The sequence below is a fragment of the Bailinhaonella thermotolerans genome (genome assembly GCF_003594875.1).
GTDB lineage: Bacteria > Actinomycetota > Actinomycetes > Streptosporangiales > Streptosporangiaceae > Bailinhaonella > Bailinhaonella thermotolerans.
This window is the reverse complement of sequence record NZ_QZEY01000003.1, coordinates 512,894-569,507: the sequence shown is the minus strand read 5'-3', so window position 1 is coordinate 569,507 and position 56,614 is coordinate 512,894. Positions and strand designations below refer to the sequence as shown.

The following is a 56,614-nucleotide window of genomic DNA, read 5'->3' as shown; positions in this document are numbered from 1 at the left end:
TGGAGGCGGCGCTGCGCGCGTTCCCGCACCTGCGCGTGGACCGTGACGGGGACGCGGTCGTGGCGCGGACCTCGCTGGGGCGGGCCGAGCGCGTGGTGATCGCCGGGCACCTGGACACCGTGCCGACCGCGGGCAACGTGCCGTCGCGGGTCGAGGGCGACCGGCTGTACGGCTGCGGCACCTCGGACATGAAGGCCGGGGTGGCGGTGATGCTGCGGCTCGCGGCGATCCCCGCGACGAACCGCGACGTGACCTACGTCTTCTACGACAACGAAGAGGTCGAGGCCGAGAAGAACGGCCTGCTGCGGCTCTGCCGCACCCACCCCGACCGGCTCGCCGGCGACTTCGCGGTGCTGATGGAGCCGACGGCCGGGGAGATCGAGGGCGGCTGCCAGGGCACCCTGCGCGCCGAGATCACCGCGCGCGGCGTGCGCGCCCACAGCGCCCGTTCCTGGCTGGGCCGCAACGCGATCCACGAGGCCGCCGCGATCTTCGAGATCCTGCGGGCGTACGAGCCCCGGCAGCCCGAGGTGGACGGCCTGCGCTACCACGAGGGCCTCAACGCGGTGGCCGTGCGCGGCGGGGTCGCGGGCAACGTGATCCCGGACGAGTGCGTGGTCACGGTCAACTACCGGTTCGCGCCGGACCTCACGCTGGACCAGGCGCGCGCCCACGTCTCCGACCTGTTCCGCGACTTCGAGGTCACCTTCACCGACGGCGCCCCCGGCGCCCGCCCGGGGCTCACCCACCCGGTGGCCGCCGCGTTCGCCGCGGCCATCGGCGGCACGCCCCGCGCCAAGGTCGCCTGGACCGATGTCGCCCGCTTCAGCGAGCTCGGCGTCCCCGCCGTCAACTACGGTCCCGGCGACCCGGCCCTCGCCCACAAGCGCGAGGAGTACGTGCTCCTCCCCCTGATCGCCGAGGCCGAGGCCAGGATGCGGGCCTGGCTGACCGCCTGACCCGGCGCCCGCCCGCCGCCGGTCCGGTTCCCGCCGGCCGCCCGGTCGCGTTCGCCCGGCTCCCGCGCGCCCGCTGGGCGGCTCCCGCGCGGCTCCCGCGCCACGCCCGCCGACTGCGTGCCGTACGGCCGGCGCGCGCGCCGCGCCCGCCGTACGGCTTGAGTGAAACCGCAGGTGGGACGGGGTCTTCCGGCCCCACAAACGAATGTGGCCTTCCTCGCCGGCCATCTTGGCGGGGAAGACCACATTCAGTCCCGAGCAGCACCCTCGGCTCTTAGACGGTAGGACCGGTCCCACCGGTTCCCACCAATCCGCAGACTTTTTTCGAGATTCTTTTGGCGGTTCCGGACGAGTGGCGCATTACGGTGAAGCTCATGAGTGTCCGAAACGGTGGAGACGGACGACGGGAGCGCCGCCAGGGTGCGGCCCTGGTGCGTGGCAGGCTCGTCCCGTCGACGACATATGACCAGCGACTCCTCGACCAGCGGGGCCCGGCCGACTGGCTGCACCAGGATCCCTGGCGCGTGCTGCGCATCCAGGCCGAATTCGTCGAGGGCTTCGGCATGCTCGCCGAGCTGGGCCCGGCCGTCAGCGTCTTCGGCACCGCCAGATCCAAGCCCGACAGCCCCGAGTACGAACTGGGGGTCCGGATCGGCAAGGCCCTCGCGGAGGCCGGCTACGCGGTGATCACCGGCGGCGGCCCCGGCGCGATGGAGGCCGCCAACCGCGGCGCTCGCGAGGCGGGCGGCACCTCGGTCGGCCTCGGCATCGAGCTCCCCTTCGAGCAGGGCATCAACCCGTACGTCGACATGGCCCTGGAGTTCCGCTACTTCTTCGTCCGCAAGACCATGTTCGTCAAGTACGCCCAGGGGTTCGTGGTGCTCCCGGGCGGCTTCGGCACCCTGGACGAGCTCTTCGAGGCCCTGGTCCTGGTCCAGACGAGGAAGGTCACCTCCTTCCCCGTCGTCCTGGTCGGCACGGCCTTCTGGGGCGGCCTCCTCGACTGGATCAAGACCACCCTCGTCGAGTCCGGCAAGATCGCCCCCGTGGACGTGGACCTCATCCAGGTGACCGACGACGTGGACGAGGTCGTGCGCCTCATCAGCGAGTCCGAGCGGCTGCGCGCCACCGAACGCGAGTCGGTCGCCACCGCCGCCGAGGAGACCGCGACCCCCGAGTGAGCGCCGCGACCGTCCCGGCCGGCCTCGGGGAGGGGCCGGGCGGGCGGCGGGGTACCGTGCCGGGGTGATCAAGCCCTTGATGAGTCAGGCGGAGTGGTTCGCCAGTCTGCCCACCTTCTACGCCACCGCCGCGCTGCTGTTCACCGATCCGGGCGACCGGGTGCTGCTGGTCAAGCCGAACTACCGGGATCACTGGAACCTGCCCGGCGGGATCATGGAGGCCGACGAGGCGCCGCACGAGTGCGCCGTGCGCGAGGCCGCCGAGGAGATCGGCGTGACCGCGACGGCGGGCGAGCTGCTCGTCGTCGACTGGCTCGCGGCCGAGGGCGACCGGCCGCGCGCGACGATCAGCTACATCTTCGACGGCGGGGTCGTCCCCGGCCTGGACGGCCTCCGGCTCCAGGCCGAGGAGCTCGACGACGCCCGCTTCTGGACCTGGGAGGAGGCCGAGGCCCAGATGTGGGCGCGCACGGCCGCCCGCATCCCGGCCGCCCGCACCGCACGCGACACCGGCCGCACGGTCTACCTCCCCGCCCGCTGAGGCGGGCCGTACGGCGCCCGGCCGCCGGTCACCGGCCGGGCGGACGCCGTACGGGGCGCGGGGCGCCGCCGTGCCGGACCGGGGGCGCCGCCGTACCGCTGAGCGGGGTCACGTGGTGGTGAGGATCACCAGGCGCCGGGTGGCGCGGGTCATGGCGACGTAGCGGTCCACCGCGGCCTCGACGCCGTCGCCGAAGTCCTCCGGATCGACGAGGACGACCAGGTCGAACTCCAGGCCCTTCGACAGTTCCGGCGTCAGCGACCTGACGCGCGGCCTCGGCCGGAACGTGGGGTCGCCGATGACGCAGGCGGTGCCCTCGGGGTTGGCGGCGAGCCAGTCGTCGAGGATGAGGTCCCGGTCCCACGCGGACCGGTACTCGACGGGGATCCCGCTGCGGCGGATCGAGGTCGGCACGTTGGCGTCGGGGAGGGCCGCCCGGATGATCGGCTCGGCCTCCGCCATGACCTCCTCGGGCGTCCGGTAGTTGACGCTCAGCGAGGTCAGGGTGATCCGGTCGAGCCCGACGCGCTCCAGCCGCTCCCGCCACGACTCGGTGAACCCGTGCCTGGCCTGGGCGCGGTCGCCGACGATGGTGAAGCTCCTGGACGGGCAGCGGCTCAGCACCATCTGCCACTCGGCGTCGGTCAGCTCCTGCGCCTCGTCCACGACGATGTGCGCGAACGGCCCCGCGAGCCGGTCGGGTTCGGCGGCGGGCAGCGCGTTCTCGTCCACCAGGCTGTCGCGCAGGTCCTGCCCGTGCAGCATCGTCACCGCGCCCTCGCCGTCGGGGTCGGCCGCGAGCAGGTCGCCGATCACGTCGGCCATGCGGTCGCGCTCGGCGGCGACGGCGGCGGCCTGGCGGCGCTTCCGGCGGGAGGTCTCCGGGTCGCCGAGCCGCTGCCGGGCCGCGTCCAGCAGGGGCAGGTCGGACACCGTCCAGGCCTGCGGGTCCGCGCGCTGCAGCCGCCGGATCTCGTCCGGACTGAGCCACGGGGCGCACAACCGCAGGTAGGCGGGCACCGTCCACAGGTCCCCGACGAGGTCGGCCGCCTCGATGACGGGCCACGCCCGGTTGAAGGTCGTGAGCAGCTCCCGGTCGCGCAGCAGCGCCTTGCGGAGCAGGTCGGGCGAGATCTCCTCCTCGTCGTGCTTGTCGATCAGGATCCTGAGCAGTTCCTCCCAGATCCGGTCGCGCGCCTCGTTGTGCGGGGTGCCGGGCTCGGGCGCGTCGAACGCCTCGGCCCAGTCCGCGGGGCTCAGCCAGACGTCCGACCAGGGAGTGTTGATCGTCAACCCCTGCGTCGGCGGCTTCTCGTAGAACCGCACGGCGGGCTCGATCGCCTTCACCATGTCCGCGGACGCCTTGAGCCGGGCGACCTCCGGGTCGGCCTCGGCCACCGCCGCGGAGCCCTCGGGGACGAGGTCCCGCAGGGTGCAGGTCTGGACGCCCTCCTCGCCGAGGCTGGGCAGGACGTCCGCGACGTACGCCAGGTAGGGCTGGTGCGGGCCGACGAACAGCACCCCGCCCCGGCGCTGGTCCAGCCGCGGGTCGGAGTAGAGGAGGTAGGCCGAGCGGTGCAGGGCGACGACCGTCTTGCCCGTGCCCGGGCCGCCGTCCACGACGAGGGCGCCGCGGGAGCCCGCGCGGATGATCGCGTCCTGGTCGGCCTGGATGGTGCCGAGCACGTCGCGCATCCGGGGCGAACGGCTCGCGCCCAGGCTGGCGATGAACGCCGACTGGTCGTCCAGCGCCGCGTGCCCCTCGAACCCGTCCCCGGTGAACACCTCGTCCCAGTAGTCGCTGATCCGGCCGCGCGTCCAGCGGTACCTGCGGCGGCTCACCAGGCCCATCGGGTTGGCGTGGGTCGCGCCGAAGAACGGCTCGGCCGCGGCGGACCGCCAGTCGACCAGGAGGCGGCGGCCGGCGTTGTCCGTGAGGCCCAGGCGCCCGACGTACACCGGCTCGGCGTCGTCCGCGCCGACCATGCGGCCCAGGCACAGGTCCAGCCCGAACCGGCGCAGGGCGCGCAGGCGGGTGCTCAGCCGGTGGATCTCCAGGTCCCGGTCGAGCGCCGCCCGGCCCAGCCCGCCGGGGGCCCTGCGCGCGGCGTCGAGGCGGTCGGACAGGTCCGCGATCGCCTGGTCGAGGCTCTCCTCGATGGCCGCGAAGTGCCGCTCGTCGTCGGCGATCAGCGCCGGGTCGGCCTTGGCCGAGAGGTTGTCGGGAAGGGCGAACGCACTGGTGGTCAGGGTCATCAGCTCCGATCTCAGGGTGGGCGAGGCGGCTTCCCGCTCCGGTGGGCGAGGCCCATGGGTCAACGCCCCCATGCGCCCGTCCAGTCCCCCGTTTCCGCAGGCACCGGCCTCGGCCTGCGATTGTGCGCCATGACCGGGGTCTTGCCGCAAGCCCCCCGGTGCGCTATAGGTTGATAGTGGAGAGGAGTGCGCGGCCTCCTCGGCCCCGATCTCCCTCCCCTCGCGGACGCCCCTCCCCGCCCCCGCGGACGCCCTCGCCGCGAAGCGGCTCCCCTCTCCGCCCCTGCGGCTCCCCTCTCACGAAGCGGCTCCCCTCCCCGTGAAGCGGTTGCCCGCCGTACGGCGGCGCGGCCCTGATCGCGTCGCGCGGCGTTCTCCCAGGTCACCTGCCGTGTCGGGGCGGGCGGAACCTACCGGGCCGGGATGAAGCGGAAGACCTGTTCCCGGGCCGCGGGGTCGCACGGGCGCAGGAGGATGGGCGCCCACGCGACGGTCGAGGCGTTGTTCACCGCCAGGCAGAGCCCGTGGCCGGGGACGCGCAGCCGTACGCCCCGGTCGGCCCTGGTGATCTTGGAGCCCCGGGTGGCCCGGGTGGGCGGGACGGTATGGGCGGGCCGAGCGGCCCGGGCGGATCGGGCGGTGTCGTCCGCTGGTTCGAGGCGGAAGACCTCGGTGCCGGCGTGCGCGCCGGCCGAGCCACAGAAGTCGTTGTAGGCGAAACTGCCCGAGACCATGCGGGCGGCGCGTATGCCCAGGCAACCGGGGCCGTTCACGGGGTCCTGGGGCATGATCCGGTAGACGCCGCCCGCCTCGCGCCGGGGCGAGAAGACCGGATGGGCCTGGGCGCAGGGAACCTGGAAGAGCCGGCCGCCCGCGTCGGGATGCTCGGACAGGCACAGCCCGGAATGCGCGGCCATGACGCGGTAGACGCCGGGCGGCAGCGCGACCGCGCCCGCCGGGGACCGGTGGTCGGCGCCACCGGTGACGAACAGGAGCAGGACCAGGGCCACGGCGGCCACCCCGTGGTCGCGTGTACGGCGGCGCGGGCGCGGTGGACGCGCCGGCGCGGGGCCGGTCCGGTCCGCCGGGACGGCGGCGGACGCGGGCTGGACGGCCGGCGAAGGCCGGACGACGCCCCGCGCGGCCCGCCCGGCGCCCTCCGGCGGCGGGACGGCGGCCTGCGGCGGGACGGCGGCCTGCGGCGGCCGGACGGGGGCCTGCGGCGGCCGGACGGGGGCCTGCGGCGGCCGGACGGGGGCCTGCGGCGGCCGGACGGGGGCCTGCGCCTGGCAGGCGACCTGGCCGCGCGCGACGACCCAGCGTTCGGCGACGGCGTCGTCCGCGCCGCAGGCCAGGACGAACGCGCGGACGAGATCGGGGCGCGGCAGCCGGTCCCGGGACAGGGCGCCGGCGATGGTGCTGTGCGGCAGGAAGGCGCCCCGCTCCTCGGCGGCGCGTTCGAGCTGGCGGTACGAGAGGCCCGAGCGGGCCCGGAGCTCACGCATCCGGGCGACGAACTCGGCGGGTGATTCGGTGCCGTCCGGTACCGGCCATGGTGTCTGGGACGCGGGTTCGACCATCGCAACACCCCCGCCGAACGGGAAGGACAGTGTTCCGTACAGAACCGGACAGTCCCAAATCTTGCTATACGCCCCGGCGGCTGGCAATGATCAAGTCGTTCCGGGATGAATCCGGCAGACGGCCCCTAAGCTCCGCCCGCCGGCCATGACATAGACGCGCCCACGGCGACTCCCGTGCGCGCCGCGCCGCCCCCGCGCCCCACCCCGATCTTCCGTCCCGGGCCGACGGCCCCCGCCGTACGGCCCCCGCCATACCGCCCGCGCCGGACGGCCCCGCCGTACGGCGTCCGCCGGGCCCCCGCCGAACCATCCCGCCGAACCATCCCGCCGCGCGGTCCTCTCCCCCACGGAGGTGCCATGTTCGTCCTCGTCGCCGCAGTCGTCCTGCTCACCGTGGTGTGCCTGCTCAACCTCGCCCTGACGGTAGGGGTCATCCGGAGGCTGCGCGAGCACAGCAGCTTCATCGACACCGTGGCCCCGGTCGCCATCTCACCGCCCGTCACCGTCGAGCCGGGCGAGAAGCCGGCCGACTTCGCGGTGACCACGGAGGACGGCGAGCCGTTCTCCCGCGACCTGATCGCCGCGCCCACGCTCATCGGGTTCTTCTCGCCCACCTGCGCGCCGTGCGCGGAACTCCTGCCCGACTTCATCGACCAGGCCGCGGCCATGCCCGGCGGCCGGGGCCAGGTGCTGGCCGTCATCGCCGCCAAGGGCCGCGAATCGGCCGCCGAGTACGCCGCGCGGCTCTCGGGCGTGGCCCGGGTCGTGATCGAGGAGCACGACGGGACGGTCCAGCGGGCGTTCAAGACCGAGAACTTCCCGACCGTCTACCTCGTGGACTCCGGCGGGACCGTGATCTCCGGCGGGGTGGGGCGGGGCGAGCTGACCCGCGCGGCCGAGGCCCTGGCCGCCCACGGGCGCTGACCGCCCGCCCCCGGCAGGAGGTCCCCGGTGATCTTCCTCCTCGTCCTCGCCGCTGCCGTCCTGGCGCTGCTGTGGTGGGCCCGGCGGCGCTACCTCGTCATCACCGTGCGGGGCCGCAGCATGATCCCCACCCTCAACCCCGGCGACCTGGTCCTGGTACGGCGGGCGGGGGCGGCCCGGCTGCGGCGGGGGCAGCTCGTCGTGCTGCGGAGCCCGGCTCTGCCGTACGCCACGGACGAGGACCGGAACGGCTTGATGATCAAGAGGCTGGCCGCGCTGCCCGGCGAGCCCCCGCCCCGCGAGGTCGCCCCCGGCGACCACGCCGTCCCCGCCGGGCACCTCGTCGCGCTCGGCGACAACCCTCCGGCGAGCCTCGACTCACGCCAGGTCGGCTACTGGAAGGCCGCCGATGTGATCGGAGTCGTCCTGCGGACCCTGACCGCGGGACGCCCGGCGGCGCGCGAACCCTAGTGCGCCGTCTCATCCCCCACAAGGAGGTAGAGAAGTGACGAAACTCCTCAACCAGGTGTCGGACCGGCTGCTGCAGCGGTTCGTCCCCAAGGCGGACGCCCTGGCCGGGGGCCGCTGCGGCTGCAACTGCGGCAACTACTTCTGCAACTCCGGCAAGTGCACCATGTGCCGGTACTGCTCCGACTGCCTGAGCGGCGGCAACTGCTGGGACTGCTACTACTGGAACGCCTGCTGCTGACATGCCGCAGGCCGGGAGGGCCCGTCATCGGGTGGCGGCGGGCCCTCCCGCTCGCGCGTGCGCGGTCGTCCGCCCGCGTGCTCGTCCGCCCGCGCGGTTGTCCGCCCGCGTGCTCGTCCGCCCGCGCGGTTGTCCGCCCGCGTGGTTGTCCGCCCACGTGGCGCGGGATTAGCGTGGCCGGGGTGGATCTCTTCTCACGCTCCTGGACGGCGCTGCGCGCGGCCGTGGCCGACACCCCCGACGACGACTTCGAGCGGCCTTCCGGATGCGCCGGTTGGCTGGTGCGGGACCTAGTGTTCCACCTGGTCATCGATGCCCAGGACGTGCTGATCACGCTGGCCACGCCGGCCGGGGGCCCGCCGACGATCGACTCGGTCACCTACTGGCGGCTCGCCGACGCGCCGCCGACCGGCGAGGACCCGCTCGACGCCCTGATCCCCCGGATCGCCGCCGCGTACGGCGAGCCCCGGCTGCTCAAGTTCCACCTCGACGACCTCGGGGCCGCCGCGGGCCGCGCGGCCGCGCTCGCCGACCCGGCCGCCCTCGTCGGCACCCGCGACGAGGTGATCACCGTCGCCGACTACCTCTCGGTGTACGTGCTCGAATGGACGCTGCACCACCTCGACCTGATCGCGCACCGCCCCTCCGCGGCCGATCCCCCCGCCGAGACCCTCGCCGCCTCCCGCGCCGCCCTCGAGAGGATCGCCGGGACCGCGTTCCCGTCCTCGCTCTCCGACAAGGACGCCCTCCTGATCGCCACCGGCCGCCGGCGGCCGGCCGCCGGGGAGAAGACCGCCCTGGGCCCTCTGTCCGCGAGACTCCCCCTCATCCTCACCTGACCGCACTCCGCCAGGCCGTACGGCGAGCGGGGCGCCGCGGGCGCGTTTCGGGTGCGCGGGCGGAGGAGGGTGACGAGGTCCGCCGGCGAGGCGGCCCGGCAGGTCGGGACGGGGCCAGGGGGCGAAAATCGGCAAGGTGGTCCCGGCTTGCGGAATAGGGTTAGGGGGTGAGTATCGCGATTTGTGTGTACTGCGCGTCCAGTGTCCGAATCGACAAGAAGTATGTGGATCTGGCATCCGAGGTGGGGACGGAACTCGCCCGGCGGGGACACACCCTCGTGACCGGCGGCGGCCGGATCTCCTGCATGGGGGCCGTGGCCGCGGCGGCGCGGGCGGGCGGGAGCCGTACGGTCGGGGTGATCCCCGAGGCGCTCATGACCACCGAGATCGGGGACCCCGAGTCGGACGAGCTGATCGTCACGCCGGACATGCGGTCGCGCAAGGCGGAGATGGACCGGCGGTCGGACGCCTTCCTCGTGCTCCCCGGCGGGATCGGGACGCTGGAGGAGCTGTTCGAGATCTGGACCTCGCGGGTGCTCGGGATGCACGACCGGCCCCTGGTGATCCTGGACCCGTTCGGGCTGTACGACCCGTTGCGCGAGCTGATCACCAAGATGTACGACCAGGGGTTCACGCGGCCGCACGTGTTCGACGCGGTGGGCTGGACGGCCTCGGTGCCGGAGGCGTTCGACCTCCTGGAGAAGGCGGCGCGGACAATCACCCCTAGTCAGGAGGAAGTGCTCGAATCAGAGGCGTGACACCCGCCGCCAGGTGAGGATTCTCTGCCCACTTTCGCCATTACTCCGCCCCCGTCCGGGGAGTCAAGCTAACGTCGAAGCGTCTCGCCCCGACGCCCCGGGCGATCGCGGAGCACCTTTCCCGATCGTTGGCGCTACCCCCCTCCCCGATTAACAAGGGGCGAGATCAAGAGAAGGTGTGCGCCCGAGCCACTCCCGGCCGCACACCTTCTCCATGTCCACCCCCCACGCGATCTCGCGACAACCGCGTTCCCCGCCCCTGATCCTGCGATTCCGCGCCCACCGCCCTCAGCCCCGGGCTTGAGGCGGCGTCAGTGACAACGGAATCGCGAGATCACGGGAAAGACCGGGGCGGCCCGCACCCAAGAGGCCGAGGGGCGGGGCACCCCGGCGACCGCAGGGGCGCAGATGCGAGGCCGCCTTCTCCCCGCACGGTCTCGCGGCGTCTCCCTTCCCTCTCCCCCGTGATCTCGCATTCCGCGCCATGCTTTCTCCCGCCGAGGCTTGGGGTGGTGCGGGATCGCGAGATCACGGGGAGGGGTGGGCGGGGCGTACGGGGTGGGCGGGGGTCAGGCCAGGGCCCGGCGGGTGAGGGCCGGGGGGCGGTCGCCCCGGATGGAGGCGGTCATGTCGAGGGCCTGCTGGACCTCGGCGGGGCGGTTCGTGCGGAAGTAGGTCGCGCCGGCCCAGGCGCACAGGGAGGCGGCGGCGGTCTCGGCGGCGGCGTCCGGCTCGTCCCCGTCGTCGCCGGCGGCCAGGTCGGCGGGCGTGACCAGGACGGCGCGGCCCGCGCGCGCCGCCTCGGCGATCTCCCGCAGGGAGGCGGCGACGACCACCTCTCCGCGTTCTTCGAGGTCGGCGGCCTCCTCGGCGGTCACCACGCGCGGTAGCTGGAATCGCATGCACCGATCGTGACACACGGCGGCGGGGCCCCGGGTGTGGCACGATTCGATATGTGCTGGTGGTACTGCTTGTCGCCGCGGTCGCCGTGCTGGTCGCCGTGATGTACGTCTCGATGGGGCGGGGCGGGGAGATGGCGGAGTTCGCTCCGGACATCCCGCCGCTCGACCTGCCCGAGCCGCGGAGCCTGACCGCCGTGGACCTGGTCGCGCTGCGGCTGCCGGTCACCGTCGTGGGCTACAACACGCGCAGCGTCGACGACGCGCTCCAACGCGTCGCGATGGCGGTGAGCGAGCGCGACACCCGCATCGCCGTCCTGGAGCAACGGGTCGCCGAGCTGACGAGCTGGCACGCCGACGCCGGTCAGGCGCCCACCTACCCGCGCGGTCCCGCCACCCGGTTCGCCGAGGAGCCCGTCCTCCCGGAGCCCGCCCCCGAGCCCCGCGTCGCCGAACTCCCGGCCGAGGCCCAGGCCCGCGCCCAGGCCGAACTCGACACCGACCCCCACGCCGTCTTCCGCGTGGGCCCCGGCGTCCCCGCCGCCGAGCCCGCCGAGCACCCCGGCGCGGCCCCCAGGCCCGACGCGCGCGGCACCATCCCCTACCGCCACCACACCCCCGCCGCCCCGGCGGAGGAACCCTCCTCAGGTACGGCCGGCGCGCACCCCTCGCCCGAGCCTCCCGGTACGGCCGACGCCGGGTCCGACACGGACGCGACCGCGGGCCCCGAGGCGTCGGGCACGGCCCCGGCCGCGTCCGGCCCCCCGGTGAGCGCCGAGCACGAGCCGCATCCGGCGGACCCGGCGCACGCCGCCCGGGGCCGTGCCGAGGACGCGGAGCCTGACGCCGCCCCCGCCCCCGACCAGGCGCCCCCCGCCCGGCCCGGCGCCGCCCATGAAGCACCCGAAGCACCCGAAGATCCCGGAACGTCCGGAACGCCCGAAGCATCCGGAACCCCGGATCAGGGCACGCACGACCGGCCCGGTCCCGTTCGGGCCCACGACACGCGGACGGACCGGGCGCGGGCCCAGACCGGGCACGGGCCGGCGGCGGGACCCGGCCCCGGCGACACGGCCACGGAGCCCGCGCGGGACACCGCCACGCCGACGGGCGACGCGGGGCGGCCCGGTGCGGCCGGTCCGGCGGCCCCGATCTCCACGGACGAGGGCCACGGGGAGCCCGCCCAGAACGCCCAGGCCGGTCCCACCCGGAGCGCTCCCGCCCAGGCCGTTCCCGCACAAGGCGCTCCCTCCCAGGGCGTTCCCGCGCAGGGCGCTCCGGCGCAGGGTGCTCCGGGGCGGCCGGGCGGCGAGCGGGACGCCGGCGCGCCGGGCGGTCCGGCGCCCGCCGCGGGCGGCGCGTGGGATCCCGGCGCGCGAGGCGGCCGGCCGCGTACGGCCGCCGGCGAGCCCGGCGGGGATCCGCGGGCGGACGCGATCACCGATCCCCGGGGGATGCCCGCCACGGGCGGCTTCGGCGGGAACCGGCGGCGCGCGGACGGCTCACTACAGAGGGGGACATATGATCGCGATCCGGACATCGCGATCGAGGAGACCTGGTGAGAACGGTTCGCTGCGCCTGGGCGACCTCCGCGCCCGACTACATGGACTACCACGACGGTGAGTGGGGGCGGCCGGTACGCGACGACGACGGGGTGTACGAGCGGCTGTGCCTGGAGGCGTTCCAGTCGGGGTTGTCGTGGCTGACGATCCTGCGCAAGCGCGAGAACTTCCGTAAGGCGTTCGCGGGTTTCCGGATCGCGGACGTCGCGGAGTTCGGCGAGGACGACGTGGCGCGCCTGCTCTCCGACACCGGCATCGTCCGCAACCGGGCCAAGATCGAGGCCGCGATCGCGAACGCCCGCGCCGCCCGCGACCTGCCCGGCGGCATCGCCGCGTTCGTCTGGCGCTACGCCGACCCCGGCGCCCCCGTGCCGGCGACCATGGCCGACGTGCCCGCGACCACCGACGGCTCGAAGGCCCTCGCCAAGGACCTCAAGCGCGCCGGGTTCCGCTTCGTGGGTCCCACCACCGCCTACGCCCTCATGCAGGCGATCGGCCTGGTCAACGACCACATCGCCGACTGCGTGGTCCGCGAGGAGATCACCGCCGCCCTCCGCGCCTGAGCCGTACGGCGACCCCGCCCGCCGCGCGTGAGCCGTACGGCGAGCCCCGGCCCCGGCGCGGTGATCACGCACGCCTCCGTGACCGGAAGCGCGTGATCACCGCGAGGGCCTGGTCCGTATGCCGTCAGCGGCCCTGGAAGACGGGCTTCTCCTTGTTGAGGAAGGCGTTGGTGGCGTTCTTGTGGTCGTCGGTGCCGGCGGCGGCGTCCTGGAGCTCGGCCTCCAGGTCCAGGGACTCCTTGAGCGGGTGGGCGGAGGCGAAGGCGAGCGCCCGCTTGATCGCGCCGTACGCCATCGTGGGGCCGGTCGCCAGCCGCAGGGCGAGGGCCCGGGCGGCGGTGCCGACGTCGTCGCCGGGGACCACGGAGTTGACCAGGCCGATCTGGAGGGCCTTGGCGGCGTCCACCGGCTCGCCGAGGAGGAGCAGCTCGGTCGCGCGGGCGTGACCCACGAGACGCTGCAGCGTCCAGGACGCGCCCGTGTCCGGGGCCAGGCCGACCTTGGCGAACGCGGTCGCGAACGACGCCTTGGACGACGCCACCCGGAAGTCGCAGGCGAACGCGAGCGAGGCGCCCGCCCCGGCGGCGACGCCGTTCACCGCGGCGATGACCGGCTTGGGCATCTCCATGATCGTGCGCACGATCGGGTTGTAGTGGTCCCGCACGGTCCCGGCCAGCCCCCGCCCGTCGGCGAGGTTCGCCGCGTGCTCGACGAGGTCCTGCCCCGCGCAGAAGGCCCGCCCCGCCCCGGTGATCAGCACCGCCCGCGCGGCGGAGTCGTCCCCCGCCCGCCGCAACGTGTCCAGCAACGCGACCTTCATCGGCGTGATCAGCGCGTTCATCGAATCCGGCCGGTTGAGCGTAATGGTCGCGACGCCCTCGGCCACGTCGTACAGCACGGTGTCGGACACGTATCCTCCCGCGATCAGTCCCGATCCCATCACCATAGGCCCCGCCCCGCCCCCGAGACGAGCACCCGCCTCCCCTCCCCCTGCCCATCCCCGCCCCCAAAACGCCCTTGTCCCGTACGGCGGAGCGGGCCCTCTCACCGCGCTCCGGAGGGACGGGACGCGGAACGGGTGGAGGGTGGGACGCGGAACGGGCGGGATCAGCCGGAGACGCCGTGCTCGCGGAGCAGGTCGTTCAGGGCGAGGCGGTCGAGGGGCTCGCCTTCCGTGAGCCGGCGGAGGACCAGGACGCAGGGCATGCCGAAGTCACCCCCGGGGAAGGACCGGACGCGGGTGCCCGACACGCAGACCGACCAGGCCGGGACCTCGCCCCGGGGGAGCTCCTCGCCCGTCTCGACGTCGAAGACGCGCGTCGTGCGGGTGAGGATGGTGCCCGCGCCCAGCTTGGCCCCGGTGCGGACGCGCGCCCCTTCCACGACCATGCTCCGGGAGCCCACGAACGCCTCGTCCTCGATCACCACCGGCACGGCCGACGGCGGTTCCAGGACGCCGCCCACCCCCACGCCGCCCGACAGGTGGACGTTCTGGCCGACCTGGGCGCAGGAGCCCACGGTCGCCCAGGTGTCCACCATCGTGCCGTCCCCGACGTACGCCCCGATGTTGACGAACGACGGCATCAGCACCACGCCCCGGCCCAGGTACGACCCCCAGCGGGCGATCGCGCCGGGGACCACGCGGACCCCGTCGAGGTGGGATTTGAGGGGGATTCGGTCGTTGTAGTGAAAGTCACCCACCTGCGCCCGAGACAGGCCCAGAACGCGGAAAGCGAGGAGGATCGCCCGTTTCGCGCGCTCGTCCACGACCACCTCGCCGCCGCCGTCCACGAAGGCCGCCCGGGCCTCGCCGCGGTCCAGCGCGTTCACGGCGGCGACGACGATCCCGCGCGCCGCCGCGTCTCCCGGGCCCAGCTCGGAGCGGTTTTCCCACAGTTCGTCCAACCGCGGGTCGAGCGGGCTGGTGAAGGGCAGGCTCATGGGACGGGAGCTTATAGCGAAGGCTCGCCGGGAAACGGTTTCCGGGCCGGTGCCGCCCCCTCCCGGCGGTAGGTTCAGCAGAGTGCGTCGAAGCCTCTCCCGAGCGGTGATCGTCATCGCGGCCATCGTCACCGTGCTCACGGTGGGGATAGCCGCGGTGGTCTACGTCGTCATCGCGAACATGAACCTCGCCGACGACCACCCCGGCTGCCAGGTGAGCGCGCCGGAGGGGACGCTGGACCTGGATCTGGAACAGGCGCAGGTGTCGGCCACGATCGCGGCGGTGGCCGCGCGGCGCAAGCTGCCCGAGCGGGCCGTCGTGATCGCGTACGCCACGGGGCTGCAGGAGTCGAAGCTGCGCAACCTGGCCTTCGGCGACCGCGACTCGGTGGGGGTGTTCCAGCAGCGCCCGTCCATGGGCTGGGGCTCGCCGGAGAAGCTCCAGGACGTGGTGTACGCCACGAACAAGTTCTTCGCGGCGCTGGTCAAGGTGAAGGGCTACCTCAAGAAGCCGCTGCACGAGGCGGCGCAGGCGGTGCAGAAGTCCGCCGACGGCACCGCGTACGCCCAGCACGAGCCGGACGCGAAGATCCTGGCGGCGGCGTTCACCGGCCGGACGGCCAAGGCCCTGCGCTGCTGGTTCCCCGAGGAGGACGAGAACGGCGAGAAGCCCGCCAAGCGCATCGGGGAGGCCCTGCGCGAGCTGAAGCGGGCGATGGGCTCGGTCGACGCCTCGGGCAACCGCCTGACCGTCTCCTCGGAACGTTCCGGCTGGCTCATCGCGTCCTGGGCGGTCGCGCACGCGCAGCCGTACGGCATCAGCGGGGTGCGGCACGACGGCGTGGTCTGGCTGGCCGAACGCGGGCACGACGGCTGGACCTCCGACGAGCGCGAACAGGCGCAGGCCGGGATCGTGCTGAACTAGGGATGATGCTGAACCGGAGATCGGGCCGAACCGGGGATCGGGCCGAACCGGGGATCGGGCCGAACCGGGGATCGGGCCGAACCGGGGATCGGGCCGGACCGGCGGCGGATCCGGGCTAGGGGTTGATCGCGATGGAGCCGGGCGGGAGCGGCCGCCCGTACGACGCGGTCCAGGGGGTGCGTCCGCGGACGCGTTCGAAGGAGAGGTAGCGGCCCTCGGGGGACCGGTAGTCGGCGTAGTCGATCCAGCCGCTGTCGGCGTGTCCGGTGGAGCCCTCGGACCGGAACGCGGCGGTCCCGCGCTCGACGGGGACGTACTCCACGCCGTCGATCAGCACGGTGCGCTGCGGCGGGATCATGCCCTGCGACGGGGCGTCCATCCACAGCACCACTTCGAGTCCGCCGCCGCGCTGCTCCACGGTGAGCCAGGTGTAGTGGCCGGCCCCGTCGTCCAGGAGGAACTCCCGCCACCGCTGGTCGCCGTCCTCCATGTGGAGGACTCCGATGACGAACCAGCGCGCTCCCTGGCAGTCGATCACGTCACCGATCCCGATCCCGCGCGGGTCGGGGCCGCGCGGCACGGGCTCCGGCTCCGGTGGCGGAGGGGCCGCCTCGTGCGGCGGCGGATCGCGATCCTGCGCGCGCACGGTGAGCCAGGCCACGGTGACGACGAGGAACGTGGCGGAACTCAGCGCGATCACCACCAACGACGCCGTCATAGCGGCGGATACTAGCCCAGCCGGGCCACCGCCGCATCGATCCGTTCGTCGGTCGCGGTGACCGCCACTCTGACGTGCCGTTTCCCCGCGGCGCCGTAGAAGTCGCCGGGCGCGACGAGCACGCCCTTCTCGGCGAGCGCGCGCACCTGTTCCCAGCAGTCCTCGTCGCGTCCGGCCCAGAGGTACAGCCCGGCCTCGGAGTGCTCGACCCGCCAGCCCGCCGCCTCCAGCGCCGGCCGCAGCCTGGCTCGGCGCGCGGCGTAGCGGGCGCGCTGCTCCTCGGCGTGCGCGTCGTCGTCGAGGGCGGCGGCCATCGCGGCCTGCACCGGAGCCGGGACGATCATGCCCGCGTGCTTGCGGACCTCCAGCAACCGCGCGATCAGCGCCGGGTCGCCCGCCACGAACCCGGCGCGGTATCCCGCCAGGTTGGAGCGCTTGGACAGGGAGTGCAGCGCGATCAGCCCCTCGTGGGAGCCCTCGCACACGTCCGGGTGCAGGATGGAGGTCGGCTCCGCCTCCCAGCCCAGCTCGATGTAGCACTCGTCGGAGGCCACCACCGCGCCGCGCTCACGCGCCCACGAGACGACCTTGCGCAGGTGCTCGGGGGGCAGCACGCGGCCCGTGGGGTTGGACGGGGAGTTCACCCACACGAGCGGCACCCGCCGCGGCCCCACCGCGAGCAGCCCGTCCGTGGCGTACGGCGTCGCGCCGGCGAGCCGGGCGCCGACGTCGTAGGTGGGATAGGCCAGTTCGGGCAGGACCACCGTGTCCCCGGCGCCCACGCCGAGCAGCGTGGGCAGCCAGGCCACGATCTCCTTGGACCCGATGGTCGGCAGCACGTGCGCCGGGTCGAGGGGGACCCCGTGCCGCCGGCCGAGCCATCCCGCGGCGGCCTCGCGCAGCCTGGCCGTGCCGTACGTGGCGGGGTAGCCGGGGCTGTCGGCGGCGGCGGCCAGCGCGGACTGGGCGACCGAGGGCACGGGATCGACCGGCGTGCCGACCGAGAGATCGACGATGCCATCGGGGTGGGACGCGGCCAGCGCCTTCAGCGGCTCCAGCCGGTCCCACGGGAAATCGGGCAGCAATGGTCCCCCTGAACCTCGAACCCGGCCCGTCTGACGCGGGCCGGACCGGTGGCGCCGGACCCGGGGGATCCGGCGCGACCGCGTGCTAGTGGCCCTCGCCCTGCGGGGGCAGGGCGGCGACGACCGCGTGGTCCTTGTCGATCTTGCCGACCTTGGACGCGCCGCCGGGCGACCCGAGTTCCTCGAAGAACTCCACGTTGGCCTTGTAGAAGTCCTTCCACTGCTCCGGGAGGTCGTCCTCGTAGAAGATCGCCTCGACCGGGCAGACCGGCTCGCACGCACCGCAGTCGACGCACTCGTCCGGGTGGATGTAGAGCATGCGCTCGCCCTCGTAGATGCAGTCGACGGGGCACTCCTCGATGCACGCCTTGTCCAGCACATCCACGCAAGGCTGCGCGATGACGTAGGTCAACTCGGGCTCCTCTTCGCTCTGTTTCGATCCCCACCGGCCCCGGCACATCAGACGGCGGGTGTCACGCCATAGGATGGCATGCCGCGCCGGACGCGCAGGACTCAGCCCGACCCCTGTCCAGAAGACCCTAGCTGACATGCCGTTTCGCGGTCAGTGCGGTCACGGGATCGATGTCCTTCCCCTGCCCCCTTTCAGGGGGATGGTTACCCTTGCCGGGTGAGGTTCCGTCTTGTCGTGGCGATCAGTCCCGCCGACGCCGGCCGCCGCGTCTCGGTGCGCCGCCGTCTCGCCGACGGGCGGTTCACCGACGCCGTGGGCGTCCTGGAGTCGTGGAGCGGGGGCGTCCTGCGCATCCGCCGCCGCGACGGCTCCCTCACCGAGATCCCCGAGGGCGACCTCGCCGCCGGGAAGGTGGTCCCGCCGCCGCCCTCCCCGCGCCGCGGGCCGTCCGCCCCCTGACGCCCCTCCCCCGGACGCCCTCCCCTCCGGACGCCTCTACCGGCGGGAGACCGTCAGCGCGGGGCGCGCAGCAGGGGGGCGAGGGCGCGTGTGCCGCGCAGGCGGGTCACCAGGGGCGTGACGGGACGCAGGAGCAGGAGGGCCACCAGCGGGGCCACCACCGCGCCCAGGAGCGCGCCCGCCACGACGTCGTGCGGGTAGTGGACGCCGACGAAGACCCGGGAGAAGGCCGCCAGCCCGGCCATGAGCAGGGCGGGGACCGCCATCGCGCGCCAGACCAGGATGACCGCGATCGCGGCGCCGGCGGCCAGAGTCGCGTGGTTGCTCGGCAGGGACCAGTCGCCGACCTCGGGGCAGGGGGCGATCGTGGCCGCGTCGGGGAAGATCCGGCACGGGCGCTCCTGCCGCACGCCGGTCTTCAGGATCTCGCTCACGACGTACGCGGCCACCGCTCCGGCGGGCGCGACCAGCGTCAGGGCCATCGCGCGGTCCGTCCCCCGCCGCGCCCGCCACCACGCGAACACGAGCAGGGCCGCCAGCAGCACCGGGAGCGCCTCGGTCCCGACCTCCATGAGCCACCGCACCCAGTGCGGCGTCCCGTGCGCGAACTCGACCACGTCGAGGTACCACTCGGCGCTCACGTCGGGCACGTCCTCGACCCGGACCGGCGTTCCCCCGATGTCCCCCATGCTTCCTCCCGTTTCCTCTGATCAGGCCCTACAGACCGTAGAAAACGGAAAGACCTCCCATATCCCCCGAAAGTTCCAACCTGCCATTGACTTTCGTCAATTCGGCCGAGGCCCCGCCGCCCCTCCCCCGGCTCACGCCGTACGGCGTCGCACCGCCGTACGGCGTCGCCCCCGCCGTACCGCCCCGGCGGGCCCGGAGCGGGTGAGGGCGGGCGGGAGGCGGGCCCGGAGCGGGCCCGGACCGGGTCGGGTGGGGTCGAGTCGGGTCGAGTCGGGTCGAGTCGAGTCGGGTCGAGTCGGGTCGAGTCGGGTCGAGTCGAGTCGGGTCGAGTCGGGTCGAGTCGAGTCGGGTCGAGTCGGGTCGAGCCGGGTCGGGGGTGGGTCCGGACGGGTCAGGGGCGGGCGGCCTGGAGGAGTGCCCGCATGCGGGGCAGGGCGCTGAGCACGCGGGACGGGGCGCGGCGGACCCCGGCCAGGCGGCGCACCGGCACCGGGGCCGCGACCAGGCGCGGGTCCGGCACCGCCATGCGGGCCTCGAACGCGGCCGCCTCCTCGGCCTGGGCCTCGCCGAGGCGCTCGGCGGCCACGACCGCCTGGTAGTGCTCCACCTCCCGCGCCACCGCGCGCCGGTCCCAGCCCAGCACCTCCGCCATCAGCCGGGCCGCCCCGGGAGCCGCCGAAAGGCCCCGGTCCGCCGTGTCCACGGCGATGTGCGTACGGCGGGCCAGCGCGTCCACCAGGTGCATCGCCCCCTCGTGCGAGGCGGCGTACACGATCTCGGCGGCGATGTGGTGCGGGGCGCCGTCCAGCGGGGCCGCCAGCGCCGGGCGGGCCGCGATCAGGTCGAGCAGGTCCAGGGTCGTCGAGCCGTACCGTTCGAGGAGCCGGCCGACCAGGTCCTCCGGCAGCCGCGCCCGCCGGGCGAGCACCCGCCGGGACTGCCGCAGCACCTCCACCCCGTCCGCACCGACCAGCGGGATCTCGTGCGTCCGCGACCTCGGCCCCGCCGGGCCGACCACGGCGTCCACCGCGTCGCGCGCCATCACCCGGTAGGTGGTCATCTTGCCGCCCGCGATGGCCGTGAGCCCCGGCGCGGGCTGCCACACCACGTGCTCGCGCGACAGCTTGGTCGTCTCCGCCGCCCCGGTGTCCACCAGCGGCCGCAGCCCGGCGTACACCCCGACGACGTCCTCCCTGGTCAGCGGGGACGCCAGCACGCGGTTGCACTGGTCGAGGAGGTAGTCCACGTCCGCCCGCGACGCCGCCGGATGGGTCGCGTCGTGCTCCCACGGCGTGTCCGTCGTGCCGATCAGCCAGTGCGCGCCCCACGGGATCACGAACAGCACGCTGCGCTCGGTCCGCGCGATCAGCCCGGTCTCGCCCAGGTCAACCCGGTCGCGCGGGACCACGATGTGCACGCCCTTGGACGCGCGCACCGACGTGGGCGACTCCACCCCGGCCAGGGCCAGCAGCCCGCCGGTCCAGGTGCCGGTGGCGTTCACCACGTGCCCGGCCTCGACCACCAGCGGCTCCCCGCTGACGGCGTCGCGCAGCCGTACGCCGATGAACCGCTCGCCGTCGCGCAGGAACCCCTCCACGCGCAGCCCGGTCGCGACCACGGCGCCGTACCGCGCGGCCGTGCGCGCCAGGGTCATGGTCAGGCGGGCGTCGTCCACCTGCGCGTCGTAGTACTGGATCGCGCCCACGAGCGTGTCCGGCCGCAGCCCGGGGGCCTCCTCCAGCGCCCGCCGCCGCGACAGGTGACGGTGCCGGGGTACGGCTCCCGCCCCGCCGAGCGAGTCGTACAGCCGGACCCCGGCGCCGACGTACGCCCGCTCCCAGCCCCGGCGCGTCAGCGGGTAGAGGAAGCGCACGGGCCGCACCAGATGCGGCGCGATCCGGTCGAGCAGCAGCGCCCGCTCGCGCAGCGCCTCGCGCACGAGCCCGAAGTCGAACTGCTCCAGGTAACGCAGCCCGCCGTGGACCAGCTTGGACGACCGCGAGGAGGTGCCCGCCGCCCAGTCCACGGCCTCCACCAGCGCGACCGAGAGCCCGCGCGTGGCCGCGTCCAGCGCGATCCCGGTGCCGGTCACGCCGCCGCCGACCACGACCAGGTCGAACCGCTCGTCCCGCAGCGCCCGCAGCGCGCCCGCCCGCTGCGCCGGGCCGAGCTGGTCGCGGCGGTGGTCGTTGCGGGCGCGGCGGGCGGCCCGCTCGTTCAGCTTCTCGGTCAGCCGCTCGGCCAGCCGGCCGTTCACGCGCCCGGGGGCGCGGCCCCCGGCCCCGGCGCGGCCCGCGCCGTTCGCGGTCCCGCCTCCGCCGCGGCCTCCGATGTGGCCCGCGCCGCCGGCGGCGCGGGGCGCGGCGTCCCGCCCGTCCCGGCCGGAGGACCCGTCCCGGCCGGTGGACGCGTTCCGGTCGGGGGACGCGTTCCGGCCGGAGGACCCGTCCCGATCGGAGGACCCGTCCCGGCCCGAGGGCGCGTTGCGGTCGGACCGGCTCGTGTGACCGTTCGTGCGGGCGTTCAGTGCCATCGTTTCATCACCCCGTCGGCGAGCGCGTCGGCCGCAGCGCCCAGGTGGCGTACGACCCGGTCGATCGTGCGTAGCAGCTCCAGCTCGCGGAGCTCCCCGGCGGTCACGGCCTTGGCCGGGTCCCCGGAGAGCAGGCGCACCACACGCCGCTGGTACCCGCGGCGGACCCGGTTGCCGGCCTTGCGCGCCGCCAGGACCTCCCGGGCGGCGGCCTTGCCGGACTTCTCCACGTTGTCCACGGCGCGCTCGATCGCGCCGATGCCCTCGCCGATCCCGTCCAGCAGCGCCGTGAAGCTCTGCAGCTCCTCCGCGCCGAACATGTCGGCCTCGCGCACGAAGTCGCGTAACTCGTCCAGCACGTCGTCGATGGAACGTGACAGCCGGAACACGTCCTCCCGGTCGATCGGCGTCACCAGCGACACGGCGAGCGTGTCCACGAGCCGGGCGCGGTCGTCGTCGCCCTCGTGCTCGACCACGCCCATCTTCTTGCGCGCCTCGTCCAGCGCCAGTTCCCCGGCCGTCAGCGCCCGCACCACCGAGAGCCCGTCGTGCACGGTCGCGAGCTGCGCCGCCAGCAACTGGAGCTGCCTGCGCCCCGTCAGCCCGCCGAGCCCGAATCGCCACCAGCGCCGCTTCGCCACCGTTCGCCTCCCCCGTCGCCGATCCGCTCCCGGGCCGGTTCCAGTCTTCTCCCTCGCGGGCTCCGCCGCCCTTACCGCCGGTCCCCGTTCTGGTTCCCCACCTGGTTCCGGCGCGCGTTCCGGTTCCGGCGCCCGTTCCGGTCCCGATGCCCGTTCTGGTTCCGGTGTCCGTTCTGGTTCGGTCCGCACGGGTACGGCGGACGCCGTCTGCTCTGCCGTCTTTCCGGTCATCTAGCGAATCCCTCTCACCAGCAGCCCGGCCAGGGTCGCCAGCCCCAGGCTGCTGGGCAGCGTGAACAACCAGGCCGCGCCGATCCGGGCGGCGACCTGCCAGCGGATGCGCCGGTACCCCTGCCGCAGGCCCGCGCCCACGAACGCCCCGGCGAGCGACTGCGTCAGGCTCACCGGCATCCCGGCCGCCGCCGAGCCGATGACCGCGGTCGCCGTCGCGAGCTGCGCCACGTTGAGCTGGAGCGGCCGCAGCGGCAGCAGCGCCCCGCCGAGCGTGGGCCCGACCCGCCGCAGCCCGATCACCAGCCCCAGGAAGAAGAGCCCTGCCGTCGCCGCCAGCATCCACGGCCGCGCGGGCACGGCCCCCGCGGCCGCGCCGGGCTCCGCCGTCCCCGCGAAGAGCACGGCGAGCATCTTCTGCCCGTCGTTCACCGCGTACGCGAACAGCAGCAGCGGGAACGCGACCCAGTGCGCGCGGTACGCCGTCCGGGACACGCCCGTGGACGGCGGGAACAGCGCGAGCGCGCCGGTCAGGACGTACGCCAGCAGCGCCCCCGCGAACGGCGCGAGCAGCCCGGCCACCAGCACGCCCGCCACCACGCCCCACGACACCGGAAGCCCCGCCCCCAGCCCCGCCCCCGTGAGCCCGCCGACCAGGGCGAGCGTCAGGCTCGTCGGCAGCCCGCGCCAGGTCAGCGTCAGCACGACCGCCAGGGCGGCCAGCACGGCCACCGCCAGCGCGATCCTGCCGGTCTCGCCGCCGAACGGCACCAGCCGCCGCACGAAGGTCGTCGCCACCTGGGTGCCGAACAGCGCGGGCGCGACCGCCACCAGCGCGACCAGCAGCAGCCCGCCCGCCGGCAGGTTGATCCGGGGCTCCCGGAAGGCCGGCGCGAGCACGGCGCCGCCGTCGTTCACGCCGGTGATCAGCACGAAGAGCACGGCCGTGGCGAGGAGAAGGTATTCGAGCAACCACGCCTCCTCTCGCCTCACGGGAGATTCATACCCACTTGTGCGGCCGAGGATCTTGACAGCGGTCAGGAGAGCGCCAGAGGAATGTGGCGATCCTCCGGAAGTGAGACCCTTTGCGCATGGCTATTCGGTCCGTCAGTCCCCTCTTCGCCGGCCGGGACGCCGAGCTCGCGGCGCTCCTGTCGGCGTACGGCCGCGCGCCCTCCGTCGTGCTCGTGGGCGGTGAGGCGGGGGCCGGCAAGACGCGCCTGGTGGACGAGTTCGCCGAGCGGGTCTCCGGCGAGGCCCTGGTGCTGACCGGGGGCTGCCTGGAGTTCAGCTCCGGCGGCCTGCCGTACGCGCCCTTCACGGCGGGGCTGCGGCGGCTCACCCGCGAGATCGGCGCGGCCGAGGTGTCCGCCCTGGTGCCCGGAGGGTCCCACGAGCTGGGGCGGCTGCTGCCCGAGCTGGGGCCGCCCCCGGCGCGGCCGGACGACGTGACCGCCTCCTCGCACCTGTTCGAGGAGGTGCTCGGGCTGCTGGAGCGGCTCGCCGAGCGCCGGCCGGTCGTGCTCGTCGTGGAGGACGCGCACTGGGCCGACCGGTCCAGCCGGGACCTGCTGACCTTCCTCACCCGCAACCTCACCCGGGCACGCGTCCTCGTCGTGGTCACCTACCGGTCCGACGACCTGCACCGGGGCCATCCGATGCGCCCGGTGCTCGCCGAGCTCTCGCGCGGGGCCACCGTGCTGCACCTGCCCCGGCTGAGCCTGGCGGAGGTGACGCGGCAGCTCACCGGCATCCTCGGGCACGAGCCCGACCCCGCGCTGGCCGAGCGGGTGCACGCCCGCAGCGAGGGCATCCCGCTGTTCGTCGAGGAACTGGTGCGCAGCGCCGACGGCCCGCTGCCGGAGTCCCTGCGCGACCTGCTGCTGGCCGGGTTCGACGCGCTGCCCGCCGCCACCCGCGACGTGATCCGGCTGGCCACGGTGAACGGCTCGCACACCGACCACGCGCTGCTCGCCGCCGTCACCGGGCTCGGCGACGCCGGCCTGTCGGACGCGATCCGCCCGGCCGTCGAGACGAACGTGCTGGTCACCGATGACACGGGGTACGCCTTCCGGCACGCCCTCATCCGGCAGGCGATCAGGACCGACCTGCTCCCGGGCGAGCGCACCCGGTTCCACCGCGCCTTCGCCGAGGCGCTGGAGCGGGACCCGTCCCTGGGCACCGCGTCCGAGCTGGCCGAGCACTGGCACCACGCCCGCGACGAGGAACGCGCGCTGGACGCGGCCTGGCGCGCGGCGGAGGCGGCCGAGAAGGCGTACGCCTACGCCGAACGGCTGGAGATGCTCGAACGCGTCCTGGACCTGTGGACCCCGGCGGCGGCGGAGCGCATCGGCGCGGACCGGGTGGCGGTCCTGGACGAGGCCGCCGAGGCCGCGCGCGTCGTGGGCGAGCACGACCGGGGGCTGAAGCTCGTCCGGGAGGCGCTGTCGGAGCTGGACGGCGAGCGCGATCCCGAACGGCTGGCGCTGCTGCTGTTCCGGCGCTCGAAGCTGCGGTCCGACCGGGGGCTGGCGGGCGAGCTGGACGACCTCGAACGCGCCCTCGCCCTGGCCACCGGCCCCTCGCTGACCCGGGCCCAGGTGCTCGCCCAGCTCGGGGGCCTGTGGGGGCTGCAGAGCCGGCCGGACCGGGCGCAGCCGTACCTGGACGAGGCGCTGGAGCTGGCCGACCGGCTCGGGGCGGTCGAGGTCCGGCTGAACGCGCTGATGAGCCGCGCCGGGCTGGACAACCTGGCGGGCCGGTCCGACGAGGCCCTGCGCGACTACCGGGAGGCGCGCGCCACGGCCGAGCGGCTGGGCATGACCTGGCTGGTGCTGCGGGCGCTGGTCAACGAGATCGACGTCCTGGCGTTCTCCGGGCGCCTCGACGAGGCCATGGAGGTCGCCCACCAGGCGATCGAGCTGTCGCGCAGGCACGGCCGCATCCGGACGCACGCCGTGTTCGGCCAGCTCAACCTGGCCGAGGCCCAGCTCGCCGCGGGCCGCATCCCGGACGCGGCCAAGACCCTGGACGAGCTGCTGGAGCTGCCGCCCGAGGACGCCCTGCACGCCGACTACCTCATCTACCGGGCCCGCGCCGCGCTGGCCATGGGTGAGTACGACCGGGCCGGGGAGATGCTGTCGCGGGCCCGCGAGGAGCTGGAGTCCCGCGAGGCCTACACCCAGGAGATCCTGCCGCTGGCCGCGACCCTGATCGACTGGCACCTGATCATGGACGACCCGGCGGGCGCGATGCGGGTCCTGGAACGCGCCCGGCGCACCCGGGACCTGCGCCTGAGCCCCCGCTTCGGCTGGGAGGTCCTCACCAGCGGCCTGCGCGCCGCCCTCGCCGCGGGTGACGACGAGGTGCGGCGCGAGCTGACCGACCTCGCGGCCGTCCTCCCCGCTCCCGGGCCCGTGAGCGAGGCCCGCCGCCGCACCTTCCACGCCCTCCTCACCGCCGCCGCCCACCAGCGCGCCCCCGCCGTACGGCCGGGCGAGGACGACACGGCGCGAGCCGTACGGCCCGGCGAGGGCGACGCCGCTCAGGCCGTATGGCCGGGCGGAGAGGACGCGGCGCGAGCCGTACGGGCCGGCGAGGCGGACGCGGCGCGAGCCGTACGGCCGGGCGGAGAGGACGCGGCCCAGGGCGTTCGGGACGGCGGGGACGCGGCGGGAGGCGTGCGCGGGGACCTCGCGGGGGGCGCGCCGGGCGGGGTGAGCGCGGAGGAGGTCGTGACCGCCTGGGACGCGGCGGCGGAGGCGTGGGCGCGGGCCGGGCGGCCGCTTCCCCGGGCGTCGGCGGTGCTGGAGGCGGCCAGGGCGGCGGCCGGGCACGACCGGGAGGGCGCGGCGGAGCGGCTGCGCGCGGCGGCGGAGCTGGCCGACGGGACCGGCGCGGAGCCGCTGGTCCGGGAGATCGCCGGGTTCGCCCGCCGCGCCAGAATCCCCCTGGACACGGCGGCGGGCGCGGAGCCCGCCGAGCGCGAGCGCCTGGGCCTGACCGAGCGGGAGTACGAGGTCCTGCGGCACCTCGCCGACGGCCGGACGAACCGCGAGATCGCGGCGGACCTGTTCATCTCCGCCAAGACCGTGAGCGTGCACGTCTCGAACATCCTGACCAAGCTGGACGTCTCCACCCGGGGCGAGGCCGCCGCCCTGGCCCACCGCCTGAACCTCTTCCCGAGCTGACCCCGCCTCCCCGAACCCATCCCACGACCCCGCCCCCTGCGCCGCCTCCCTGCGCCGCCTCCCCTTCGCCGTGATCATGCGGTTTTAATCACACCCTGTGCTCAAAACTGCATGATCACGGCGAGGTGGGCTCGTGAGAGGTGAGGGGCGGGGGGTCAGCGGACGGTCTTGTGCCAGTTGGCGGCGACGTAGGCGCGGGCCCGGTCCATCTGGGGGATGGTGAGTGTGACCGGAGTGCCGGAGACGGGCGGGAGGCGCTTGTAGGCGGCGCGGTCCACCTTGCCGTCGCGTTCCATCGCCTCGGCCCGGATCGGGCGGGTGTGGCCGCGCAGGAAGAGGTTCTGCCCCTCGTCGGAGTACAGGAACTCCTGCCACAGCCGGGCCGCCGCCGGGTGCGGGGCGGCGCGGTTGATCGCCTGCGCGTAGAAGCTGGACAGCGCGGGACCGGTGGGGACGACGACCTTCCAGTCCACCTTCTTGCGGTCCTCGTCGCGCTTACGGAAGCGGTCGGCGCGCGCCGCGTTGCGGTAGTCCCAGTCGATCACCACCGGGGTCCTGCCCGACTCGATCGTGGAGGTGGTCGGCTCGGTGCGCGTGAGGTTGCCGGCGCGGGCGAGCTGCCCGAAGTACCTCACCCCGGCGCTGACGTCCTCCGCCGAGCCGCCGCCGGCCAGCGCCGCCGCCGCGACCCCGCTGAACGCCGACTTGGTCCGCGTCGGGTCGCCGTTGAGCGCCACCGCGCCCCGGTAGGCCGGTTTGAGCAGGTCCGCGAAGCTCCTGGGCGCGGGGACCTTCCTGGCGTTGTAGCCGATCGACATGTGCCCGCTGTAGTCGCCGTACCAGGCCCCCTTCGGGTCCTTGGCCTGGTCGGGGATGTCGTGCCAGGTCCGGACCTGGTAGGGCGCGAACATCTTCTGGTTCGCCACCGCCACGTTGAGGTCCAGGTCGAACACGTCCGGCGCGTTCCGGCCGCCCTTGTGCCTGTGGGCCGCGTTGATCTCGTCCTGGCTGCTCGCGTCGGGCTGCGCCGAGTTGACCTCGATCTTGTACTTCTCCTCGAACGCCTTGATGATCGCGCCGTAGCCCGCCCAGTCGGGGGGCAGCCCGATGACGTTCAGCCGCCCCTCCTTCTTGGCGGCCTCGACCAGCCGGTCCATGCCGCCGAAGTCCTTGACCGAGGTGGCCTTCGCCGCCTTCACCTTCGGCGCCGGCTTCTGCTCGCCGATCTTCGGCACCGGCGGCGACCCGCCGCACCCCGCGGCCAGCCCCAGCATCACGACGCCCGCGCACAACCCGGTGATCCTGCGTCCGGGAGTCCCCATCGCGCGTGCCCTCCTGTCCGTCGTACCTGCTCAGAGGCGGAAAAACGTTCGGTACGGCTTCCGCCAAACTGCCCCGTGAGGTTCCCGGGTTTCAAGGCGCGCTTTCGCCGCATGCGCTGCCCTTGCGAAACGTTTATCCCCGGAAGGGGCGCCCTATCCGCCGGCGAGACCGGACGGGCGATCTCACCCGCTGACGGTCAGGAGACGGGCGGGGTGAGGTGTGCCTCCCTGGCCAGGAGGGCGGCCTCGACCCGGTTGCGCAGCCCGAGCCGGGTGAGAAGGGTGCTCACGTACGTCTTGACGCTGCCCTCGGCCAGGTGCAGGCGGGCCGCGATCTCGGCGTTGGTCAGGCCCGCGCCGAGCAGGGACAGGACGTCGCGCTCCCGGGGGCTGAGCCTGGCGACGCGTTCGCGGGCCTCGGCCGTGCGGACCAGGCCGGCCGGGCCGAGCGACCGGATCAGCCGGGCGGCGACCCTCGGGGACAGGTAGGCAGCGCCCTCGGCGACCGCGCGCACGCCGATCAGGAACTCGCGCGGGTCGCCGGTCTTGAGGAGGAAGCCCGCCGCGCCGGAGCCGAGCGCCCTGGCGATGTACTCGTCCTCGCCGAACGTGGTCATGACCAGGATCGCCGTCTCGGGCGCGGCGCGGCGCGACTCCTCGGCCGCCGCCAGCCCGTCCAGCACCGGCATGCGGATGTCCACGAGCGCGACGTCGGGCCGGTGGGCGCGCACGAGCTCGACCAGCGCACGGCCGTCCCCGGCCTCGGCCACCACCTCGATCCCCGGGTCCGCCGCCAGGATCGCCCGGACCCCGGCCCTGATCACGGCCTCGTCGTCCGCCAGCACCACCCGGACCAACGTCGCGTCCCCCCTTTCCGTCCGGGACTCACCCTCTCGCATCGCCGGGCCGGCGGTCATCGGCCGTTCGGAGGAGGAGGCGGCAGCCGCCGCGCGTCGGCCACCCGGTCCCCCGCGAAGCACACGCGGTACAGCCCGAGCCGCCCGTCCAGCGGGTTCCGGCTCGTCCCGTAGTACCGGCACTCGGCCCCCGCCGGGATCGGCGGCTCCTCCCCGAAGGCCCGGTCGACCCACGTCCGCGCGGGGAGCACCCGATCCGCCGCCTCCCGGGCCTGCCCCACGTGCAACCGGGCGAAGTCCCCCGGCTCCAGCGCCGACGTCATCCTGTCGTACGCCGTGAACCCCAGCACCACGGCCGCCAGCCCCGCCACCGACCCGGCCGCCCCGAGCACCGCCCACCGCCGGGCCCGCCGAACCCGCCCCCGCGCCTCCGCCAGCCCCCGCGCGACCTCCGTACGGCCCGCGCCGGGCTCCTCGGCACGGCTCGCGCCGGGCTCGCCGGCGCGGTCTCCGCCCGGGCGCGCCGGGTGCCCGGCCCCGGACGCCGATCGCCGCGCCGCGCCGGACCCCTGGAGCACCGCCGCGTCGCCCGCGGGCCACGCCGGGCCGGCCGCCTCGGCAGCCGCCGGAGCGGAGGCCGCGTCCACCGGAGCGGAGGCCGCGTCCACCGGGGCGAGGGCGGCACGCCGTACGCCGCCGGGGACGCCGGCCCCGGGCCGTACGGCGGGCGGGGCGGGCGGGGGGCCGCCGGGGAGGGAGCGCGGGAGCCTGGCGCGGACCTCGAACGCGCCCGGGCCCCGGCGGACGGAGAGGTCGCCGCCGCAGAGGCGGACGCGCTCCTCCAGGCTGAGCAGGCCGGTCCCGTCGCCGTCGCGCGAGGGCGGACGGGTGAGGGGGTTGGTGATCGTGACCAGGGCCTCCGCGGGAGTCTCCGTGATCTGGACGGTGACCTCGGCGCCGGGGGCGTGGCGGGCGGCGTTGGTGAGGGACTCCTGCACCACGCGGTGGAGGGCGCGGGCGGACATGGGCGGGAGCGCGGGGTCCTCGCCCGTCAGGTGGACGCGGAGGCCGGAGTCCCGGGCCCGCCGGACCAGCCCGCCGACCGTCTCCACGCCAGGCCCGGCCATCCCCACGCCCGGCCCGGCGGCCGTCTCCGCGCCCGGCCCGGCGGCCGTCCCCGCACCCGGCCCGGTGCCGGGCGGAAGGGGGTGGGGGTCGGCGCGGAGCATGCGGACGACCTCGCGGAGGCGTTCGGCGGCCTCGGTGACGGCCTCCCTGAGCTGGGCGGCGGACTCGCGGTGCGGCTCGGCCAGGCCGGGGGCGACCTCCAGGGCCCCGGCGCGCAGGGCGATCAGGCTGAGCTCGTGGCCGAGCAGATCGTGCATGTCGGAGGCGATGCGGGCGCGCTCCCGCAGCCGGGCGCGCTCGGCGGCGGCGCGCTGCTCCCGTTCGAGGCGCTCGGCGCGCTCCCATCCGGCGCGGACGAGCTCGGCGCGCTGGCGGCGGTACTGCCCGGCCAGCCACGGCACCAGGCAGCCCAGCAGGATCCCGGCGGCCGACACCACCGCGTGCCCCGCGACCGCCCCCGGGACCACGGACGCCGCCAGGGCGGGCAGCGCGCGCCGGGCGTCCGCCGTACGGACCCCGGCCAGGTAGGCGAGCACGGGCAGGGCCGGGAGCAGCGGCAGGATTCCCAGCCAGGACTCCGGGCCATGGAGCACGAGCGCCGCCTCCCAGGACAGCGCGCCGGCGAGCAGCGCGGTCACCGGCCGGGACCGGCGCAGGAGCAGCGCGGCGGCGAGCGCGGCCAGCCAGAGCGCCACCTCGGGCCAGGGGTAGCGGCCCGGGAGCGAGGTGAGGCCCGCGAGGCACACGGGCGTCCCGAGAACGGCCCACATCGCCACATCCGTCACCCGTGCGCGGTTCATCCGCCGAGGCTACAAACTCCCGTCACCCGCTCATGACCCCGCCATGATTTGCGGAGCAGGGGGGTAATTGGGAGGCTTCCGCTTGGTTAAGGTCACGTCTAGGGACGCCGACGAGGACGCACACCCGGAGCGCGCGATGAACTTCTGCCTCAGCGATCTCGTGCCACCGCTGCGATGGAGCGACCCGGCACAGCTCGCCACCGTCATCGAGGATCCGCGGCTTCCCGCGTCCTGGTGGCGCACGCTCCCGCTCGGTCACGTGCTCTTCACGCTGGGAGCCGACCGCACCTGCGCCATGGTCACCGACCTGGCGCTGGCCCAGTGGGGCGCGGCGTCTCTCGGTGACATCCTGCCCCCGCTGCACGTCGTGGAGCCGGACACCGCCGCGTGGCCGAACGCCGCGCGCTCGGTGCTGCATCGGGCCGGGTCATGGGCCGGGCTGCTGGCGATGAGCCCCAACGAGGTGCGCGACCAGCCCGGCGTGGGCCCGCAGCACCTCCCTTCGGCGCTCTACGCGATCTTCCTTGAGGTGATCGGGAAGCTCCCGGCCTCCCCTCCCCCGCGTCACCCCGCTCCGATGGACCTGGCCGAGCACGTGCGCGTCCTGGCCGCGTGGCTGCCGGGCTCCGCCCCCGACGAGGTCCGCGCGGCGCTGAACCGGCTGGCCGCCGCGACCGGCACGCCGCTGCCGCCGCCCGGGCCCGCCCCGATCGCGCCGCCGCAGCCGATCGCCCCCCGGCCTCCCGTCGTCTCGCAGGCCCCGCCGTACGGCCAGCAGCCGCCGTACGCGCCGCCGTACGGCCAGCAGCCAGCGGCTCCGCCGGGCACTCCCCCGGTGCCGCCGGCGCCGCCGGGCCCGGTGGTCCCCCCGGCGGGACCGCCCGCCGCGCCGCCCGCCCCGGAGCGGGCGCCGTCCGGGCAGCCGGGCGCCTACTCCCCGCCGCCCGCGCCCTCCTCGGTCGTGGAGTTCGAGGCCGTGCACGTGGGCGACGGGGAGCTCGACACGCTGATCGACCAGGCGTTCGCGAATCTCGACGACATGCGGTGGGCGGTCGCGCAGAACCGGCTGTTCGGCGAGGAGCCGACGCCCGCCGAGGAACTGGCCAAGCTGTTCGCCGTCTCCCCCGACGTGATCTCCCGGGTGGAGGCCGAGCTCGACGAGCGCGTGCGCCACTGGCTGCGCGGTCCGCAGGCCGAACCGGTGGCCCGGCACCTGGCCGCGCTGCCGGAGATGCTCGGCACCGCCTCCCCGGTGGCCCGGCTCACCGAGCTCGCCCCCTGGCACGGGAACCAGCTCAACTCGCTCGGCGTGCCCGCGTGGCGGTTCGTCGCCAAGAACATCCCGGGGTACCGCCTCCAGGAGGGCTGGCTCGTCGCGGGCGACATCGCCGACCTGCGCGACCAGACGCGCCGCCTGATCGCCGACTCCGACATCCTGCCGATGCTGCCGCAGGCCCTGGAACTGGTGCAGTCGCTCGGCATCCACGCCGAGGTCGCCAAGCAGTGGCTGGAGAGCGTCCCCAGCCTGCGCATCATCGCCGGTCACGTCGCGCACCTCAGCACCGGCTCCCAGCCGCTCCCCGGCGGCGGTTCCCCGGCGAGCTCGTCCGGCGAGTGGTCCCCGCCCGCCGCCGACTCGCCCGGCTCGCCCGGCTCCGCCGACCCCGGCCCGGCCGGCCCCGCCGGTACGGCCGACGCGGGCGCGCCCGGTTCCGGGGCGGGCCCGGCGGGCGGCGGCTCCGGCGGGACCGGGCCGCGACCCGCCTTCCCCGATCCGGCGGGTCCCGGCCCCGCGGGCTTCGGCGGCACCGGTCCCCGCCCGATGGTCTCCGAGGCGCCCGCTCCGGCGGCCCCCGGCGCGCAGGGCCAGGCCGGTCCGCGGCCCCCGGCCTTCCCCGGCGGCCAGGGCGCTCCAGGCGGTCCTGGCGGTCCCGGCGGTCCTGGCGCCTCGGGCGGCTCCGGGGCTTCCGGCGCCCCGGGTGGTCCCGGCGCCCCGGGTGGTCCCGGCGCCCCGGGTGGTCCCGGCGCCCCGGGCGCTCCCGGCGGGGCCCCGGCGGCGACGCACGACGGGCCGAACGGCGGCACGCCGTACAAACCCTTCAAGGACGTGTCGCTGACCCGCCGCTGCTTCAAGGAGCCCGACGGCCGCTGGTGGCACCGCCTCGACGTGAGCGGCGAGCACCTGCGCGGCTCCGGGCACGCCCTCCCCACGGGCTTCGCCGCCTACCTGGGCCTGGCCCCCGGCCGCCGCAAGGTCGTCCCGTCGATGGTCGGGGACATCGTCCTGACCTGGCGGAACCAGCCGGTGATCGGCAGCCTCCAGACCCTTTTGCACGAGTACGGCGCGCAGGAGGGCGACCACCTCTTCCTGTCCATCACCGAGGAAGGCGTCCTGGAGACCCGTCACGTCGCGCAGTCCGACGAGACGCGGACCAGCGCCGGCGAAGCCGTCCGCCTCGCCGGTCACCCCGCCCAGGTGTCGACGGAGGCCCAGGCGATCGCGATCCTCGCCGACCGCATCGACCTGCCCGGCCCCCCGGACCGCGACGCCGTCCTGACCCGCCTCCGCGAGCGCGGCGACCGCGACATCCTCTCCTACCTCGAATCCGACGACTGACCCCCGTCAGCACGGCCCGCCCGGAGCCGCGCGCGAGCCGTACGGCCGGGGCGGTCAGGACGCGGTGGCGCGGCGGCCCAGGGGGGTGAGGTGGACGGTGGCGCCTTCCACCGTCACCGCGCCGAACTCGGCCAGGCGGGCCACCGCCGTGCCCACCGCCTCGCCGTAGCGGCGCCAGCGGCCGTCGTCGTCGCAGACGTTGGCGAGCTGGTAGGCGAGCCCCTCGCGGAGGCGCGACAGGGGCGTGGGGTCGTCGGCGGCGAGGAGCGCGGGCACGGCGGGCAGGGCGTGCGCGAACTCGACCGTGATCTCGCCGGTCTCCAGGCGCAGGGAGGTGAGGGCGTCGTAGGCCGCCCGCCACACGGCCACGGCCTGGGCGTCGTCGCCGTCGGGCCAGGCGGCGAGCTGCCTGCCGGGGAGCACGCGGCGGCCGTCGCGGCGCAGGAACCCGACCGCGAGGGCGAGGGACCAGGCGCGCATGAGCTCGGGGCAGCGGCGGGCGAGGTCGCGGCCGTCGTCCACGGGGGCGGCGAACAGGGTCTCCTGCCGCAGGTCCAGGTCGGGCTCGGCGACCGGCGGGCGGTAGCCCAGGGTCTGGATGGCGTCGGCGGCGGCGGAGACGGCCAGCACGCCCGACGGGGTGAGGTCGCGGCCCTCCCCGACCCAGACGGCCAGCTCATGGGCCCGCCGCAGGGGGACGCACACGCGCGCGTCCATCGCCAGGGCGCCCAGCTCGGTGTCGAGTGCGAGCTGTACGCCGGATTCCACAGCGCTCATACCCGGACCCAAACGGACAAGTTTCTCTTTCTCGACACGTCCAAGACCGTACTGCCTCCACCCCTCGGCCCCCGGTGACGACACGCGGGCCGCGCCCGTAGGTAGAGTCTCAGCATGTCAGCCCTCCCGTCCGAGAAGCCCGCGATTCGGGCGAGCCGCCTGCCGAGTCCCGCGTTCCTGGTCATCCTGGCCGCCTTCGCCGGATCCGGATGGTACGCCTGGCAGGCCGGCACGAGCATCGAGCCGAGCACGCGCCTGGCGCTGTTCTTCTTCGTCGTCACGGGCTGGCTGGTGTCGCTCTGCCTGCACGAGTACGGCCACGCCGTCCTCGCCTACCGCGCCGGCGACCACAGCGTCGCGGAGAAGGGGTACCTCTCCCTCAACCCCATGCGGTACAGCGACGCGGCCCTCAGCTTCGTCATCCCGGTCGTGTTCGTCCTGCTCGGCGGCATCGGCCTGCCCGGGGGCGCCGTCTACATCGACCGCTCGAAGATCTCCGGCCGCCTCCGCCACAGCCTCATCTCGGCCGCCGGCCCGCTGGTCAACCTGGTCTTCGCCGTCGGCCTCGCCGTCCTCGTCGGCAACCTGATCTCCGGCCGGCACGGCCCGTTCTGGTTCGGCGTCAGCTTCCTGGCCCTCCTCCAGCTCACCGCGGCCCTCCTCAACCTCCTCCCGGTGCCGGGCCTGGACGGCTTCGGCATCATCGCCCCCTACCTCCCGCCCCGCTGGACCGCCAAGGCCGCCCAGATCGCCCCGTACGGCTTCCTCGCCCTGATCGCCGTCCTCTGGATCCCCCCGGTCAACCAGGCCTTCTTCAACGGGATCTACAGCCTCCTCGACCTCCTGGGCGTCCGCCCCGGCTACGCCGTCGCGGGCGACAACCTCTTCCGCTTCTGGACCAACGTGTCCTGACGCCGATCTCACCCGGGACGCGCGGGGCGCGCGGGTCTAGGCTCGGGGCATGTGGAGGCTTTATGACGCGCGGGGGAAGCGGCTGGAGCCGGTTTTCCCGGTGCGCGGCCCGGTGCTGCGGGTCCAGCTCTGCGGCGACGATCTGCGGACCCACGTGGTGGCGGACATCGTGCGGCGGGTGGCGGAGCGGCAGCGGCTGCGGGTCGTCCAGCGCCAGGGCGTGAAGCAGGAGGAGGCGTCCACCCTCAACATCCGGCCGCCCGAGGACATCGGGGAGCCGGGTCCCGAGGCGATCGACGTGCACGTGGGCGAGGTGGACTGCGCCGAGCACGAGCGGGTGAGCGTGTGGATCGCGTCGGGCCGGATGCGCCTGGACAACGGGCTCGCCGGGGTCGTCGCCGCCGGTCTCGACCCGCTGGCGGTCCGCCTGGACCTGCTCCGCCGCCACTACCGGGAGCCCGCCGAGCTGACCTGGGACACGCTGCGGGAGGCCCAGTCCGTCCTGGAGCGCACGCGCGGCCTGGTCGCCCGCTGGGCGGAGTCCCCGAGCGCGCCCCTCCCGGCCGAGCGCATCCGTCCCGCCCTGGAGGCCCTGGACGACGACCTGGACACCGAGCGGGCCCTGCGCGTCCTGTTCGACCTGGAACACGACGGCGAGACCGCCCCGGGGGCCAAGTTCGAGGCCGCGGCCTACCTCGACCAGGTCTTCGCCCTCGACCTCACCCGCGAGGTCGGCCGCCGCTGAGCGTCCCGCCCCGCCGCCAACGCACGGCTCGCGCCCGGCCGTACGGCTCGCGGCGGCGGGGCGCCCGCCGCCGCGAGCCGTACGGCCGGGCGAGGTGGGTGACGGGGGTCAGAGGAGGGGGTCGCGGCTGAGGACGATGCCGTCCTCGTCGCTGTAGAGCCAGGCCCCGGGAGTGAAGGTGACCGCTCCGAAGGTGACCGGGACGCCGGCCTCGCCCGCGCCGGTCTTGCCGCTCTTGCGCGGGATCGAGCCCAGCGCCTTGACGCCCAGGTCCAGCGTGGCGAGCGCGGCCACGTCGCGGACCGCGCCGTTGATCACGACGCCCGACCAGCCGTTCTCCAGCGCGGAGGTCGCGATCAGGTCGCCCATCAGCGCGGTGCGCAGGGACGCCCCGCCGTCCACGACCAGGACGCCGCCGTCGCCGGGTCCGGCCAGTGTCCGCTTCACCAGCGCGTTGTCCTCAAGGACCCGCACCGTCGTGACCGGACCGGCGAACCGGAGGCGTCCGCCGTACTGCCGGAACTGGGTCTCGCAGCAGGCCAGGGACTCGCCGTGGGCGTCCACGAGGTCGGCGGTGGTGAAGTCCATGCATCGGATTATGCCTGGCACACTTGTCGCACCATCTACGGACATACCAGGATCGGGAGCGTCAGGTGAGGATCGCGCCATTCGCTAGGTTGCCCCGCCCCTTGCGGTGGTTCGCCAGGCTGCTCGTCCTGCTCCTGGTGCTGGCGCTGCTGCTCGCCGGCGTGGTGGTCTGGTCGGTGCGGCGCGCCTTCCCCCAACTGGACGGCGAGCTCAAGGCCCCCGGCCTGTCCGCCAATGTGTCCGTATATCGAGACAAGTATGGCGTACCGCATCTCTATGCGGACACGCCCGAGGACCTGTTCTTCGCGCAGGGGTTCGTCCACGCGCAGGACCGGTTCTGGGAGATGGACTTCCGCCGCAAGACCACGGCGGGCCGGCTGAGCGAGCTGTTCGGCAAGGCCACGCTGGACACCGACAAGGTCATCCGGACCATGGGCTGGCGGCGGGTCGCCGAGCAGGAGCTGTCCATCCTCAACCCGCGCACCCGCGCCTACCTCGACCGGTACGCCGCCGGGGTGAACGCGTGGATGAAGGCCACCCCCGGCAAGAGCCTGGAGTACTCCGTCCTCAAGCTCACCAACCGGGACTACGAGCCCGAGCCGTGGACCGCGGTGGACTCCCTGGCCTGGCTCAAGGCGATGGCCTGGGACCTGCGCAGCAACATGGAGGACGAGCTGGCGCGGGCCATCGCCGCGACCGCCGTGCCCCGACAGCGCGCCGAGGAGCTGTGGCCCCGGTACCCCTACGAGCTCAACTCGCCCATCGTGAGCGAGGTGAACCAGGCCCGCGCGACCTCGGCCGCGCTGACCCCGATCCCGGAGGAGTCGCGCGACGCGCTGGCGCGGGCGGCGCGAGCCGTACGGGCCGCGCCGGACCTGATCGGAACGGACGGCGACAACTCGGGCATCGGGTCGAACTCCTGGGTGGTCTCCGGCGCGCACACCGTGTCGGGCAAGCCGCTGCTGGCCAACGACCCGCACCTGTCGCCGCACATGCCCTCGACCTGGTACCAGATGGGCCTGCACTGCCGCGAGCGCAGCGAGTCCTGCCCGTTCGACCTGACCGGGTTCACCTTCGCCGGGCTGCCCAGCGTCGTGATCGGGCACAACCACCGGATCGCCTGGGGCTTCACCAACCTCGGCCCCGACGTCTCGGACATCTACCTGGAGCGGCTGCGCGGCCAGGAGTACCAGTACCGCGACGGGTGGAAGCCGCTGGAGACCCGCACCGAGCGGATCAAGGTCGCCGGGGGCGAGACGGTGACGCTGACCGTGCGCGAGACCGGGCACGGGCCGCTGCTCTCCGACGTCCTGGGCACCGCCAAACGCGCGATCCCCGGCGCGGCCAAGGCCCTGAACGAGCCGGACGAGGAGAAGGAGTACGGCGTCGCGCTGCGCTGGACCGCCCTGGACCCGGGCCGTACGGCGGACGCCCTGTTCCTCATGGGCACCGCGGAGAACTGGGACTCCTTCCGCGCGGCGGCCAAGTCCTTCGAGGTCCCCGCGCAGAACCTGGTCTACGCCGACGTGGACGGCACGATCGGCTACCAGGCCCCGGGCCGGATCCCGGTGCGCAGCGGGGGCGGCGACGGCGCGTGGCCGGCCGCCGGGTGGACCGGGCAGGTCGAGTGGACCGGCTGGGTGCCGTACGAGAAGCTGCCCACCCAGCGCGACCCGGTGCGCGGCTACATCGTCACCGCCAACAACGCCGCCACCGGCCCCAGCACGACCCCGCAGCTCACCCGGGACTGGTCGTACGGCTACCGCTCGCAGCGCATCATCGACCGGCTGAAGCAGGCGATCCAGAAGGGCAAGGTGGACGCGGCGACGATGTCGTCGATCCAGCGGGACAGCCGCAACGCCTTCGCGCCCGAGCTGACCCGGTACCTCCTCAACCCGGACCTGAAGCTGGCCGGACCGGTGAAGCGGGCGGTGAAGCTGTTCGACGGCTGGGACTTCGGGCAGAGCAAGGACTCGGCGGCGGCGGCGTACTACAACGCGGTCTGGCGGCACCTGCTGATCCGCACGTTCAACGACGAGCTGCCCGAGGGGGCGCGCCCGGACGGCGGCGACCAGTGGTACGAGGTGCTGCGGCCGCTGCTGGCCGAGCCCTCCGACCCGTGGTGGGACGACGTGAAGACCAAGGGCGTCCAGGAGAGCCGGGACCAGATCCTGCTGCTGGCGCTGGAGGACGCCTTCGACGAGCTGAGCGACCGCCTCGGCCCGGACCCGAGCCGGTGGGCCTGGGGCGACCTGCACAGCCTCACGCTGACCAACGACACGTTCGGCACCTCGGGCATCGCGCCGATCGAGTGGCTGTTCAACCGGGGCCCGCTGCGGGTGGACGGCGGCAAGGACGCGGTGGACGCGGCCGGCTGGAACGTCCAGCGTGGGTACGACGTGACCGCCGTGCCCTCGATGCGCATGGTGGTGGACCTGGCCGACATGGACCAGTCGCGCTGGATCAACCTGACCGGCGCGTCCGGCCACGCGTTCCACGACAACTACTGGGACCAGGCCGGGCTGTGGGCCGACGGCAAGACGATCCCCATGCGCTCCAGGCCCGAGTCCGTGCGGCGGGAGGCCGTGAACACCCTCACGCTCACGCCGTAGCCCGCCCCGCTCCCGCCGTACGGCCCGCCCGAGAGGCCCGGGCCGTACGGCCCGGCTCGCGGGCGCTCAGGCCGTACGGCCCGGCTCGGGCTCGGGCCGTACGGGCTCAGGCCGTACGGCGAAGGGGGCGGGCGGGGTCAGGAGCGGGGGGCGAGGACGCGGCTCTCGCCGACGGCCAGGTCCCACAGGTCCTCGCGGGGGCGGCTCGCGGCCTCCCACGCCTTCCTGGCCTCCTCGACGGGCGCGAGGAGGTGCTCGGCGGAGAGCATGAAGGTGCCCCAGTGCATGGTCGCCATCCGCTGCGCGCCCGCGTCCAGCGTGGCCCGCACGGCCTCCTGCGGATCGACGTGGGCGCTGCGCATGAACCAGCGCGGCTCGTAGGCGCCGACGGGCATCAGGGCCACGTCGATCCCGGGGTACCGCTCGCCGATCTCGGCGAACCGGTGACCGTAGGCCGTGTCGCCCGCGAAGTAGACCCGCCGTCCCCCGGCCTCCGGCGCGGCGGTGAGCACCCAGCCGCCCCACAGCGTCCGGCAGGTGTCGAACGGCCCGCGCCGGCTCCAGTGGTGCGCGGGCACGAACGCGAACTCCACGCCGCCCACCGGCACGCTCTCCCACCAGTCCATCTCGGTCACGTCGTGGTAGCCGCGCCGCCGGAACCAGCGCCCCAGCCCGCCGGGCACGAAGAACGGGGTCCCCTTCGGCAGCCGCCGGATCGTGGGCAGGTCCAGGTGGTCGTAGTGGTTGTGGCTGATCACGACCGCGTCCACCGGCGGCAGCGCGTCCCACTCCACGCCGGGCGGGGTCAGCCGCGCCCGCACGCCGGGGATGCGCCGCGACCACACCGGGTCGGTCAGCACGGTCAGCCCGCCGATCCGCACGACGAACGTGGCGTGCCCCACCCAGGTCACGGCCGTGTCCGTACGGCTGACGCCGGGCAGCCCCTCCCGCCGCACGGGGATCTCCGCGACGCCGGACAGGCCGGTGCGGAACCCGCCCTCGCGCATGATCCGCACCATGTCGGCGGGGCCGGGCAGACGCTCGGTGAGGCGGTCCTTGAAGGAGGAGGGCCAGACGCGGGCCCCGCGGCGCACGGGACGCACGGGGCGCGGGGACGCCGGCGCGGGCGGGATGACCGGGGACGGCGAGGAGGGCTCAGTCATGCCTTCCATCGTGCGCCACGATCGCCGGTGCGGCGCACTCGGACCGTCCTCGGACCGTCCGCAGACCTTCCGCAGACCTTCCGCAGAGCTTCCGCAGGCCTTCCTCAGGCCTTCCGCCGCCGCCACCGCGCGGGCGAGCGCGCGTATCCCCCGTCCTCCAGCCCGGCGAGCCGCTCGAACGGGTTCCACGCGCCGAGGTCCCCCGTCGCCGCCCAGGAGACCCCCGCCGCGACCAGGTAGAGCGGCAGCAGCAGCACGGGCCCGGCGCAGAAGGCGTACTGGGTGGCGTGGCGCGCCTCGTGGGCCAGCAGCGCGGGCCGCTCCGCGAGCCATTCGGCCGGCCGCCGGGTCACGATCACGTTCCCGACGGTGAACGCGGGGGCGGGCGGGATCGGCAGGCGGTAGCCGTGCGCCACGAGGAGGCCGTCGTGCGCCCGCAGCCTGCGCGCCCCGCCGAGGCGGGCGACGAGCAGGCCGAGCGGGGTGGCGAGGTTGACGTAGTTGACGACCTGGCGGGCCCGGTGCCGTGGCCTCATGGCCGTATTGTCACTCCCCGCCGGGCGGCCGGTCGAGCCCGCGGTAGCCGCCGGCGTAGTAGAGCAGCGGGCGGGCCTCCGGGCGGCGCAGATCCACCCCGATCACCTCGCCGACCACGATCGAGTGGTCGCCGCCGTCGTGCACCGCGTGGGTGCGGCACTCCAGGGTGGCGATCGCGTCGTCCAGCAGCGCGACCCCCGTCCGGGGACCGCGGTGGCAGGACCAGGAGTCGAGCCGGTCGCTCACCTCCCGGCCCCGGGTGGCGAAGAAGCGGGAGACCTCCTCGTGCTCCTCCCCCAGCACCGAGACGCCCCACCGGCCCGCCTCCAGCACGGCGGCGTGCAGGCGGCTGATCTTCTCCGGGCAGAAGAGCACGAGCAGCGGGTCGAGCGAGACCGACGTGAACGAGTTGGCCGTCATCGCGTGGTCGAGCCCGCCCGCTCGGGCGGTGACCACGACCACGCCCGTGGCGAACCGCCCGGCCACCGCGCGGTAGGCCGCCGGGTCGATCGCGGGCTCGACCGGGGGCTCGATCGGGGGGTTCGGGCCGGGCACGGGGCGGACTCTAGTCCCGCGCCTGATGGTGGGCCTGGCCGGGGACCCCGCCCGCCTGGCCGGGAACCCCGCCCGCCTGGCCGGGGACCCCGCCGAGGATCCACGACTGCGGCGCGGCCTTCGACATCATGATCGCGATCAGCACGACCAGCGCCCCGCCGTACAGGTAGACGTAGCCGGGGGTGAGCAGCCAGGACTGGCCCTGGGCGGGCCCGGCGAGCACGAGGTCGCCCTCGGGGCGCGGCATCGACAGGACCATCCCGACGAAGAGCCAGGACACCCCGGTCACCACCGCGGCCAGCCGGTTGCGCATGAGACGGCCCGCGCCCCAGGTGAGCAGGAACGCCACGGCCAGCGACAGATAGGCCCCGAGCGGGAAGTCGCCGAGGTACCAGCCCTGCATGAAGGACCAGAAGACCGCCGCGATCACCCCCAGCACGAAGAGCATGCCGTAGACGCCGCCGGTGACGAACGCCTCGGGCCGTCCCGGGTCCGCGGTCGCGGCCGGGGCGTCCTGCGGTTGCTGGTGCGGCTGCGCCGGAATCTCCCCCACGCGGGCAGATTAGTCGATGCCGTGGAAGAGATCGTCTTCCCGGTCCCCGCTGGGAGGCGCGCCACCGACCAGGATGTACTGCTCCACGCCGCTCGCCAGTTGCGCGAGCCCGTTGGAGAGGGCGTACCAGGGCTCGGCCACGGTGATCTGGGTCGCGTGCGCGCGCATCGCCGCCAGCTTCGCCGGGAGGTACGCCGTCGCGTCGATCTCCGTGGTGATCGTCTCGTCCGGCACGCCGTACGGCAGGGCGTCCGGCGCGGTGAACGGGGTGCCGGCGGCGCGGGCGGCCTCGATCCCGTTCTCGATCACGGAGCGGGCCACCGTCGTGTAGTAGAACTTGGCGACCGTCCAGGGCTCGCCGTCGCCGTGGCCGGGGGCGGCCGCCAGCTCGGCCGCCCGGCGGGCCACGCGGTGGGCCTGGATGTGGTCGGGGTGGCCGTAGAAGCCGTTCTCGTCGTAGGTCACCAGGACCTGGGGGCGCACCTCGCGGATGACCGTGACCAGCTCGGCCGCGGCCTCGTCGAGGTCGGCCCGCCAGAAGGCGCCGGGGCGGTCGTTCGTCGGCGCGCCCATCATGCCGGAGTCGCGCCAGCGGCCCGCGCCGCCGAGGAAGCGGTGGTCCTTCACGCCGAGCGCCGCGCAGGCCCGCTCCAGCTCGCCGATCCGGTATGCCCCCAGGCGGTCCTCGCGGTCGGCGGCCAGATCGCGCAGCTCGGGCGGGATGACCTCGCCCTCCTCCCCGAGCGTGCACGTGACCAGGGTGACGTGGGCGCCCTCGGCGGCGTACTTCGCCATGGTGGCGCCGTTGTTGATCGACTCGTCGTCGGGGTGGGCGTGCACGAGCAGCAGGCGGCGGTCGGACATGCCCCAAGATTAGAGCGTCCCTGAACTGGCAGGATGGACCACTATGAGTGAGAGCTTCCCACGCATGCAGGCGCGGACCCGGCGATTCACGCTGGGGGTGCCGCGCGGCTTCACGATCTCGCCCGACGGAGCGCGAGTCGTCTTCCTGCGTACCCGGTCCGGCACCGACCCGGTGACCTGTCTGTGGGAGCTGGACGTGGCCTCCGGCGAGGAGCGCCTGGTCGCCGACCCGCGTTCCCTGTCGGCCGGCGAGGAGGACCTGCCGCCCGAGGAGCGCGCCCGGCGTGAGCGCACCCGTGAGCAGGCCGGCGGCGTGGTCGGATACGCGACGGACGAGGCCGTCTCCGTCGCCGCGTTCGCGTTGTCCGGGCAGCTCTACGCCGCCTCGCTGACCGGTGGGACCGGGGGCGACGCCGTGCGCCTGCTGCCGACGCCCGGCGGGGTGATCGACCCGCGGCCGAACCGGCAGGGCACCCACGTGGCGTACGTCAGCGGGCGGACGCTGCGCGTGATCGAGCTCTCCTCCGGGAGTGACCGGGCGCTGGCCGAGCCGGAGCACGAGCAGATCTCGTACGGCCTGGCGGAGTTCATCGCGGCCGAGGAGATGGGCCGGATGCGGGGGTACTGGTGGTCGCCCGCCGGGGACGCCCTCCTGGTCGCGCGCGTGGACGAGACGCCGGTGCAGCGGTGGAACATCGCCGACCCGGCCAACCCCGGCCGCGAGACGGTCGTCATGGCCTACCCCGCCGCGGGCACCCCGAACGCGGACGTCGAGCTGGTGATCTGCGGCCTCGACGGCGGCCGGGTCCCGGTGCGCTTCGAGGACGAGTACCTCGTGAACGCCGTGTGGAGCGAGCACGGGCTGCTGATCGTGACGCAGCCGCGCGACCAGCGGGCGCTGCGGATCTTCCGGGTGGACCCGGCGACCGGCGCGACCACGCCGGTGAGCGAGGACACCGACCCGGCCTGGGTCGAGATCGTGCCGGGCGTCCCGGCGTTCACCGCCTCCGGCAGGCTCGTCTGGGTCGCCGACTCGGAGGGGGGCCGCCGCCTGGTCGTGGACGGCCGCCCGGTCACCCCGCCCAGCCTCCAGGTCCGCGCCGTCGTGGACGTCGACGGCGAGAGCGTGCTGTTCACCGCCTCAGGGGAGCCCACCGAGATCCAGCTCTGGCAGGCCGCGGGCGGCGTCCTCACCCCGATCACGACCGGCCGGGGCGTGTACGGCGGGCGCCGCGCGGGCGGCACCACCGTGATCACCGAGCAGACCCTGGAGACCGAGGGCGTCACCGTCACCGTCCAGGGCGCGGACGGCACGCAGCGGCCCATCCCGTCGTTCGCCGAACGTCCCGGCCTGGACGTGCGCGTGGAGCTGATGGCCGCCGGGGAGCGCGAGCTGCGCACCGCCGTCATCCTCCCCTCCTGGCACAAGCCGGGCTCGGCGCGGCTGCCCGTCCTCATGGACCCGTACGGCGGGCCGCACGCGCAGCGGGTGCTGTCGGCGCGCGGGGCGTTCCTGGCGAGCCAGTGGTTCGCGGACCAGGGCTTCGCGGTGATCGTCTCCGACGGCCGGGGCACCCCGGCGCGGGGCCCGGAGTTCGAGCGGGCGATCCTCGGCGACCTGGCGACCCCGGTGCTGGAGGACCAGGTGGAGGCGCTGAAGGCCGCCGCCGAGCGGTTCCCCGACGACCTGGACCTGACCCGGGTGGGCATCCGGGGCTGGTCCTTCGGGGGATACCTGGCGGCGCTGGCCGCGTTCCGCCGCCCCGACGTGTTCCACGCGGCGATCGCGGGCGCGCCGGTCACGGACTGGACCCTGTACGACACCCACTACACCGAGCGTTACCTGGGCGACCCGGCCGCCGAGCCCGAGGCGTACGAGCGCTCGTCGCTGATCGAGGACGCCGGGCGCAAGCCCGGGGGCCGCGAGCCCGCGCTGCTGCTGATCCACGGCCTCGCGGACGACAACGTGGTCGCGGCGCACACCCTGCGCCTGTCCTCGGCCCTGCTGGCGGCCGGGCGTCCCCACAGCGTGCTCCCGCTGTCGGGGGTCACCCACATGACACCGCAGGAGGTCGTGGCCGAGAACCTGCTCCTGCTCCAGGTGGACTTCCTCAAGACCGCCCTCGGCGTCGAGTGACGCCACCGCTCCTCCCGGCCGCCGCCTCGCCCGGCCCGCGAGCCGGCGGCCGGACCGCGTGACCGCCTGACCGCTTCGCCGCCCGGCCTCCCGCACCGCCCGGCCCTCTGCACGGCCCGGCCGCCTGTACGGCCCGGCCTCCCGCCCGGGGCCGGGCGGGGGCGGTTCAGCGGGCGGGCGGGGTCCAGTTCTCGCGGGCCCAGTCCGCGAGGGTGCCCAGGCCCTGGTGGGCGGCGCGGACGGCCGGCACGTCGGCCTGGTAGCCCTCCTTGTTGAACCAGGTGAACATGGTCACCACCTCCTCGCCGTACGGCGCCAGCTCCTCGATCGGCTGGGAGCGGAAGCGCACCGGCAGGCCGGCCGCGCGGGCGAAGGAATCGGCGATCTCCTCGCCGGTCAGGGACTCGGCGGCGATCTCGATCCGGCGGCCGAGGTACGTCTCCGGGTCGGCGAACACGTCGGCCGCGATCACGCCGAGGTCGGACGTGGCGATCACCTGGAGGGGCTTGCCCGGGTCGAGCGCGAGCGCGATCTCCAGCTCGTCCCCGGCCCACCGGGGTCCCATGAACGCGAAGTTCTCCGCGAAGAACGCCGGGCGCAGCACCGTCGCGGGCAGCCCGAGCTCCCCGACGCGCCGCTCGATGCGCCACTTGCTCTCGAAGTGCGGGATCCCGGTCCCGCGCTCGGCCCCGCCCACCGACGCGTAGACGAAGTGCCCCACCCCGGCCCGGGCCGCCGCCTCGGCCACCGCGGCGCCCTGCCGCTCCTCGCCCGCCGTACCGTCCGGGCCGCTGAAGGTCTGCACGCTGTAGACGCCGTGCGCGCCCGCCAGCGCGGCGTCCAGCGACGCCGTGTCGTCCATGTCGCCCCGGACCACCTCGGCCCCCAGCTCGGCCAGGTCGCGGGCCCGGCCCGGATCGCGCACGATCGCGCGCACCCGCCGCCCGCGCCGCAGCAGCTCCCTGGCCACCGCGCCGCCCTGCCTGCCCGTCGCCCCGAACACCGCGATCACGTTCTCCGCCGTCATGGCGTGTCCTCCCACCGTTTTCTTTGGCATGCCAATAATTTATGTTGGCATGCCAACTATAGAGGGACGAGAAGCCGAGTCAAGCGAGAAATACGTGCGGACGCCCTGGCCGCGGGCCGGTAATGTGTGGCACGCCAAGTATCGGGAGGGACGATGAGCGATCGGCACGAGGTCAGCCACATGATCGTCCGGGTCGCCCGGGCCCACCAGCTCGCCGCGACGTGCCTGCTGCGCCCGCTCGGCCTCTACCTGGGCCAGGAGCTGCTGCTCATGCGCCTGTGGGAGAGGGACGACCAGTCCCAGGCGGACCTGGCCAAGGCGCTGTCCCTCGACCCGTCCACGGTCACGCGCACCGTGCGCAGCCTCGAACAGCAGGGGCTCCTGACCCGCCGTCCCTCCGAGCGGGACCGCCGCGCCCTCGTCGTCTCCCTCACGGACGAGGGCCGCGCCCTCAGGGATCAGGTGGAGCACGCCTGGTCGGAGCTGGAGCGCGCCGCCCTGGCCGGCATGCCGGACCGGCAGCGCGCCGAGACCCTGCGCGTCCTGCGCCGGCTGGAGGGGAACCTCACCGCCGCGCTGCCGGAGATCCGCGCCGCCTGCCCTCCCGGCGTCCCCGGTGACCCCGGCGATCCCGGTGACCCGCACCACCCCTGACCTCCGCGCCCCCAGCGGGCGCGACCGATCCGGGGCGTTCCGCCCGGGACGCGGGATCGCGCGCCTCAGGCGTACTCGGGCTCGAACAGGGGCATCGCCGCGCGGGCGGGGTCGAGGAGGTCGGCGGCCAGCACCGCGACGCCCGGCGGGCCCTTGTAGAGGCTGTGGGGGTAGCCGGAGCGGCGCGTCTCCTCGATCGCGCGGTTCCCCAGCTCCCGCGCGTTGACCGCCCACTGGGCGTCGCCGGTGGCCCGGTGCAGGGCCGCCAGGGCGTACGCGGCGCCCGCCAGGCCGCAGCACAGGTTGTCGGCGAGGTACGGCTCCTCCCAGACGTTCCACGCGGCGCGCTCGGCCAGCGTCAGGTGGGTCTCGTCGCCGGTCAGCCGGTGGGCCCCGATCCACAGGAACAGGTGCCCCGCGCTGCCGTTGCACCAGCCCGAGGTGTGCTCGGTGCGCATGCGGGCCGCCGGGTCGGACATGATCCGCCAGCGGAGGCCGCGCCCGGTCGGCTCGGCGCACTCGGCCAGCTCCGCGAGGCGGCGTTCCACGCCCGGGGGAGGCGTGCGCCCCGCCGTACGGCACCAGGCCAGGGTGGCGTGGAGGAGGCCGGCCCAGCCGTGGGCGAGGCCCAGGTAGCGGATCTCGCGCTGGACGCGGACCGGGGGCAGCGGGTCCAGCTCGGCCCAGATCCCGGCCATCGTCTCGTCGCCCAGCGCGCGCAGGCCGCCCAGGTCCGCGGCGGGCAGGCGGGAGAGCGCGTTCAGCAGCACCGTCGCGCCGATCAGGATGCTGGAACGGCCGAGGGTGAGATCGGGGTTGGCGCAGGGGTGCCGGGACGCGCGGGTGAAGTCGCCCAGGGCCTCGCGGACGGAGACCACGTCGCCCATCGCGTGCCCGATCAGCGCTCGCACGGCGTGCACGCCGGAGGCCGTGTGGTACGGCGTGACCGCCCCGACGACGTCCGGGGTGATGCCCTGGCCGTCGTCGCGGAAGGCGTCGGCGTCGGCCAGGCCGCGGCGGGCGCGCTCGGCCCACAGGTCGGCCGCGGACAGCAGGCCCGGCTCCTCGCGCAGGCAGGACAGCCGGTACAGGGCGTACGCGATCCCGGCCGCCCCGAAGTACACCGAGGCCCTCGGCGCCGCGGGCAGCCCCTCCGCGTACGGCGGGGCGTCCGGCGACAGCTCCCGGATCACGTCGTCCACCAGCGCCGACGCCGCGCGGCGGTACGCCGGGGGCACCGCGTGCCCGGCCGGCTCCAGCGGCGGGCGGACCGCGTCCAGCCGTACGGCGAACTCGCGCGAGGACGGGAAGCGGTCGCCGGGGGCCTTGGCGAGCGCCCGGGACAGGACCGCCTCGGCCTCGGGCCAGGGGCGGGCGCGCGGGGCGAACGGGAGCGGCGGGTCCTCGGCGATCTGACGCCACATCTCGTGCTTCTCCGCCGAGAACTCCCGGTAGTGGACCCCGGTGAGCAGGTGGTAGAGCAGCGCGGCCACGGCGTACTGCTCGCCCTCGGGGGTCGCCGCCGGGGCGTGGCGGCCGCGCAGGCGGGCGGCGGCGTACTCCGGTTCCAGGTAGTGCGCCACGCCCCCGCGTTCCCCGGGTGCGTCGCCGTCCAGCGCGGCCAGGCCGAAGTCGATCAGGCGGACGCGGCCGTCCCGGTCGGCCAGCAGGTTGCGCGGGTGCACGTCGCCGTGGATCACGCCGCGCTCGTGCAGGACGGCGTAGCAGCGGGCGATCTCGCGGCAGAGTCTGAGCAGGCGTTCGCGCAGGCCCGGCGCGTCCCTGCGGCACTCCCCCGCGGCCGTCGTCACCGGGACCCCGGCGCACCACTCCAGCGCGAGGTACCGCCGCCCGTCGTGCGTCCCCTCGGCCAGCAGCCGGGGCGCGATCCCGCCGCCGAGGCGCGCCAGGACCCGGGCCTCGCGGTCGAGCGCCGCGTCGCGGCACCCCGGCCGCGTGATCTTCACCGCGGCGGGCGAGCCGTCGCGGGCCCGGGCCCGGTAGACCTCGGTGTCCTCCAGCGCCTGCGCGCACTCCAGCACCTCGAACCCCGCGACGACCTCGCCGGGCGCGTAGGAGGGCCCGATGCGGCCGGCGTCCTCCGGCGGCACCAGGACGCGGGACTCCACGAACCGGCCGAGCATCGGGAAGACCTGCTCCAGCGTGGGTTCGGGGGCCAGCCCGCGCGCCCCGCAGTACCTGATCAGCGCGGCCGCGATCGTCACCGGCGCCCGGAACTCCCGCAGCAGGTGCGCCATGTCCGCCCCCACGATCCGCGACCTCGCGCGCGTGCCCGGCCGCGTGAGCGCGTAGTCCCCCTCCTCCCACTCGAACCGCGCCCGCGTCTCCTCCGGCAGCTCCGTCACCGGCACCAGCACCACGTCGGCCGGCATGACGAGCGGTCCCGTCAGGTCCATCCCGCGCCTCCCTCGCCCTCCGCGTCCGCACGGCGCGCCGCCGGACCCTCCGAGTCGTCCCAGTCGCCCCGTCTGTCCCAGCCGTCCCGACCGTCCCGTCTGTCCCGCCCGTCTCGCCCGTCCCGAGCGTCTCGGCCGTCCCAGTCGCCCCGGTCGTCCCGGTAGCCCCGGTCGTCCCAGATGCCCTCGCGGGGGATCCAGGTGTCGGTGTCCACGCCCTCGCACCGCAGCCGGTCCAGCGCGAACCGCCACGGCTCGACCGTGCGCGACCCCCGCGCGGCGATTAGCGCCGCCGCCAGCCGCGTGCACACCCACATGCGCCAGCTCTCGCGCTCCGGCCCCCGGGGCGGGTCCACGCCCCAGGACAGCAGCCCGCCCCCGGCCAGCTCGGCGCTGAACGGCACCCCGTGCGCCGGGCATCCCGCCAGCCGCTCCCCCAGCGTCTCCGCCGCCTCCCGCAGCGGTTCCGGCCGGTCGAAGTACGCCACCAGCTTGTCCGGCCGCAGCAGCCCGTACACGTCGCGGCCGACCTTGAACGCCCGCGCCCCGGCCTCCGCCAGCACGGCCGCCGTCTCGCCGAACGCCTCGCCCAGCGCCTCCGGGGCCGGGCTCACGTAGAGCTTGCAGGTCGTGGCCGGGCGTTCCGCCGTCACATCCCGCCGCCGCCAGGACCGCCACGCCTCGCCGTACGGCGGGGGCATGCGCGTCTCGGCCCAGCGCCGATCCGGCGCCCGCCGGTCCGCGCCGCCGTTCCCCAGGCCCAGCAGCCGCGCGACCGCCGCCTCGTCGGGGAGCGCCGCCAGGCGGGCGGGCGAGGCGGGGATCCGGTTGGCGAAGTAGATCCGGGCCGCCAGGCGGGGCACGTCGCCCAGGTCCAGCCGCTGGCCGTACCGGAGCGCCTCGGCGGACAGGCGGGCGAGCCTGCCCCACTCGGCGGCCGGGACCCGCGGGAAGAGCCGGTCGCAGGCGTCCGGGCCGGAGACGAAGCCGCCGCCGGCGCCGATCTCCAGCACGCCGTCGAGCACGAGTTCGGCGATCGCCCGCTCCCCGTCGCCGCCCAGGCCCTCGGCGACCTCAGGCGGCAGCGGCCCCGGCTCGGCGAGCGCGCGGAACAGCCGGGCGGTGTTGCGGCAGACGGCCTTGGTGCCCAGCCCCGGGTCCCGGACCGGCCGCAGCACGCCGTACGCCTCCGGGGTCCCGGCCAGCAGCTCCCGCTGGGCCGGCGGCAGGTGCTCGGCGGCGACGAGCTCGTAGTGGGCGCCGGCGCGGAACGTCGCCGCCCGGAGGTCCCCGAGAAGACCTCCGGACGCGACCGCGCCGCCGGTGGTGGCGTCCATCCCTAGCCCTCGCCGGCCTCGTCGGCTTCGTCGGCGTCGAGTTCGCCGAGCGCGTCGGTGAGGTACCGCCTCACCAGCTCGACCTCGCCCCGCGAACGCGGCCGCAGCGACTCGGCGACCTCCCGCTCCCGCGCCTCGACCGCCTGCAGCGACTCGCGGAGCTGCGCCTTGATGATCGCGAGCTGCTCCAGCGACCTCGGCAGGACCACCGCCGGGCAGTTCGGCGTGCACGGGGTCCCGTGGGTCTGGTGCGTGACATTGGTGCAGCCCGTGCAGTGGGAGCAGCAGGTGCAGCCCCCGTCGCAGGTCAGCGGGGCCCCGGCGTTCCCCTGTACCGGCAGCACCGTGATCATCAGGTCCTTCACGGCGAACCGCATCGCGTCCTCCCCTGGCCCGGCCGGTCCGCCGTACGGCGGGCAGTGGCGTCCGGGCGCCTGGAAGACGAGCGTGCGGGCGGGGCCGGTGACGCCGCATGAGTACACCCCTACTCAACCGATGTGACGGGGGTCACTACAGCGCGCTGTACCTCGGGTCGGGCAGTCCGCCGGATTCCTGGGGAAAGCCCTGATCCCTAGCGTTCTTCCCATGAGTGATCCGTACCGAATCAGCCCTGAGAACCGTCCCTCCTCCCCTCGTCCGCGCCCGCGCCCGCGCCGAACCCTGAGGGCGGCGCTGCTGTGGATCGTGCTGGCCGCGGGGGTGGCGGTGAACCTGACGGCCAACCTCACGACGCGGGCGGACTTCTCGCCGGTCGGGCTGGCCGGGGGCGTCGTCGCGCTCCTCGCCGGGGTCGGGCTGTTCGCGCACTGGGCGGCGGGGAGGCACGGATGAGCGCCGTCGTGACGCTGGAACGGGTCACCCGCAGGTACGGCGAGCTGACGGCGCTGGACGACGTGACCCTCTCCTTCCCGAGGGGCCGGTTCGTGGCGGTGATGGGCCCGTCGGGCTCGGGCAAGAGCACCCTGCTGAACTGCGCCGCCGCGCTCGACCCGCCCACCTCGGGGTCGGTCGCGATCGGCGGCGTGGACGTGACCCGGCTGTCCGAGGCGCGGCGCACGGAGCTGCGCGGGAAGCACGTCGGGTTCGTGTTCCAGTCCTACAACCTGCTGCCGGTGCTGAGCGTCGAGGACAACATCACGCTGCCGCTGCGGCTGGCGGGGGTGCGGCCGGACCGCGCGTGGCTCGCGGAGCTGGTCGATCGCGTGGGCATCGGCGACCGGCTGCGCCACCGGCCCGCCGAGCTGTCGGGCGGGCAGCGGCAGCGCGCCGCGATCGTGCGCGCCCTGGCCGCCCGGCCGGACGTGGTGTTCGCCGACGAGCCCACGGGCGCGCTCGACCTGCGGACCGCCTCGGCCGTCCTGGACCTGCTGCGCGACCTGGTCGAGGACCTCGGGCAGACCGTCGTCATGGTCACCCACGACCCGGTGGCCGCCTCCCGCGCGCACGACACGCTGGTGATGGCCGACGGCCGGGTGGTGGACGTGCTGGCCTCGCCGCGCCCCGAGGAGCTGGCGGTGCGCCTCACGCGGCTCGCGATGGAGCCGGCCGCGTGAAGGGAACCGGCCGCGTGAAGGGCATGCTCGCGACCGCCGTGGCGATGGCCCGCGCCGGCGGCCTCGCCGTGGTCTTCTTCGCCGTGCTCGGCGGCACCGCCCTGGTCACCGCGGCGGGCGTCGTCGTGGACTCGGCGTTCCGCTCCCAGCCCCCGGTACGGCTGAGCGGGGCCGACGTCGTGGTCTCCGCGCCGCAGTCGATCTCCAGGAAGGAGGACTTCGCGATCGCGCTCCCCGAGCGCGCCACGGTCCCCGGCCCGCTGGTGCGCGAGGTCGCGGCCGTGCCCGGGGTCGCCGGCGCCGTGGGCGACCTGTCCTTCCCCGCCGCCGTCCTCCCCCAGGCCGCCCACGGTCCGGCGCCCGCGAAGGGACCGGCGGCCGATCCGGCGGCGGCGGGGCACGGGTGGTCCTCGGCGCTGCTGAGCGGGCGGCTCGCGGAGGGGCGTGAGCCGCGCGCGGCCGGCGAGGTGGCGCTCGGGCCCGGCCTGCCCGGGCACGTGGGGCGGCGGGTGCGGATCATGGCGGCGGGGCGCCCTGCCGGGTACCTGGTGACGGGCCGGGTCACCGCCCCCGGGATCTACGTGGCCGATCCGGTCGCGGCCGGGCTGGCGGGCCGTACGGCGGGCGCGAAGGCGGGACGGGCCGATCTCGTGGCGGTGCGCGCGGCGCCGGGGGTCCGCGCCGAGGACCTGGCCGAGCGGATCCGGGCGCGGATCGGCGGGCGGTACGAGGTCGCGACCGGGCGGGACCGCGCCGTCGCCGAGTCGCCCGCCATCGGGGCGGCCCGCGAGACGCTGCTGATGCTGCCCGGCTCGATCGGCGGCATCAGCCTGCTCATCGTCGGGTTCGTGGTCGGCGGCGGGATGTCGTTGTCGGTCGACCGGCAGCGGCCCGACCTGGCCCTGCTGCGGGCCGCCGGGGCCACCCCGCGCCAGGTGCGCCGCCTCGTCGGCCTGCAGGCGCTGGCGGCGGCCGTGCCCGCGCTGATCCCGGGGGCGGCCCTGGGCTACTTCCTGGCCGCCCGGCTCGGCGACCTGCTGGTGACCGTCGGGGCGCTCCGCCCCGACCACCCACTGGCGTACGGCCCGCTGCCCGCGCTGGCCGCCGCGCCGCTGTTGCTCGGCGTCGTGCGGGTGGCGTCGTGGGCGGCCTCGCTGCGGGTCTCGCGCATGCCGGTCGCCGCCGGGATCGCGGACGCCCGGGAGCCGTCGCGGCTCCGCACGAACACGGGCCTGCTGATCATGCTCGGCGCCCTGGTGCTGTCCGCCGTCCCGCTCTTCGTGCGCGGTGAGATCGCGGCGGTGGGCCCGGCCACGGCGGCGCTGCTGGCGGTGATCGGGCTGGCGCTGGCCGGCCCCCGGCTGGTACGGCGGGCGGCGGGCGCGCTGGCGTCCTCGCCACTGATGGCCCGGCTGCCGCGCACGGCCTGGCTGGCGGTCCACAACACCCACGGGCACGCGCCGCGGACCGCCGGGGCCGTGGCGGCGCTCGGCATGGCCGTGACGCTGGGGCTGAGCGTGGTGCTCACCCACACGACGCTGGGCCGGGCGCGAACCGACGAGGCGGCGCTGGGCCTGCGCGGGCTGGTCACGCTCACCGCCCCGGCGCTCGGAGGGGTCCCGCACGGCCTGGTCTCCGACGTACGGGACCTCACCCCGGCCACGGCGGTCGCGACGACGACCGTGGTGACCGAGCCGCTGCTGCCGGGCGACGACCCGGAGCTGATGTCCCGGCCGGCGATGGCGCTGGGGCCGGACGCCGAAGGGCTGGTGGACCTGGACGTCGTGGCCGGGGGGCTGGCCGGGCTGCGCGGGAACACGGTGGCGCTGGACGAGGACGCGGGGCGGGTCGGGGACCGCGTCCGCCTGGTCATGGGGGACGGCGCGCGGGTGGAGGCCGTGGTCGTGGCGACGTACCGGCGGTCCCTGGGGTTCGGGCCCATCGTGGTCTCCCGCGACCTGGCCGCCGCGCATACCACGACCGGCCTGGACGGCGCGGTCCTCGCCCGGAAGGCGGACCTCGGCCCGGTGCTCGCGCGCTGGCCCGGGGTCGAGCTGAGCACCGCCCCGGAGGGGCCGCAGGCGGGCGCCGCGTCGGCGCAGCTCCTCCTGAACGTGGCCGTGCTCGCCGTGCTGCTGGGCTACGTGCTCGTCGCCGTGGCGAACCGGCTGGTGGCGACCACGACGGGACGGAGGGAGGAGCTGGCCGGCCTGCGGCGGGTGGGCGCCTCCTCGCGTCAGCTCCGGCGCATGGTCCGATGGGAGGCCGCGCTGATCGGGGCGGCGGCGTGCGGGGCGGGCCTCCTGCTCTCGGCGGTGCCGCTCGCGCTGCTGAGCGCCGGGTTCCTCGGCCGGCCCGTGCCCGCCGGGCCGCTGTGGCTGCTTCCCGCGTCGATGCTGGTGGTCGCGTTGGTAGTCTGGGCCGCCATGGAACTCCCCGCCCGAAAGATGCTCCGTTAGGTGGATTTTTCGCGACTGCGGCGTGACGGCCTCTACCTCCTCGTGTGCCTGCCCTCGGCGATGGCCATGCTGCTCTTCCTCGCGGTGCTGCTCACCGCGCTGACCGCGACGGTGGTGGGCGGGGTGGGCCTCGTGGCCCTCCCCCACCTGCTGGTCTGGCTGCGCCGCTGGGCCGAGTGGCACCGGGGCAGGGCCGCCGCGCTGCTCGGGGTGACGGTCGCCGCGCGGGAGACGCGGCTCCCGAGGGGGATCCGCGCGCAGTGGCGCAACATCGCGGGCGACCGGGAGATCATGCGTGATCTGCGGTGGGCGGTCCTGCACGTCGCCACCGGGCTGCCCGCCGGGCTGGCCGCGCTGGTGATCCTCGGCCTCGTGGTGAACGCCGTGGTCCAGACCCCGGTCTGGTGGCTGTTCCCGGCCGACGAGCCGCTGCGGTTCCTGGTGTACGTCCCGGTCACGAACTGGACCAACGCGATCCTGCTGGGCCTCGCGCAGGCGGTCATCGGGGCGGCGCTGGTGGGCTGGACGTTCCCGCCCATGGCCCGCGGGCTCGCCCGGCACTGCCTGCGGGCGCTCGAGCCCACCCATGAGGAGCGGCTGGCCGAGCGGGTCGGCGAGCTGGCCGAGAGCCGGGCCGAGGTGCTCGACGCCCACGCCGCGGAGCTGCGCCGCATCGAGCGCGACCTGCACGACGGCGCGCAGGCCCGGCTGGTGTCGATCGCGATGCTGCTGGGCGTGGCCAGGGAGACCCTGCCCGACCAGGACGGCCCGCTCGCCCGGCTGCTCCGGCAGGCGCACGAGGGCGCCGAGGAGGCCATGTCCGAGCTGCGGGGCGTCATCCGCACGATGTACCCGCCCATCCTGGCCGACCGGGGCCTGCCCGGGGCCGTCGCCGCCGTGGCCGCCCGGGTGCCCGTGCCCGTCGAGGTGACCCTGGGCGACCTGGGCCGCGTCCCCGCCGCCGTCGAGGCCGCCGCCTACTTCATCGTGGCCGAGGCCATCACCAACGTGTCCCGGCACAGCGGCGCCGCCCGCGCCGCCGTACGGCTGGCGCGGCGCGACGGGACGCTGGTCGTCGAGGTCACCGACGACGGGCGCGGCGGCATCGACGAGAGCCGGGGCACGGGCGTCGCGGGCATCCGCAAGCGGGCCGCCGCCCTGGACGGCACGGTGCTGGTGGACAGCCCGGCCGGAGGACCGACCACACTCACCGTGGAGCTGCCGTGCGCGTCGTGATCGCCGAGGACAACGTCCTGCTGTCGGCCGGGCTGGAACTCCTGCTCGGCACCAGGGGCATCGAGGTCGCCGCCGTCGTCACCGACGGCCCCGGCCTGGTCGAGGCCGTGGACCGGGACCGCCCCGACCTGGTCATCGCGGACGTGCGGCTGCCGCCCAGCTTCCGCGACGAGGGCGTGCGCGCCGCGCTGGAGGTACGGCGGAAGCACCGGGGGCTGCCGGTGCTGGTGCTGTCGCAGTACGTCGAGAAGGTGTACGCCCGCGAGCTCATCGCCGACGGGCTCGGCGGCGTCGGCTACCTGCTCAAGGACCGCGTCGGACGGGTCGCCCAGTTCGTGGACGACCTGCGGCGGGTGGCCGACGGCGGCACGGTGATGGACCCGGAGGTCGTCGCCCAGCTCATGGCGAGCCGCACCGGCAACGCCCTCGACCGGCTCACCAACCGCGAACGCGAGGTGCTGTCCCTGATGGCCCGCGGCCTCAGCAACGCCGAGATCGGCGAACACCTCACGGTCACCGACAACGGCGTCCACAAGCACATCGGCAACATCTTCGCCAAACTGGGCCTCCCCCCGTCCGACGGCGGCCACCGAAGAGTCCTCGCGGTCCTCACCTTCCTGGACCACCAGCCCCCGCCATGACCCCCGTCCCCGCCGCGCCCACCCCTCGCGCTCCCGGCCGCGCCCTCGCCCCCCTCGCGCTCCCGGCCGCGCCCTCGCCCTCGCCCTCGCCCTCGCCCGTGATCTTGCAATCACGCCCCGCCGCCGACGCACCCGACGCCTCGGCGACTCCCGAGGGAGGGCGTGATTGCAAGATCACGGGAGGATTGGGGTGTGGGGGTTGGGGGCTGGGTTATTGGCGGGGCGTGACGGAGGGGCGGGCGTGCCAGGAGCGCCAGAGGGCGGCGTAGGCGCCGTCGCGGGCGACCAGTTCGTCGTGGGAGCCCAGCTCGCTGATGCGGCCGTCCTCGACCACCGCCACGCGGTCGGCGTCGTGGGCCGTGTGGAGGCGGTGGGCGATGGCGATCACCGTGCGGCCCTGGAGGACCGCCGCGAGCGAGCGCTCCAGGTGCCGGGCCGCGCGCGGGTCGATGAGCGAGGTCGCCTCGTCCAGGACCAGCGTGTGCGGGTCGGCCAGCACCAGGCGGGCCAGCGCGAGCTGCTGGGCC

General features: G+C 75.1%; 51 protein-coding genes (2 of these 51 cut by a window edge). 24 read left to right on the top strand and 27 right to left on the bottom strand.

What is annotated here, in order from left to right; genetic code table 11:
• The 3 genes from dapE to D5H75_RS11760 all read left to right on the top strand — a co-directional run.
• On the top strand, positions 1-959 hold the 3' portion of the coding sequence (gene dapE / locus D5H75_RS11770) for a succinyl-diaminopimelate desuccinylase (protein WP_119926411.1). It extends 97 nt beyond the left edge of the window; only the last 959 of its 1,056 coding nucleotides appear in the window; its start codon lies off the left edge, out of view; it ends in the stop codon at positions 957-959.
• Between the two features lie 374 nt (positions 960-1,333).
• Positions 1,334-2,140 (top strand): LOG family protein, encoded by an 807-nt coding sequence (locus D5H75_RS11765; RefSeq protein ID WP_119926599.1) that lies wholly within the window; start codon positions 1,334-1,336, stop codon positions 2,138-2,140.
• A gap of 64 nt (positions 2,141-2,204) precedes the next feature.
• A complete protein-coding gene (locus tag D5H75_RS11760) occupies positions 2,205-2,681 on the top strand; it encodes an NUDIX domain-containing protein (protein WP_202638059.1) in 477 nt (158 codons plus the stop codon).
• A 108-nt stretch (positions 2,682-2,789) separates the two neighbouring features.
• On the opposite strand, the gene helR is transcribed toward D5H75_RS11760, so the two are convergent.
• Together helR and D5H75_RS11745 are read right to left on the bottom strand one after the other, a co-directional pair.
• Positions 2,790-4,937: an RNA polymerase recycling motor ATPase HelR gene (gene helR, locus D5H75_RS11755; protein WP_202638058.1), complete on the bottom strand. Its 2,148-nt coding sequence runs from the start codon at positions 4,935-4,937 to the stop codon at positions 2,790-2,792.
• A gap of 410 nt (positions 4,938-5,347) precedes the next feature.
• Positions 5,348-6,517, bottom strand: a complete 1,170-nt coding sequence (locus D5H75_RS11745; protein ID WP_119926408.1) for an XRE family transcriptional regulator — start codon at positions 6,515-6,517, stop codon at positions 5,348-5,350.
• A 357-nt stretch (positions 6,518-6,874) separates the two neighbouring features.
• On the opposite strand from D5H75_RS11745, the gene D5H75_RS11740 reads away from it, so the two are divergent.
• The 5 genes from D5H75_RS11740 to D5H75_RS11720 all read left to right on the top strand — a co-directional run bounded on the left by D5H75_RS11740 (position 6,875) and on the right by D5H75_RS11720 (position 9,747).
• Positions 6,875-7,441, top strand: a complete 567-nt coding sequence (locus D5H75_RS11740; RefSeq protein ID WP_119926407.1) for a TlpA family protein disulfide reductase — start codon at positions 6,875-6,877, stop codon at positions 7,439-7,441.
• Between the two features lie 27 nt (positions 7,442-7,468).
• Positions 7,469-7,912: a S26 family signal peptidase gene (locus D5H75_RS11735; RefSeq protein WP_119926406.1), complete on the top strand. Its 444-nt coding sequence runs from the start codon at positions 7,469-7,471 to the stop codon at positions 7,910-7,912.
• A 34-nt stretch (positions 7,913-7,946) separates the two neighbouring features.
• Positions 7,947-8,150, top strand: coding sequence for a hypothetical protein (locus D5H75_RS11730; protein WP_119926405.1), 204 nt, complete (start codon positions 7,947-7,949; stop codon positions 8,148-8,150).
• Positions 8,151-8,332: 182 nt separating this feature from the next.
• Positions 8,333-8,989, top strand: coding sequence for a maleylpyruvate isomerase N-terminal domain-containing protein (locus D5H75_RS11725; RefSeq protein ID WP_119926597.1), 657 nt, complete (start codon positions 8,333-8,335; stop codon positions 8,987-8,989).
• A 167-nt stretch (positions 8,990-9,156) separates the two neighbouring features.
• Positions 9,157-9,747, top strand: a complete 591-nt coding sequence (locus D5H75_RS11720) for a TIGR00730 family Rossman fold protein (protein ID WP_340137762.1) — start codon at positions 9,157-9,159, stop codon at positions 9,745-9,747.
• A 569-nt stretch (positions 9,748-10,316) separates the two neighbouring features.
• Here D5H75_RS11720 and D5H75_RS11715 read toward each other — a convergent pair.
• Positions 10,317-10,649, bottom strand: coding sequence for a hypothetical protein (locus tag D5H75_RS11715; RefSeq protein WP_147425123.1), 333 nt, complete (start codon positions 10,647-10,649; stop codon positions 10,317-10,319).
• A gap of 53 nt (positions 10,650-10,702) precedes the next feature.
• Here D5H75_RS11715 and D5H75_RS11710 point away from each other — a divergent pair, with 53 nt between their 5' ends.
• Together D5H75_RS11710 and D5H75_RS11705 are read left to right on the top strand one after the other, a co-directional pair.
• Positions 10,703-12,208, top strand: coding sequence for a hypothetical protein (locus D5H75_RS11710; protein WP_119926403.1), 1,506 nt, complete (start codon positions 10,703-10,705; stop codon positions 12,206-12,208).
• Positions 12,205-12,771 carry a DNA-3-methyladenine glycosylase I gene (locus D5H75_RS11705; RefSeq protein WP_422673584.1) on the top strand — a complete coding sequence of 189 codons (567 nt, stop codon included), beginning with the start codon at positions 12,205-12,207 and terminating at the stop codon, positions 12,769-12,771. The genes D5H75_RS11710 and D5H75_RS11705 overlap by 4 nt, the downstream gene beginning before the upstream one ends.
• A 124-nt stretch (positions 12,772-12,895) precedes the next feature.
• Here the strand turns inward: D5H75_RS11705 and D5H75_RS11700 are convergent, their stop codons facing one another.
• Complete coding sequence (locus tag D5H75_RS11700; protein ID WP_422673583.1) at positions 12,896-13,717, bottom strand: enoyl-CoA hydratase-related protein; 822 nt, start codon at positions 13,715-13,717, stop codon at positions 12,896-12,898.
• A gap of 161 nt (positions 13,718-13,878) precedes the next feature.
• Positions 13,879-14,712, bottom strand: a complete 834-nt coding sequence (locus D5H75_RS11695) for a 2,3,4,5-tetrahydropyridine-2,6-dicarboxylate N-succinyltransferase (RefSeq protein ID WP_119926401.1) — start codon at positions 14,710-14,712, stop codon at positions 13,879-13,881.
• 82 nt (positions 14,713-14,794) lie between these two features.
• On the opposite strand from D5H75_RS11695, the gene D5H75_RS11690 reads away from it, so the two are divergent.
• On the top strand, positions 14,795-15,637 hold the full coding sequence (locus D5H75_RS11690) for a hypothetical protein (protein WP_147425122.1): 843 nt from the start codon (positions 14,795-14,797) through the stop codon (positions 15,635-15,637).
• 115 nt (positions 15,638-15,752) lie between these two features.
• Here D5H75_RS11690 and D5H75_RS11685 read toward each other — a convergent pair whose 3' ends face one another.
• The 3 genes from D5H75_RS11685 to fdxA all read right to left on the bottom strand — a co-directional run bounded on the left by D5H75_RS11685 (position 15,753) and on the right by fdxA (position 17,852).
• Positions 15,753-16,355, bottom strand: a complete 603-nt coding sequence (locus D5H75_RS11685; RefSeq protein WP_119926399.1) for a DUF4178 domain-containing protein — start codon at positions 16,353-16,355, stop codon at positions 15,753-15,755.
• 11 nt (positions 16,356-16,366) lie between these two features.
• Entirely contained in the window at positions 16,367-17,440 is a 1,074-nt protein-coding gene (gene dapC / locus D5H75_RS11680; RefSeq protein WP_119926398.1) for a succinyldiaminopimelate transaminase, read from the bottom strand.
• Between the two features lie 85 nt (positions 17,441-17,525).
• Complete coding sequence (fdxA, locus tag D5H75_RS11675) at positions 17,526-17,852, bottom strand: ferredoxin (RefSeq protein ID WP_119926397.1); 327 nt, start codon at positions 17,850-17,852, stop codon at positions 17,526-17,528.
• 216 nt (positions 17,853-18,068) lie between these two features.
• Here fdxA and D5H75_RS11670 point away from each other — a divergent pair, with 216 nt between their 5' ends.
• Positions 18,069-18,311, top strand: coding sequence for a putative acetyltransferase (locus tag D5H75_RS11670; protein WP_119926396.1), 243 nt, complete (start codon positions 18,069-18,071; stop codon positions 18,309-18,311).
• Positions 18,312-18,364: 53 nt separating this feature from the next.
• On the opposite strand, the gene D5H75_RS11665 is transcribed toward D5H75_RS11670, so the two are convergent.
• The 4 genes from D5H75_RS11665 to D5H75_RS11650 all read right to left on the bottom strand — a co-directional run bounded on the left by D5H75_RS11665 (position 18,365) and on the right by D5H75_RS11650 (position 23,399).
• Positions 18,365-19,000 carry a phosphatase PAP2 family protein gene (locus tag D5H75_RS11665; protein WP_119926395.1) on the bottom strand — a complete coding sequence of 212 codons (636 nt, stop codon included), beginning with the start codon at positions 18,998-19,000 and terminating at the stop codon, positions 18,365-18,367.
• 392 nt (positions 19,001-19,392) lie between these two features.
• Positions 19,393-21,534 (bottom strand): glycerol-3-phosphate dehydrogenase/oxidase, encoded by a 2,142-nt coding sequence (locus D5H75_RS11660; RefSeq protein ID WP_119926394.1) that lies wholly within the window; start codon positions 21,532-21,534, stop codon positions 19,393-19,395.
• Positions 21,525-22,175, bottom strand: a complete 651-nt coding sequence (locus D5H75_RS11655) for a DUF47 domain-containing protein (protein WP_202638057.1) — start codon at positions 22,173-22,175, stop codon at positions 21,525-21,527. The genes D5H75_RS11660 and D5H75_RS11655 overlap by 10 nt, the downstream gene beginning before the upstream one ends.
• A gap of 231 nt (positions 22,176-22,406) precedes the next feature.
• Positions 22,407-23,399 (bottom strand): inorganic phosphate transporter, encoded by a 993-nt coding sequence (locus tag D5H75_RS11650; protein WP_242454153.1) that lies wholly within the window; start codon positions 23,397-23,399, stop codon positions 22,407-22,409.
• A 98-nt stretch (positions 23,400-23,497) separates the two neighbouring features.
• On the opposite strand from D5H75_RS11650, the gene D5H75_RS11645 reads away from it, so the two are divergent.
• The gene (locus D5H75_RS11645) at positions 23,498-26,596 is read left to right on the top strand and encodes a helix-turn-helix transcriptional regulator (protein WP_119926391.1); all 3,099 of its coding nucleotides are present in this window, start codon (positions 23,498-23,500) and stop codon (positions 26,594-26,596) included.
• A gap of 155 nt (positions 26,597-26,751) precedes the next feature.
• On the opposite strand, the gene D5H75_RS11640 is transcribed toward D5H75_RS11645, so the two are convergent.
• From D5H75_RS11640 to D5H75_RS11630, 3 genes are all read right to left on the bottom strand, one after another.
• On the bottom strand, positions 26,752-27,918 hold the full coding sequence (locus D5H75_RS11640) for an ABC transporter substrate-binding protein (protein ID WP_202638056.1): 1,167 nt from the start codon (positions 27,916-27,918) through the stop codon (positions 26,752-26,754).
• Positions 27,919-28,115: 197 nt separating this feature from the next.
• Positions 28,116-28,775 carry a response regulator gene (locus D5H75_RS11635; RefSeq protein ID WP_119926390.1) on the bottom strand — a complete coding sequence of 220 codons (660 nt, stop codon included), beginning with the start codon at positions 28,773-28,775 and terminating at the stop codon, positions 28,116-28,118.
• Positions 28,776-28,831: 56 nt separating this feature from the next.
• The gene (locus D5H75_RS11630) at positions 28,832-30,703 is read right to left on the bottom strand and encodes a sensor histidine kinase (RefSeq protein ID WP_147425121.1); all 1,872 of its coding nucleotides are present in this window, start codon (positions 30,701-30,703) and stop codon (positions 28,832-28,834) included.
• A gap of 136 nt (positions 30,704-30,839) precedes the next feature.
• Here D5H75_RS11630 and D5H75_RS11625 point away from each other — a divergent pair, with 136 nt between their 5' ends.
• Positions 30,840-33,320 (top strand): Mov34/MPN/PAD-1 family protein, encoded by a 2,481-nt coding sequence (locus D5H75_RS11625; protein WP_119926388.1) that lies wholly within the window; start codon positions 30,840-30,842, stop codon positions 33,318-33,320.
• 54 nt (positions 33,321-33,374) lie between these two features.
• Here D5H75_RS11625 and D5H75_RS11620 read toward each other — a convergent pair whose 3' ends face one another.
• Positions 33,375-34,097, bottom strand: a complete 723-nt coding sequence (locus D5H75_RS11620) for a hypothetical protein (protein WP_147425120.1) — start codon at positions 34,095-34,097, stop codon at positions 33,375-33,377.
• A 114-nt stretch (positions 34,098-34,211) separates the two neighbouring features.
• On the opposite strand from D5H75_RS11620, the gene D5H75_RS11615 reads away from it, so the two are divergent.
• Both D5H75_RS11615 and D5H75_RS11610 read left to right on the top strand, forming a co-directional pair.
• Positions 34,212-35,009 carry a site-2 protease family protein gene (locus D5H75_RS11615; protein WP_119926386.1) on the top strand — a complete coding sequence of 266 codons (798 nt, stop codon included), beginning with the start codon at positions 34,212-34,214 and terminating at the stop codon, positions 35,007-35,009.
• A 49-nt stretch (positions 35,010-35,058) separates the two neighbouring features.
• Entirely contained in the window at positions 35,059-35,754 is a 696-nt protein-coding gene (locus D5H75_RS11610) for a hypothetical protein (protein WP_147425119.1), read from the top strand.
• 108 nt (positions 35,755-35,862) lie between these two features.
• Here the strand turns inward: D5H75_RS11610 and rraA are convergent, their stop codons facing one another.
• Complete coding sequence (gene rraA, locus D5H75_RS11605; RefSeq protein ID WP_119926384.1) at positions 35,863-36,342, bottom strand: ribonuclease E activity regulator RraA; 480 nt, start codon at positions 36,340-36,342, stop codon at positions 35,863-35,865.
• Between the two features lie 101 nt (positions 36,343-36,443).
• On the opposite strand from rraA, the gene D5H75_RS11600 reads away from it, so the two are divergent.
• Positions 36,444-38,954: a penicillin acylase family protein gene (locus tag D5H75_RS11600; protein WP_242454152.1), complete on the top strand. Its 2,511-nt coding sequence runs from the start codon at positions 36,444-36,446 to the stop codon at positions 38,952-38,954.
• A gap of 137 nt (positions 38,955-39,091) precedes the next feature.
• On the opposite strand, the gene D5H75_RS11595 is transcribed toward D5H75_RS11600, so the two are convergent.
• The 5 genes from D5H75_RS11595 to mshB form a co-directional block, all read right to left on the bottom strand.
• Positions 39,092-40,117: an MBL fold metallo-hydrolase gene (locus tag D5H75_RS11595; protein WP_202638055.1), complete on the bottom strand. Its 1,026-nt coding sequence runs from the start codon at positions 40,115-40,117 to the stop codon at positions 39,092-39,094.
• 104 nt (positions 40,118-40,221) lie between these two features.
• Positions 40,222-40,653, bottom strand: a complete 432-nt coding sequence (locus D5H75_RS11590; RefSeq protein ID WP_119926381.1) for a hypothetical protein — start codon at positions 40,651-40,653, stop codon at positions 40,222-40,224.
• A gap of 10 nt (positions 40,654-40,663) precedes the next feature.
• On the bottom strand, positions 40,664-41,209 hold the full coding sequence (locus tag D5H75_RS11585) for a flavin reductase family protein (protein WP_242454151.1): 546 nt from the start codon (positions 41,207-41,209) through the stop codon (positions 40,664-40,666).
• A 10-nt stretch (positions 41,210-41,219) separates the two neighbouring features.
• Positions 41,220-41,762 carry a DUF6113 family protein gene (locus D5H75_RS44055; RefSeq protein ID WP_119926380.1) on the bottom strand — a complete coding sequence of 181 codons (543 nt, stop codon included), beginning with the start codon at positions 41,760-41,762 and terminating at the stop codon, positions 41,220-41,222.
• 9 nt (positions 41,763-41,771) lie between these two features.
• Positions 41,772-42,626 (bottom strand): N-acetyl-1-D-myo-inositol-2-amino-2-deoxy-alpha-D-glucopyranoside deacetylase, encoded by an 855-nt coding sequence (mshB, locus tag D5H75_RS11575; RefSeq protein ID WP_119926379.1) that lies wholly within the window; start codon positions 42,624-42,626, stop codon positions 41,772-41,774.
• 43 nt (positions 42,627-42,669) lie between these two features.
• Between mshB and D5H75_RS11570 the strand changes: the two genes are divergently transcribed.
• Positions 42,670-44,763 carry a S9 family peptidase gene (locus D5H75_RS11570; RefSeq protein ID WP_119926378.1) on the top strand — a complete coding sequence of 698 codons (2,094 nt, stop codon included), beginning with the start codon at positions 42,670-42,672 and terminating at the stop codon, positions 44,761-44,763.
• 166 nt (positions 44,764-44,929) lie between these two features.
• Here D5H75_RS11570 and D5H75_RS11565 read toward each other — a convergent pair whose 3' ends face one another.
• A complete protein-coding gene (locus tag D5H75_RS11565) occupies positions 44,930-45,790 on the bottom strand; it encodes an NmrA/HSCARG family protein (RefSeq protein WP_119926377.1) in 861 nt (286 codons plus the stop codon).
• 153 nt (positions 45,791-45,943) lie between these two features.
• On the opposite strand from D5H75_RS11565, the gene D5H75_RS11560 reads away from it, so the two are divergent.
• Complete coding sequence (locus D5H75_RS11560) at positions 45,944-46,444, top strand: MarR family winged helix-turn-helix transcriptional regulator (protein WP_119926376.1); 501 nt, start codon at positions 45,944-45,946, stop codon at positions 46,442-46,444.
• A gap of 65 nt (positions 46,445-46,509) precedes the next feature.
• On the opposite strand, the gene D5H75_RS11555 is transcribed toward D5H75_RS11560, so the two are convergent.
• From D5H75_RS11555 to D5H75_RS11545, 3 genes are read right to left on the bottom strand one after another with little or no spacing between them, the layout of a single operon-like run.
• Positions 46,510-48,861 carry a lanthionine synthetase LanC family protein gene (locus D5H75_RS11555; RefSeq protein WP_119926375.1) on the bottom strand — a complete coding sequence of 784 codons (2,352 nt, stop codon included), beginning with the start codon at positions 48,859-48,861 and terminating at the stop codon, positions 46,510-46,512.
• Positions 48,852-50,198: a hypothetical protein gene (locus tag D5H75_RS11550; RefSeq protein WP_119926374.1), complete on the bottom strand. Its 1,347-nt coding sequence runs from the start codon at positions 50,196-50,198 to the stop codon at positions 48,852-48,854. The genes D5H75_RS11555 and D5H75_RS11550 overlap by 10 nt, the downstream gene beginning before the upstream one ends.
• Positions 50,199-50,200: 2 nt before the next feature.
• Positions 50,201-50,575 carry a hypothetical protein gene (locus D5H75_RS11545; RefSeq protein WP_119926373.1) on the bottom strand — a complete coding sequence of 125 codons (375 nt, stop codon included), beginning with the start codon at positions 50,573-50,575 and terminating at the stop codon, positions 50,201-50,203.
• 208 nt (positions 50,576-50,783) lie between these two features.
• Here D5H75_RS11545 and D5H75_RS40850 point away from each other — a divergent pair, with 208 nt between their 5' ends.
• From D5H75_RS40850 to D5H75_RS11525, 5 genes are read left to right on the top strand one after another with little or no spacing between them, the layout of a single operon-like run.
• Positions 50,784-51,029 carry a hypothetical protein gene (locus D5H75_RS40850; RefSeq protein ID WP_147425118.1) on the top strand — a complete coding sequence of 82 codons (246 nt, stop codon included), beginning with the start codon at positions 50,784-50,786 and terminating at the stop codon, positions 51,027-51,029.
• Entirely contained in the window at positions 51,026-51,751 is a 726-nt protein-coding gene (locus D5H75_RS11540) for an ABC transporter ATP-binding protein (RefSeq protein WP_119926372.1), read from the top strand. Before D5H75_RS40850 ends, D5H75_RS11540 begins: the two co-directional genes overlap by 4 nt.
• Positions 51,748-54,210, top strand: coding sequence for an FtsX-like permease family protein (locus tag D5H75_RS11535; protein WP_119926371.1), 2,463 nt, complete (start codon positions 51,748-51,750; stop codon positions 54,208-54,210). The genes D5H75_RS11540 and D5H75_RS11535 overlap by 4 nt, the downstream gene beginning before the upstream one ends.
• Complete coding sequence (locus D5H75_RS11530; protein ID WP_242454150.1) at positions 54,211-55,446, top strand: sensor histidine kinase; 1,236 nt, start codon at positions 54,211-54,213, stop codon at positions 55,444-55,446.
• The gene (locus D5H75_RS11525; protein WP_119926369.1) at positions 55,434-56,087 is read left to right on the top strand and encodes a response regulator transcription factor; all 654 of its coding nucleotides are present in this window, start codon (positions 55,434-55,436) and stop codon (positions 56,085-56,087) included. Before D5H75_RS11530 ends, D5H75_RS11525 begins: the two co-directional genes overlap by 13 nt.
• A gap of 211 nt (positions 56,088-56,298) precedes the next feature.
• Here D5H75_RS11525 and D5H75_RS11520 read toward each other — a convergent pair whose 3' ends face one another.
• Positions 56,299-56,614, bottom strand: partial view of an ABC transporter ATP-binding protein gene (locus D5H75_RS11520; protein ID WP_119926368.1) — the end only. It continues 1,445 nt past the right edge of the window; 316 of the gene's 1,761 nt are visible here — the last part of the coding sequence; its start codon lies beyond the right edge, outside the window — the gene reads right to left on this strand; it ends in the stop codon at positions 56,299-56,301.

Bases quoted from the DNA above. Each gene is read 5' to 3' on its own strand.
- D5H75_RS11765 (WP_119926599.1), top strand. From the start codon at position 1,334: ATGAGTGTCCGAAACGGTGGAGACGGACGACGGGAGCGCCGCCAGGGT.
- helR (WP_202638058.1), bottom strand. From the start codon at position 4,937: ATGACCCTGACCACCAGTGCGTTCGCCCTTCCCGACAACCTCTCGGCC.
- D5H75_RS11745 (WP_119926408.1), bottom strand. From the start codon at position 6,517: ATGGTCGAACCCGCGTCCCAGACACCATGGCCGGTACCGGACGGCACC.
- D5H75_RS11740 (WP_119926407.1), top strand. From the start codon at position 6,875: ATGTTCGTCCTCGTCGCCGCAGTCGTCCTGCTCACCGTGGTGTGCCTG.
- D5H75_RS11715 (WP_147425123.1), bottom strand. From the start codon at position 10,649: ATGCGATTCCAGCTACCGCGCGTGGTGACCGCCGAGGAGGCCGCCGAC.
- D5H75_RS11700 (WP_422673583.1), bottom strand. From the start codon at position 13,717: ATGGTGATGGGATCGGGACTGATCGCGGGAGGATACGTGTCCGACACC.
- D5H75_RS11695 (WP_119926401.1), bottom strand. From the start codon at position 14,712: ATGAGCCTGCCCTTCACCAGCCCGCTCGACCCGCGGTTGGACGAACTG.
- D5H75_RS11685 (WP_119926399.1), bottom strand. From the start codon at position 16,355: ATGACGGCGTCGTTGGTGGTGATCGCGCTGAGTTCCGCCACGTTCCTC.
- D5H75_RS11665 (WP_119926395.1), bottom strand. From the start codon at position 19,000: ATGGGGGACATCGGGGGAACGCCGGTCCGGGTCGAGGACGTGCCCGAC.
- D5H75_RS11660 (WP_119926394.1), bottom strand. From the start codon at position 21,534: ATGGCACTGAACGCCCGCACGAACGGTCACACGAGCCGGTCCGACCGC.
- D5H75_RS11645 (WP_119926391.1), top strand. From the start codon at position 23,498: ATGGCTATTCGGTCCGTCAGTCCCCTCTTCGCCGGCCGGGACGCCGAG.
- D5H75_RS11640 (WP_202638056.1), bottom strand. From the start codon at position 27,918: ATGGGGACTCCCGGACGCAGGATCACCGGGTTGTGCGCGGGCGTCGTG.
- D5H75_RS11630 (WP_147425121.1), bottom strand. From the start codon at position 30,703: ATGAACCGCGCACGGGTGACGGATGTGGCGATGTGGGCCGTTCTCGGG.
- D5H75_RS11625 (WP_119926388.1), top strand. From the start codon at position 30,840: ATGAACTTCTGCCTCAGCGATCTCGTGCCACCGCTGCGATGGAGCGAC.
- D5H75_RS11620 (WP_147425120.1), bottom strand. From the start codon at position 34,097: ATGAGCGCTGTGGAATCCGGCGTACAGCTCGCACTCGACACCGAGCTG.
- D5H75_RS11615 (WP_119926386.1), top strand. From the start codon at position 34,212: ATGTCAGCCCTCCCGTCCGAGAAGCCCGCGATTCGGGCGAGCCGCCTG.
- D5H75_RS11610 (WP_147425119.1), top strand. From the start codon at position 35,059: ATGTGGAGGCTTTATGACGCGCGGGGGAAGCGGCTGGAGCCGGTTTTC.
- rraA (WP_119926384.1), bottom strand. From the start codon at position 36,342: ATGGACTTCACCACCGCCGACCTCGTGGACGCCCACGGCGAGTCCCTG.
- D5H75_RS11595 (WP_202638055.1), bottom strand. From the start codon at position 40,117: ATGACTGAGCCCTCCTCGCCGTCCCCGGTCATCCCGCCCGCGCCGGCG.
- D5H75_RS11590 (WP_119926381.1), bottom strand. From the start codon at position 40,653: ATGAGGCCACGGCACCGGGCCCGCCAGGTCGTCAACTACGTCAACCTC.
- mshB (WP_119926379.1), bottom strand. From the start codon at position 42,626: ATGTCCGACCGCCGCCTGCTGCTCGTGCACGCCCACCCCGACGACGAG.
- D5H75_RS11570 (WP_119926378.1), top strand. From the start codon at position 42,670: ATGAGTGAGAGCTTCCCACGCATGCAGGCGCGGACCCGGCGATTCACG.
- D5H75_RS11565 (WP_119926377.1), bottom strand. From the start codon at position 45,790: ATGACGGCGGAGAACGTGATCGCGGTGTTCGGGGCGACGGGCAGGCAG.
- D5H75_RS11560 (WP_119926376.1), top strand. From the start codon at position 45,944: ATGAGCGATCGGCACGAGGTCAGCCACATGATCGTCCGGGTCGCCCGG.
- D5H75_RS11555 (WP_119926375.1), bottom strand. From the start codon at position 48,861: ATGGACCTGACGGGACCGCTCGTCATGCCGGCCGACGTGGTGCTGGTG.
- D5H75_RS11550 (WP_119926374.1), bottom strand. From the start codon at position 50,198: ATGGACGCCACCACCGGCGGCGCGGTCGCGTCCGGAGGTCTTCTCGGG.
- D5H75_RS11545 (WP_119926373.1), bottom strand. From the start codon at position 50,575: ATGCGGTTCGCCGTGAAGGACCTGATGATCACGGTGCTGCCGGTACAG.
- D5H75_RS40850 (WP_147425118.1), top strand. From the start codon at position 50,784: ATGAGTGATCCGTACCGAATCAGCCCTGAGAACCGTCCCTCCTCCCCT.
- D5H75_RS11540 (WP_119926372.1), top strand. From the start codon at position 51,026: ATGAGCGCCGTCGTGACGCTGGAACGGGTCACCCGCAGGTACGGCGAG.